At 72.3% G+C, this 56241-nt stretch carries 50 protein-coding genes (2 of these 50 running past the window's edge); 31 read left to right on the top strand and 19 right to left on the bottom strand.

Features of this window, described 5'->3' with window-relative positions; all coding sequences use genetic code 11:
• On the bottom strand, positions 1 to 1371 hold the 5' portion of the coding sequence (locus CRV15_RS11350) for a class I adenylate-forming enzyme family protein (protein ID WP_003953351.1). 126 nt of this gene lie to the left of the window's left edge; 1371 of the gene's 1497 nt are visible here — the first part of the coding sequence; it begins with the start codon at positions 1369 to 1371; its stop codon lies beyond the left edge, outside the window.
• 156 nt (positions 1372 to 1527) lie between these two features.
• Between CRV15_RS11350 and CRV15_RS11345 the strand changes: the two genes are divergently transcribed.
• The 4 genes from CRV15_RS11345 (at position 1528) to CRV15_RS11330 (ending at position 5884) form a co-directional block, all read left to right on the top strand.
• Positions 1528 to 2787 (top strand): amidohydrolase family protein, encoded by a 1260-nt coding sequence (locus CRV15_RS11345; RefSeq protein WP_003953350.1) that lies wholly within the window; start codon positions 1528 to 1530, stop codon positions 2785 to 2787.
• The gene (locus CRV15_RS11340) at positions 2787 to 3938 is read left to right on the top strand and encodes an acyl-CoA dehydrogenase family protein (RefSeq protein WP_003961401.1); all 1152 of its coding nucleotides are present in this window, start codon (positions 2787 to 2789) and stop codon (positions 3936 to 3938) included. The genes CRV15_RS11345 and CRV15_RS11340 overlap by 1 nt, the downstream gene beginning before the upstream one ends.
• A 2-nt stretch (positions 3939 to 3940) precedes the next feature.
• Positions 3941 to 4903 carry an acyl-CoA dehydrogenase family protein gene (locus CRV15_RS11335; RefSeq protein ID WP_003961402.1) on the top strand — a complete coding sequence of 321 codons (963 nt, stop codon included), beginning with the start codon at positions 3941 to 3943 and terminating at the stop codon, positions 4901 to 4903.
• Between the two features lie 519 nt (positions 4904 to 5422).
• Entirely contained in the window at positions 5423 to 5884 is a 462-nt protein-coding gene (locus CRV15_RS11330; RefSeq protein WP_003953346.1) for an ATP-binding protein, read from the top strand.
• 54 nt (positions 5885 to 5938) lie between these two features.
• Here the strand turns inward: CRV15_RS11330 and CRV15_RS11325 are convergent, their stop codons facing one another.
• Complete coding sequence (locus CRV15_RS11325; protein WP_003953345.1) at positions 5939 to 6865, bottom strand: cyclase family protein; 927 nt, start codon at positions 6863 to 6865, stop codon at positions 5939 to 5941.
• Positions 6866 to 6952: 87 nt separating this feature from the next.
• On the opposite strand from CRV15_RS11325, the gene CRV15_RS11320 reads away from it, so the two are divergent.
• From CRV15_RS11320 to CRV15_RS11310, 3 genes are all read left to right on the top strand, one after another.
• Positions 6953 to 7861 carry an SDR family oxidoreductase gene (locus CRV15_RS11320; RefSeq protein WP_009997235.1) on the top strand — a complete coding sequence of 303 codons (909 nt, stop codon included), beginning with the start codon at positions 6953 to 6955 and terminating at the stop codon, positions 7859 to 7861.
• A gap of 77 nt (positions 7862 to 7938) precedes the next feature.
• Entirely contained in the window at positions 7939 to 9357 is a 1419-nt protein-coding gene (locus tag CRV15_RS11315) for an acyl-CoA dehydrogenase family protein (RefSeq protein WP_003961404.1), read from the top strand.
• Positions 9354 to 10415 (top strand): alcohol dehydrogenase catalytic domain-containing protein, encoded by a 1062-nt coding sequence (locus CRV15_RS11310; RefSeq protein WP_003953342.1) that lies wholly within the window; start codon positions 9354 to 9356, stop codon positions 10413 to 10415. Before CRV15_RS11315 ends, CRV15_RS11310 begins: the two co-directional genes overlap by 4 nt.
• A gap of 22 nt (positions 10416 to 10437) precedes the next feature.
• On the opposite strand, the gene CRV15_RS11305 is transcribed toward CRV15_RS11310, so the two are convergent.
• The gene (locus tag CRV15_RS11305) at positions 10438 to 11508 is read right to left on the bottom strand and encodes a GlxA family transcriptional regulator (RefSeq protein ID WP_003953341.1); all 1071 of its coding nucleotides are present in this window, start codon (positions 11506 to 11508) and stop codon (positions 10438 to 10440) included.
• A gap of 59 nt (positions 11509 to 11567) precedes the next feature.
• On the opposite strand from CRV15_RS11305, the gene CRV15_RS11300 reads away from it, so the two are divergent.
• Positions 11568 to 12899 carry an MFS transporter gene (locus tag CRV15_RS11300; protein WP_230864156.1) on the top strand — a complete coding sequence of 444 codons (1332 nt, stop codon included), beginning with the start codon at positions 11568 to 11570 and terminating at the stop codon, positions 12897 to 12899.
• A 97-nt stretch (positions 12900 to 12996) separates the two neighbouring features.
• On the opposite strand, the gene CRV15_RS11295 is transcribed toward CRV15_RS11300, so the two are convergent.
• Positions 12997 to 13698: a flavin reductase family protein gene (locus CRV15_RS11295; protein ID WP_003961406.1), complete on the bottom strand. Its 702-nt coding sequence runs from the start codon at positions 13696 to 13698 to the stop codon at positions 12997 to 12999.
• Between the two features lie 103 nt (positions 13699 to 13801).
• Here CRV15_RS11295 and CRV15_RS11290 point away from each other — a divergent pair, with 103 nt between their 5' ends.
• From CRV15_RS11290 to ectB, 6 genes are all read left to right on the top strand, one after another.
• Positions 13802 to 14428, top strand: a complete 627-nt coding sequence (locus CRV15_RS11290; protein ID WP_003953338.1) for a cysteine peptidase family C39 domain-containing protein — start codon at positions 13802 to 13804, stop codon at positions 14426 to 14428.
• 326 nt (positions 14429 to 14754) lie between these two features.
• Positions 14755 to 15813: an alanine racemase gene (gene alr / locus CRV15_RS11285; protein WP_003961407.1), complete on the top strand. Its 1059-nt coding sequence runs from the start codon at positions 14755 to 14757 to the stop codon at positions 15811 to 15813.
• Positions 15814 to 15832: 19 nt separating this feature from the next.
• On the top strand, positions 15833 to 16765 hold the full coding sequence (locus CRV15_RS11280; protein ID WP_003961408.1) for a D-alanine--D-alanine ligase family protein: 933 nt from the start codon (positions 15833 to 15835) through the stop codon (positions 16763 to 16765).
• 6 nt (positions 16766 to 16771) lie between these two features.
• A complete protein-coding gene (locus tag CRV15_RS11275; RefSeq protein WP_003953334.1) occupies positions 16772 to 17962 on the top strand; it encodes an MDR family MFS transporter in 1191 nt (396 codons plus the stop codon).
• Between the two features lie 104 nt (positions 17963 to 18066).
• Positions 18067 to 18645, top strand: a complete 579-nt coding sequence (gene ectA / locus CRV15_RS11270; RefSeq protein ID WP_003953333.1) for a diaminobutyrate acetyltransferase — start codon at positions 18067 to 18069, stop codon at positions 18643 to 18645.
• A complete protein-coding gene (ectB, locus tag CRV15_RS11265; RefSeq protein WP_003953332.1) occupies positions 18642 to 19907 on the top strand; it encodes a diaminobutyrate--2-oxoglutarate transaminase in 1266 nt (421 codons plus the stop codon). Before ectA ends, ectB begins: the two co-directional genes overlap by 4 nt.
• Before the next feature lie 84 nt (positions 19908 to 19991).
• Here ectB and CRV15_RS11260 read toward each other — a convergent pair whose 3' ends face one another.
• The 3 genes from CRV15_RS11260 to CRV15_RS11250 form a co-directional block, all read right to left on the bottom strand.
• The gene (locus CRV15_RS11260; RefSeq protein WP_009997242.1) at positions 19992 to 20891 is read right to left on the bottom strand and encodes an enoyl-CoA hydratase/isomerase family protein; all 900 of its coding nucleotides are present in this window, start codon (positions 20889 to 20891) and stop codon (positions 19992 to 19994) included.
• Positions 20882 to 23119 carry an acetate--CoA ligase family protein gene (locus tag CRV15_RS11255; RefSeq protein WP_003961411.1) on the bottom strand — a complete coding sequence of 746 codons (2238 nt, stop codon included), beginning with the start codon at positions 23117 to 23119 and terminating at the stop codon, positions 20882 to 20884. The genes CRV15_RS11260 and CRV15_RS11255 overlap by 10 nt, the downstream gene beginning before the upstream one ends.
• A 197-nt stretch (positions 23120 to 23316) precedes the next feature.
• Entirely contained in the window at positions 23317 to 24504 is a 1188-nt protein-coding gene (locus tag CRV15_RS11250; protein ID WP_003953329.1) for a flavin-containing monooxygenase, read from the bottom strand.
• A gap of 322 nt (positions 24505 to 24826) precedes the next feature.
• Between CRV15_RS11250 and CRV15_RS11245 the strand changes: the two genes are divergently transcribed.
• Entirely contained in the window at positions 24827 to 25267 is a 441-nt protein-coding gene (locus CRV15_RS11245) for a Zn-ribbon domain-containing OB-fold protein (RefSeq protein ID WP_003961412.1), read from the top strand.
• Between the two features lie 24 nt (positions 25268 to 25291).
• Here the strand turns inward: CRV15_RS11245 and CRV15_RS11240 are convergent, their stop codons facing one another.
• Together CRV15_RS11240 and CRV15_RS11235 are read right to left on the bottom strand one after the other, a co-directional pair.
• Positions 25292 to 26188 (bottom strand): helix-turn-helix domain-containing protein, encoded by an 897-nt coding sequence (locus CRV15_RS11240; RefSeq protein ID WP_003953326.1) that lies wholly within the window; start codon positions 26186 to 26188, stop codon positions 25292 to 25294.
• Between the two features lie 340 nt (positions 26189 to 26528).
• Positions 26529 to 27227 (bottom strand): pyridoxine/pyridoxamine 5'-phosphate oxidase, encoded by a 699-nt coding sequence (locus CRV15_RS11235; RefSeq protein ID WP_003961413.1) that lies wholly within the window; start codon positions 27225 to 27227, stop codon positions 26529 to 26531.
• A gap of 105 nt (positions 27228 to 27332) precedes the next feature.
• Here CRV15_RS11235 and CRV15_RS11230 point away from each other — a divergent pair, with 105 nt between their 5' ends.
• On the top strand, positions 27333 to 27965 hold the full coding sequence (locus tag CRV15_RS11230) for a TetR/AcrR family transcriptional regulator (RefSeq protein WP_003953324.1): 633 nt from the start codon (positions 27333 to 27335) through the stop codon (positions 27963 to 27965).
• 52 nt (positions 27966 to 28017) lie between these two features.
• Here CRV15_RS11230 and CRV15_RS11225 read toward each other — a convergent pair whose 3' ends face one another.
• Positions 28018 to 28566, bottom strand: a complete 549-nt coding sequence (locus tag CRV15_RS11225) for a hypothetical protein (RefSeq protein ID WP_003953323.1) — start codon at positions 28564 to 28566, stop codon at positions 28018 to 28020.
• Positions 28567 to 28749: 183 nt separating this feature from the next.
• Here CRV15_RS11225 and CRV15_RS11220 point away from each other — a divergent pair, with 183 nt between their 5' ends.
• Positions 28750 to 29358, top strand: coding sequence for a GNAT family N-acetyltransferase (locus CRV15_RS11220; RefSeq protein WP_003961414.1), 609 nt, complete (start codon positions 28750 to 28752; stop codon positions 29356 to 29358).
• Between the two features lie 351 nt (positions 29359 to 29709).
• On the opposite strand, the gene CRV15_RS11215 is transcribed toward CRV15_RS11220, so the two are convergent.
• The gene (locus CRV15_RS11215) at positions 29710 to 30879 is read right to left on the bottom strand and encodes a thiolase C-terminal domain-containing protein (protein ID WP_003953321.1); all 1170 of its coding nucleotides are present in this window, start codon (positions 30877 to 30879) and stop codon (positions 29710 to 29712) included.
• A 257-nt stretch (positions 30880 to 31136) separates the two neighbouring features.
• On the opposite strand from CRV15_RS11215, the gene CRV15_RS11210 reads away from it, so the two are divergent.
• Complete coding sequence (locus CRV15_RS11210; RefSeq protein ID WP_003953320.1) at positions 31137 to 32348, top strand: acyl-CoA dehydrogenase family protein; 1212 nt, start codon at positions 31137 to 31139, stop codon at positions 32346 to 32348.
• Between the two features lies 1 nt (position 32349).
• Positions 32350 to 32850: a nitroreductase family deazaflavin-dependent oxidoreductase gene (locus tag CRV15_RS11205; RefSeq protein ID WP_003961416.1), complete on the top strand. Its 501-nt coding sequence runs from the start codon at positions 32350 to 32352 to the stop codon at positions 32848 to 32850.
• An 80-nt stretch (positions 32851 to 32930) separates the two neighbouring features.
• Here the strand turns inward: CRV15_RS11205 and CRV15_RS11200 are convergent, their stop codons facing one another.
• Entirely contained in the window at positions 32931 to 33815 is an 885-nt protein-coding gene (locus CRV15_RS11200; RefSeq protein ID WP_003961417.1) for an NAD(P)H-binding protein, read from the bottom strand.
• A 115-nt stretch (positions 33816 to 33930) separates the two neighbouring features.
• Between CRV15_RS11200 and CRV15_RS11195 the strand changes: the two genes are divergently transcribed.
• The 3 genes from CRV15_RS11195 to CRV15_RS11185 all read left to right on the top strand — a co-directional run bounded on the left by CRV15_RS11195 (position 33931) and on the right by CRV15_RS11185 (position 43102).
• Complete coding sequence (locus CRV15_RS11195; protein ID WP_003953317.1) at positions 33931 to 35064, top strand: AraC family transcriptional regulator; 1134 nt, start codon at positions 33931 to 33933, stop codon at positions 35062 to 35064.
• A 218-nt stretch (positions 35065 to 35282) separates the two neighbouring features.
• Positions 35283 to 42140: a SpaA isopeptide-forming pilin-related protein gene (locus CRV15_RS11190; RefSeq protein ID WP_003953316.1), complete on the top strand. Its 6858-nt coding sequence runs from the start codon at positions 35283 to 35285 to the stop codon at positions 42138 to 42140.
• 182 nt (positions 42141 to 42322) lie between these two features.
• On the top strand, positions 42323 to 43102 hold the full coding sequence (locus CRV15_RS11185; protein WP_003961418.1) for a L,D-transpeptidase: 780 nt from the start codon (positions 42323 to 42325) through the stop codon (positions 43100 to 43102).
• Between the two features lie 182 nt (positions 43103 to 43284).
• On the opposite strand, the gene CRV15_RS11180 is transcribed toward CRV15_RS11185, so the two are convergent.
• On the bottom strand, positions 43285 to 43932 hold the full coding sequence (locus CRV15_RS11180) for a TetR family transcriptional regulator (protein ID WP_003961419.1): 648 nt from the start codon (positions 43930 to 43932) through the stop codon (positions 43285 to 43287).
• Between the two features lie 382 nt (positions 43933 to 44314).
• Here CRV15_RS11180 and afsK point away from each other — a divergent pair, with 382 nt between their 5' ends.
• A complete protein-coding gene (afsK, locus tag CRV15_RS11175) occupies positions 44315 to 46771 on the top strand; it encodes a protein serine/threonine kinase AfsK (protein WP_065757119.1) in 2457 nt (818 codons plus the stop codon).
• 153 nt (positions 46772 to 46924) lie between these two features.
• Complete coding sequence (locus CRV15_RS11165; RefSeq protein WP_003953311.1) at positions 46925 to 47125, top strand: DUF397 domain-containing protein; 201 nt, start codon at positions 46925 to 46927, stop codon at positions 47123 to 47125.
• A 410-nt stretch (positions 47126 to 47535) separates the two neighbouring features.
• Here CRV15_RS11165 and CRV15_RS11155 read toward each other — a convergent pair whose 3' ends face one another.
• Positions 47536 to 47868, bottom strand: a complete 333-nt coding sequence (locus CRV15_RS11155) for a hypothetical protein (RefSeq protein WP_003953310.1) — start codon at positions 47866 to 47868, stop codon at positions 47536 to 47538.
• A gap of 176 nt (positions 47869 to 48044) precedes the next feature.
• On the opposite strand from CRV15_RS11155, the gene CRV15_RS11150 reads away from it, so the two are divergent.
• Positions 48045 to 48314, top strand: coding sequence for a GntR family transcriptional regulator (locus CRV15_RS11150; protein WP_003961423.1), 270 nt, complete (start codon positions 48045 to 48047; stop codon positions 48312 to 48314).
• 102 nt (positions 48315 to 48416) lie between these two features.
• Here the strand turns inward: CRV15_RS11150 and CRV15_RS11145 are convergent, their stop codons facing one another.
• Together CRV15_RS11145 and CRV15_RS11140 are read right to left on the bottom strand one after the other, a co-directional pair.
• A complete protein-coding gene (locus tag CRV15_RS11145; protein ID WP_003953308.1) occupies positions 48417 to 48656 on the bottom strand; it encodes a hypothetical protein in 240 nt (79 codons plus the stop codon).
• A gap of 392 nt (positions 48657 to 49048) precedes the next feature.
• A complete protein-coding gene (locus tag CRV15_RS11140; RefSeq protein ID WP_003953306.1) occupies positions 49049 to 49288 on the bottom strand; it encodes a hypothetical protein in 240 nt (79 codons plus the stop codon).
• 152 nt (positions 49289 to 49440) lie between these two features.
• Here CRV15_RS11140 and CRV15_RS11135 point away from each other — a divergent pair, with 152 nt between their 5' ends.
• Together CRV15_RS11135 and CRV15_RS11130 are read left to right on the top strand one after the other, a co-directional pair.
• On the top strand, positions 49441 to 50259 hold the full coding sequence (locus CRV15_RS11135) for a helix-turn-helix domain-containing protein (RefSeq protein ID WP_003953305.1): 819 nt from the start codon (positions 49441 to 49443) through the stop codon (positions 50257 to 50259).
• Positions 50256 to 50468, top strand: a complete 213-nt coding sequence (locus CRV15_RS11130) for a DUF397 domain-containing protein (protein WP_003953304.1) — start codon at positions 50256 to 50258, stop codon at positions 50466 to 50468. Before CRV15_RS11135 ends, CRV15_RS11130 begins: the two co-directional genes overlap by 4 nt.
• Before the next feature lie 63 nt (positions 50469 to 50531).
• On the opposite strand, the gene CRV15_RS36290 is transcribed toward CRV15_RS11130, so the two are convergent.
• The 3 genes from CRV15_RS36290 to CRV15_RS36285 all read right to left on the bottom strand — a co-directional run bounded on the left by CRV15_RS36290 (position 50532) and on the right by CRV15_RS36285 (position 51528).
• A complete protein-coding gene (locus CRV15_RS36290; RefSeq protein WP_029183003.1) occupies positions 50532 to 50852 on the bottom strand; it encodes a hypothetical protein in 321 nt (106 codons plus the stop codon).
• Positions 50845 to 51069 (bottom strand): hypothetical protein, encoded by a 225-nt coding sequence (locus tag CRV15_RS36675; RefSeq protein ID WP_078504740.1) that lies wholly within the window; start codon positions 51067 to 51069, stop codon positions 50845 to 50847. Before CRV15_RS36675 ends, CRV15_RS36290 begins: the two co-directional genes overlap by 8 nt.
• Positions 51070 to 51210: 141 nt before the next feature.
• Positions 51211 to 51528: a hypothetical protein gene (locus CRV15_RS36285; protein ID WP_003953302.1), complete on the bottom strand. Its 318-nt coding sequence runs from the start codon at positions 51526 to 51528 to the stop codon at positions 51211 to 51213.
• Positions 51529 to 51944: 416 nt separating this feature from the next.
• Between CRV15_RS36285 and CRV15_RS11105 the strand changes: the two genes are divergently transcribed.
• The 4 genes from CRV15_RS11105 to CRV15_RS11090 all read left to right on the top strand — a co-directional run.
• On the top strand, positions 51945 to 53414 hold the full coding sequence (locus CRV15_RS11105) for a transglutaminase domain-containing protein (RefSeq protein ID WP_230864158.1): 1470 nt from the start codon (positions 51945 to 51947) through the stop codon (positions 53412 to 53414).
• 121 nt (positions 53415 to 53535) lie between these two features.
• Complete coding sequence (locus CRV15_RS11100) at positions 53536 to 54492, top strand: TIGR03619 family F420-dependent LLM class oxidoreductase (RefSeq protein ID WP_003953300.1); 957 nt, start codon at positions 53536 to 53538, stop codon at positions 54490 to 54492.
• A 12-nt stretch (positions 54493 to 54504) separates the two neighbouring features.
• Positions 54505 to 55308, top strand: coding sequence for an SDR family NAD(P)-dependent oxidoreductase (locus CRV15_RS11095; RefSeq protein WP_003953299.1), 804 nt, complete (start codon positions 54505 to 54507; stop codon positions 55306 to 55308).
• Between the two features lie 114 nt (positions 55309 to 55422).
• Positions 55423 to 56241, top strand: partial view of an LLM class flavin-dependent oxidoreductase gene (locus CRV15_RS11090; protein WP_003953298.1) — the 5' portion only. The gene runs 300 nt beyond the window's last position; only the first 819 of its 1119 coding nucleotides appear in the window; its start codon is at positions 55423 to 55425; its stop codon lies off the right edge, out of view.

Below are 56241 nucleotides of genomic sequence, written 5' to 3'. Positions count from 1 at the left end.
GGACACCACCGCCTGAAGGGTCAGCGGCGCCGCGCCCGGGGGCTGTTCGACCACCGCGCAGACGCGTTCGCCCCGGACGGGGTCGGGCAGCCCGATCACGGCGGAGTCGGCCACCCCGGGGTGGGTGTGCAGCAGGTCCTCGATCTCCTTGGCCGAGATGGTCTCGCCCTTGCGGATGATGATGTCCTTGCGGCGGCCGGTGAGCACGAGATGGCCGCTCGGGGTGAGCCGCCCCAGGTCGCCCGTGCGCAGGAAGCCCTCCTCGTCGAACGCCTCGGCGGTGTGGGCCGGGTCGAGATACCCCTGGCAGACGGCCTCCCCGCGGAGCCGGATCTCGTCGTCCACGATCCGGATCTCCATGCCGTCCGGCGGGCGTCCCTCCGTGGTGGCGAGCTGTTCCGCGGTGTCCTCGGGGGAGCCCATCGTGATCATGGGCACCTCGGTCATGCCGTAGCCGTGGGTCAGCTCGCACCCCAGCTCCCGCACCACCGCGTGGTACAGCTCCGGCGGCTTGGGCGCGCCGCCGCCCGCGAGCAGCCGGAGGGCCGGGAGGATCGGGCGCTCGGGCCGCTTGCGCTGTTCGGCCAGGAAGAGCGTGTAGAAGGCGGTGGAGCCGCCCGCCATGGTCACCCCGTGCCTGCGGTACTCGGCCAGCGCCCCGGGGAGCGCGAAGCTCTCGAAGAGGACCACCGGGAACCCGTGCAGGAGCTGCATCACCAGATAGTCCGCGCCGCCGATGTGGGCGAACGGGAAGGCGACCGAGCCCACGTCGTCCCGGGTGAGCCGCAGGGCGCCCGCGAGGGTGGTGCCCCCGGCGATCAGTGAACGGTCCGTGTGCAGCACGCCCTTGGGGTCCGACGTGGTGCCGGAGGTCCAGTAGATCCAGCGGACCTGGGTCCCGGAGGCGGGCGGCGGGGGCAGGGTGGCGGGATCGCCCTCCGGCAGCTCCGTGTACGCCTCGAAGAGGCCCGCCGCCCCGATCCGCCGGGCCATCGCGGTGTGGTCGAACCCCCGCCATGCGCCGGGCACCGCGAAGAACTCCGCCCGCGCGGTGCGCAGCGCGAAGGACACCTCCCGGTCGCGGCAGTACGGGATCACCGGCGACTGGATCGCGCCGATCCGGGCGAGGGCGAGCATGAGCAGGACGGTCTCGATCCGGGTGGGGAGCTGCCAGGCCACCACCGTCCCCGGCCGCACCCCGCGCCCGTGCAGCCCGGCGGCGACCCGTTCGGCCCGGTCGTGCAGCTCCGCGAAGGTCAGCTCCCGGTCCCCCTGGAGGAGCGCGGTCCGCTCCGGCGAGGCCGCGGCCCGGCCGCGGAGCAGTTCCCAGAGGGTGGGGGAGCCGGAGAGCGCGTGCGCGGTCGTGTTCATGTCCGTACGCCTCCACAGAAAGAACTGATGCGGTGTCAGACAGAGCGACGAGAGCCTAGGTCCGCCCCGCTTGTCGGTCCAGGGGTGCGCGGCTAGCCTGCGTCCGAACGTATCTGACGAAGCGTCAGATCAACGGGAGCGGGCGAAGGGGACACCATGGCTGAACTCCCTCGGATCGTCAGCGTCGACGACCATGTCATCGAACCGGCCCATCTCTTCGAGACCTGGCTCCCGGCCCGGTACCGCGCCCGGGGCCCGCAGCCGCTCACGGCGGGCATCGGACAGCTCGCCTACATCGGCGGCAAGTACCGGATCACGATGGACCCCGAGGGGCCGCCCACGGACTGGTGGATCTACGAGGACCTGCGGTTCCCGTACAAGCGGAACATCGCGGCCGTCGGCTTCGACCGGGACGAGATGACCCTGGAGGGGATCACCCGGGCCGAGATGCGGCCCGGCTGCTGGGACCCGGCCGAGCGGCTGAAGGACATGGACCTCAACCATGTCGAGGCGTCGCTCTGCTTCCCCACCTTCCCCCGCTTCTGCGGCCAGACCTTCGCCGAGGCGCACGACAAGGAGGTCGCTCTCGCCTGTGTCCGCGCCTACAACGACTGGATGGTCGAGGAGTGGTGCGGCGACAGCGGCGGCCGGCTCGTCCCGCTGTGTCTCATCCCGCTCTGGGACGTCGGTCTCGCGGTCGCCGAGATCGAACGGAACGCGGCCCGCGGGGTGCGGGCCGTGACCTTCTCCGAGATCCCCACCCACCTCGGCCTGCCCTCCATCCACTCCGGCCACTGGGACCCCTTCTTCGCGGTCTGCGCGGAGACCGGCACCGTCGTCAACATGCACATCGGGTCCTCCTCGCAGATGCCCGCCGCGTCCCCCGACGCCCCGCCCGCCGTGCAGGCGTCGCTGAGCTTCAACAACGCGATGGCCTCGATGATGGACTTCCTCTTCAGCGGGGTCCTGGTGCGGTTCCCCGCGCTGCGGCTCGCCTACAGCGAGGGCCAGATGGGGTGGATTCCGTACGCCCTGGAACGCGCCGACGACGTATGGCGGGAGCACCGCGCCTGGGGCGGGGTGCGGGACATCGTCCCCGAGCCGCCGTCCTCCTACTACTACCGGCAGATCTACTGCTGCTTCTTCCGCGACCGGCACGGCATCGCCGCGCTGGACGCCGTCGGCCGGGACAACGCCACCTTCGAGACCGACTATCCGCATGTCGACTCGACCTTCCCGCACACCAAGGAGATCGCCCTCGACCATGTCCGGGGGCTCGACGAGGAGACCGTCTACAAGCTCATGCGCGGCAACGCCATCCGGATGCTCGGCCTCGACCTGGACCGGGACCGCGACCGCGACCAGAACCGGGACCGCGACGGTGGCCGTGCGGCGACCCGGACCCCGGGGCGCTGATGGACCTCGCCCCGACCGAGGAGGAAGAGGAGTTCCGCGCCGGGCTGCGGGACTGGCTCGCCCGCACCCTGCCCACGCTGCCCCCGCCGCCGTCGCCCGCCGACTGGCCCGGCCGCCGCGCGTACGACACCGCCTGGCAGCGGCTGCTGTACGACGCCGGATACGCCGGGCTCCACTGGTCCGCGTCCCCCGCCCGGCGGCTGATCTTCCTGGAGGAGACGGAGCTGGCCAGGGCCCCCTACGTCGGCGCCAACTTCGTCGGTCTGCTGCACGCCGGGCCCACCATCATCGCCGAGGGGACGGCGGAACAGCGGGCGCGCTGGCTCGATCCGATCCTGCGCGGGGACGAGATCTGGTGCCAGGGATTCAGCGAGCCCGGCGCCGGATCGGACCTCGCCTCGCTGCGGACCCGGGCCGTCCGCGACGGCGACACCTACCGCGTCACCGGCTCCAAGATCTGGACCTCCCACGCCGAGGTCGCCGACTGGTGCGAACTGCTCGTCCGCACCGGCCCCGCCATCGGCACCGGCACGGACACCGCCCGCCACCGGGGCATCACCTGGCTCGCCCTGCCCATGGACGCGCCGGGGGTGACGGTACGGCCGCTGCGGACACTCGCCGGGTCCGCCGAGTTCGCCGAGGTCTTCCTCGACGAGGTGCCCGTCCCCGTGTCCCATCGCGTCGGCGCCGAGAACGACGGCTGGCGCGTCACCATGGTCACCCTCTCCTTCGAACGCGGCACCGCCTTCGCCGGGGAGGTCGTCGCCTGCCGCCGCACCCTCGCGGAGCTGGCCCGGACGGCCCGCGCGAACGGCCGCTGGGACGACCCCGTGCTGCGCCGCGCGCTCGGCAGGCTGGCCGCCGAGTTCACCGCGCTGTGGCGGCTCGTCCAGGCGAACGTGAGCGAGGCGCAGCACTCCGGCGGCGTCCCCGGCAGCGGCGGCTCGGTGCTGAAGCTGCGCTACTCGCAGGCCCGGCAGGAGCTGTACGAGACGGCGGCGCAGGTGCTCGGGGACGAGGCGCTGGACCTGGACGGCCCCTGGACGTCCGAGCGGCTCTCCTCGCTCGCGTACACCATCGCCGCCGGTACCTCGCAGATCCAGCGGAACATCATCGCCGAGCGCGTCCTCGGCCTTCCGAAGGGCGGCTGACGGTGGACTTCAGGCTCGGCGCCGAGCAGCGGGCGCTGTGCGCCGACACCCGGCGGCTCCTCGCCCGGCTGTGGCCCGGGGACGCCCCCGGGCGGGCCGCCGCGCTGCCCGCGCCCGTGCTGGACCGGGAGGTGTGGCGGGCCCTGGGCGAGGCCGGGTTCTTCGCGCTGCGGCTCCCCGAGGAGGCGGGCGGCGCGGGCCTCGGTCTGCTGGAGGCGGTGCTCGTCTTCACCGAGGCGGGACGGGTGCTGCTGCCCGGGCCGCTGGTCGGGACCCATCTCGCGGCGGGCGCGCTGCCGGGTGCCGCCCGGGGCGAACAGGCCGTGGCCTGGCTGGACGGGGAGCTGGTGGCCTGGCTGGACGCGGCGGACGGGGTCTGGTGCCGCGGGGCCCCCGCCCCGGCGGCGGCGGTGCGTGCCGGGGCCGTGCCGCTGCGGTCGGTCGATCCGCTCACCCCGCTCCACCGGGTGCCCACGCGGACCCCCGGCCCGTACGACGCGGTGGGGGCGCTGCTCACGGCGGCGGAGCAACTCGGCAGCGCGGAGCGCACGCTGGCGCTGGCGGTCCGCCACGCCCGGGAGCGGGAGCAGTTCGGCCGCCCCATCGGTGCCTTCCAGGCGGTCAAACATCTGTGCGCCGACGCACTCGTACGGACGGAACTGGCACGCGGCGCCCTCCACGCCGCCGCCGTCCTCGCCGGGCCCGCCACGGCCGCCGCGTCCGGTTCCGCCGGCCTCGCGGGCCCGGCCGGGGCCGACCCGGTCGCCGTCGCCGGGGCCAAGCTCCTCGCCGACGACGCCGCCGTGCGCAACGCCCGCGACTGTCTCCAGGTATACGGCGGGATGGGCTTCACCTGGGAGGCCGAGGTGCATCTGCATCTGAAGAGGGCCTGGGTACGGGCCCGGGCGCGGCCCACGGCGGCGCAGGCCGAGGAGGTCTGCGCGGAGGCGCTGGACACCGGCTGAGGAGGAGTCCGGGACCGGCCGGGCGCGGTGGCGGGACCCGTCCGCCCGGCCGGGGGCGCCCGGCTCGTACCGGGCGCCCGGGTCCGCGCGGAGCGCCCGGACCCGCGCCGGGGCGTGCCCCCGGTGCTCCGGGCGGACGGGCGAACGCCGTTTTGGTCACTGTGCGTCGATATTGACCTGTGTCCTTCGCCCGGTGCCCGCGCCCTGTTCCCGGGGCCGGTCTCCGGTACGCTGCGTGAGATGCGAGTCGTATCGAGACCGCTGGCCAGGCGGTCCACGAGCCCCTGTTCGACTCTTCGCGACAGGCGTCGCACAGGATGCGCGACGGGTACTCCTTCGCGTTGGAATATGCCTGAAGCGCTTGTAGCGGTGACTGTACGTCAACCATGCTGGGGGAGAGCGGGGTCACGTTCGGTGATCCGGCCGGGGATGACGACGGCCCGGTCCCGGGCGGCGGTCCCCGCGATGATCCAGTCGAGGCGCGAGGCGAAGTGTCCGCCGGTTCGGATGGTGTGAGCGGTGCAGCAGCTCCTGGTTCAGTTGGAAGTCGGACCTGAGCCCTCAGAGGTGGGGCGGGCCCGGAGATGGGCCCGGTCGCGGCTGGCCGGGTCCGGTATAGAGGACGGTGAGCCCCTGGCCGAGACCCTGATCCTGCTCATCTCGGAGCTGGTCACCAACGCGGTGGTGCACACCGGGTGCCCGGCCGTGCTGCGGATGCTCTTCGGCGGCGGCGCGATCGAGGCCCAGACGGTGCGGGTGGAGGTCGCCGACCGCAGCGCCCGACCGCCCCGGCAGCGGCACGCGGGCGGCGAGGACACCAATGGGCGGGGTCTGGAGCTGGTCGCGGGCCTCTCCGACCGCTGGGGCTGGCGGCCCGAGGGCGCCGGGAAGTCGATCTGGTGCGAGGTGGACCGGGAGCAGCCGGAGGAGGCCGTCTGCGGGCGGGGCGCCTCCCGCGGCCCGGTGGCCACCCGGGGCTGAGCCCCGGCCCGGTGGCCGCCCGGCCGGGCCCGGGCTCCGGGGCGCCCCCGCGCCCTAGAGAACGGCGACCGGCGCGACCGGCGACCCCGTGGCCCCGGCGAACGGCTCGGGCGCGGCACAGAGCAGAAAGCTGTGCCGCCCCTCCTCCGCACAGACCGCGGACAGCCCCTCCAGGTTCCAGTTCTGCCCCTGGAGCATTCCCATCTCGACGAGGTGGAGCCCGTGCACGGGCAGCCACAGCCCCTCGATCTCCGGGGGGACGATCTCGAACGGCAGGGTGTCCGTGGCCACCGCCGCGATGTCGCGCGCGTGGAACCACTCGGGCGTCCGGATCGAGAGCCCCGGCGCCGGGAAGCCGTAGCCGTCCCGGTCCCCGTCGAGCCAGCTCCGCATCTGCCCGGTCCGGACGAGCACGACGTCCCCGGCCACGGGGGACAGCCGGCCGAACTCGGCGGCCTCGTCCAGGTCCTCCGGTGTCACCGCGTGGTCGGCGGGCAGCCGGTCGAGCCCCTTCGCGCGGGCCACGTCGAGCAGCACCCCCCGGGAGACGAGATACGGGACGCGGTCGATGCCGCCGTGCGCCGCGCCCTCGTGCACGGTGACGCTCGCGGCGGGGCGGCCGTTGTAGAGGGTGCCGGAGTGGGACGCATGGGCCAGGGCGTCCCAGTGGGTGGCCGCCTGGAGTCCCATGGTGACGACGTCGTCGCTGAAGGCGACGTTCCCCGGGCCGAAGGTCTCCTGGTTGATCTGGGTCATCGTGTGCAGCGGATTGATCCGGCCGGGGATGATCCCCGTCTGCACCCCGTTCTGCCGCAGCGGCAGCGCGAGCGGCACCCGGCGGCCGCGGCGCACCTGCGCGGCGGCCCCGCGCACCACCTCGTCGGTGATCAGGTTGAGGGTGCCCAGCTCGTCACCGTCCCCCCAGCGGCCCCAGTTGTTGACGCGCCGGGCGATCTCGTGGAACTCCGGTGGCAGGGGCATCGGGAACGGACCTCCCGGGGCTTGTCTTCTGGTGGTGGCCTGGCCTTCAATCTAACGGTCCGTCAGAAAATGCGGGAAGGGGCCGGTGTGGGGAACTTCTTGGCAGACAGGGTCGTCGCCGTCACCGGCGCGGGCCGGGGCATCGGGCGGGCGGTGGCGCTGGCCGCGGCGGCGGAGGGCGCCCGGGTCGTCGTCAACGACCACGGGGTCTCCGTCGACGGCGCCGCGCCCTCCTCCGAACCGGCCCGGGCGGTCGTCCAGGAGATCGTGGACGCGGGCGGCACGGCCGTCGCGGTCGCCGACGACATCTCCACCATGGCGGGCGGTCAGCGGGTCGTGGACACCGCCGTCGACACCTACGGACGGCTCGACGGGGCCGTCTGCGGCGCGGGAATCCTGCGCGAGCGGATGCTCTTCAACATGTCCGAGGAGGAGTGGGACCCGGTGGTCGCCACCCATCTGAAGGGCACGTTCACCGTCTTCCGGGCGGCCTCCGCGCAGATGCGCCGACAGCGCTCCGGCACCCTCATCGGCTTCACCAGCGGCAACCACCAGGGCTCCGTCGCCCAGGCCAACTACGCGGCGGCCAAGGGCGGCATCATCTCGCTCGTCCGCAGCGCGGCGCTCGGACTGCACAAGTACGGGGTGACGGCGAACGCGGTCGCCCCCGTGGCCCGTACCCGGATGTCGGCCGGGGTGCCGATGGAGCTGACGGAGATCGGCGAACCGGAGGACGTGGCCCCGCTCGTCGTCTATCTGCTCTCCGACCGCGCCCGCGCGATCACCGGCCAGGTGTACACCGTCGCCGGTCCCAAGATCGCCGTCTGGGCCCAGCCGAGGGAGCTGCGCGCGGCGTACGCGCAGGGCGGCGCCTGGACACCGGAGACCATCGCGGACTTCCTCCCCGGGACGGTGGGCACCGACCCGATGCCCCTGCTCGCCCGGCTGGAGGAGATGGCCCGCGCGGCGGCCTCGGGGGAGCGGCCGAACGCGTGAGCACGCGGGACGCGTGCCCGGCGGACCGGACCGGGCGGGCGGTGACCTTGTACGGAGTACGGAGTGTGGAGGGGGACATGACGGACGAGGAACAGGGCCCCGGAAGGGGCCGGACCGACACGGCGGGCCGGGCGGACACCACCGCCGACACCGCGGGCCGCACCGACACCGCGGGCCGCACGGCCGCGACCGCCCGCACGGACCCACCGGCACACTCCGGCGGGACCGGGGAGGCGGAACGGGACGACCGGGCCGGGAGCGCCACGGGAGACGGCGGGGAAGAGGAGTGGGCCTCCCGGGCCGACCGGGCGTTCCGGGCCGAGGCCCGCCAGTGGCTGCGGACCCATCTCACGGACGCGTACCGGTCCGCGGGCGGCGGCCCCGGCCGGGAACACGAGTCCGTCGCGGTCCGCCGCGCCTGGGAACGGGAACTCGGCCGCGGCGGCTGGATCGGCATCGGCTGGCCCGCCTCCGGCCACGGCAACCGCGCCGCCACCCTCACCCAGCAGATCGTCTGGGCCGAGGAGTACGCCGCCGCCGGTGCCCCCGGCCGCCTCGGCCACATCGGCGAGCACCTGCTCGCGCCCACCCTGATCGCCGACGGCACCCCCGAGCAGCGGCGGCGCTTCCTCGGGCCCATCGCCCGCGGCGAGGAGTACTGGTGCCAGGGGTACAGCGAACCCGGCGCGGGCTCCGACCTCGCCGCCGTCCGCACCACCGCCGTCCGGGACGGCACCGGCTGCTACCGCGTCACCGGGCAGAAGACCTGGACCTCGCTCGCCCTCGGCGCCGACTGGTGCTTCGTCCTCGCCCGCACCGAACCCGGCTCCACCCGCCACCGGGGGCTCTCCCTCCTCCTCGTCCCCCTGGACCAGCCCGGCCATGTCGAGGTGCGCCCCATCCGCCAGCTCACCGGCACCAGTGAGTTCAACGAGGTCTTCCTCGACGGGGCCCGCGCCGACGCCGCCCATGTCGTCGGCGGGGAGGGCGAGGGCTGGCGCGTCGCCATGGGCCTCCTCGACCGCGAACGCGGCGTCGCGACCCTCGTCCTCCAGATCGGCTTCGCGGCGGAGCTGGCCGGAATCGTCCGCACCGCCGTGGCCCGCGGCGCCGACCGCGACCCCGTCGTCCGCGACCGGATCGTCCGGCAGTGGGCCGAGCTGCGCGCCATGCGCTGGAACGCGCTGCGCACCCTCGGTGCCGAGGGCGACCCGGGCGCGCCCAGCGTCGCCAAGCTGCTGTGGGGCGGCTGGCACCGGCGCCTCGGCGAGCTGGCGATGGCCGTCCGCGGGGCGGACGCGGCCACCGGGCCCGAGGAGTGGAGCGCCGGGCGGCCCTATGAACTCGACCACGACCAGCGGCTGTTCCTCTTCAGCCGCGCCGACACCATCTACGGCGGCTCGGACGAGATCCAGCGCGACATCATCGCCGACCGGGTGCTCAAGCTGCCCAGGGAACGGCCCGCGGACCCGGGCCGATCGGGGGAGCGGGGATGAGAGGCGTGGTGTTCGACGGGACCGAGGCCGTCGTCGTCGGGGATCTGGAGCTGGCGCGGCGCCCCGGACCGGGCGAGGTCGACGTCGCGATCGCGGCGGCGGGGCTCTGCCACAGCGATCTGTCCGTGCTCGACGGGACGATTCCGTTCCCCGTTCCGGTGGTCCTCGGCCACGAGGGCGCGGGCGTGGTCCGGGCGGTCGGCCCCGATGTCTCCCATGTGGCGCCCGGGGACCATGTGGCGCTGTCCACGCTCGCGAACTGCGGCACCTGCGCCGACTGCGACCGGGGCCGCCCCACCCTCTGCCGGGGCAGCGTCGGCCGACCCCGCCGGGTCTTCACCCGAGGGGGCCGGAAGGACGAGCCGCTCTTCCAGTTCGCCGCGAACTCCGCCTTCGCCGAACGCACCCTGGTCCGTGCCGTGCAGGCGGTGCGCATCCCCGAGGACATCCCGCTGACCTCGGCGGCGCTGCTCGGCTGCGGGGTGCTCACCGGCGTCGGCGCCGTCCTCAACCGGGCCCGGGTCGCCCCCGGGGACACCGTCGTCGTCCTCGGCGCCGGAGGCGTCGGCCTCAACGTCCTCCAGGGCGCGCGGCTCGCGGGCGCCTCCCGCGCCGTCGCCGTCGACACCAACCCGGCGAAGGAGGCCACCGCCCGGCGTTTCGGCGCGAGCGACTTCCTCACCTCGGCCGACGGCGTGCGCGAGCTGCTGCCCACGGGCGCCGACCACGTCTTCGAGTGCGTCGGGAGCCCCGCCCTGGTCCGCCGGGCCGTCGACCTCCTCGACCGGGGCGGTCAGGCGGTCCTGCTCGGGATGGCCGCGCCCACGGCGGAGGCCGCCTTCCCGCCCGCCGCGATGTTCCTCGACAAGTCCATCCTCGGCTGCCGCTACGGCTCCTCCCGCCCCCAGTACGACATCCCGCGCTACGCCGAGTTCTACCGCAGGGGCCTGCTGCTCCTGGACGAACTGGTCACCGCCGTGCACCCGGTGGAGGACTTCGCCCGGGCCGCCGCCGACGCCCGCGCGGGCCGGGTCGCCCGCGCGGTGCTCACCTTCTGAGGGCCGCGCCTTCCGTACGGCGTCAGACCTGTGCCGTCCCCGACGCCGTGCGGAAGGTGCGGCGGTAGACCGTCGGCGCCACCCCCAGCGCCGACTGGAGGTGCTGCCGCATCGACTGCGCCGTCCCGAAACCGGCGTCCCGGGCGACCTGGTCCACCGACAGATCCGTCGACTCCAGGAGCTGGCACGCCCGTTCCACCCGCTGCCGGGTGAGCCACTGCCCCGGGCTCACCCCGACCTCCTCGCGGAAGCGGCGGGTGAACGTCCGGACGCTCATCGACTCCCGTTCCGCGAGATCGCGCAGATGGATCGGCTCGCCCAGCCGGTCCAGCGCCCAGCGGCGGGCCCCGGCGGTCGTCGCGAGCTGCGGCTGCGGCACCGGCCGCTGGATGTACTGGGCCTGTCCGCCCTCCCGGTGCGGCGGGACGACGCTCCGCCGGGCCAGGTCGTTGGCGACCGCCGCGCCGTGGTCGCGCCGGACGAGATGGAGACAGAGGTCGATCCCGGCGGCGACCCCCGCCGAGGTGAGCACGTCGCCGTCGTCCACGTACAGCACCTGCGGATCGACCCGGACGGACGGGAAGACCCGCTGGAAGTGCTCGGCCCAGCCCCAGTGGGTGGTGGCGGGGCGGCCGTCCAGATACCCGGCGGCGGCGAGGAAGAAACCGCCGGTGCAGATGGACGCCAGCCGGGTGCCGGGCCGGATCGCGGCGAAGACCTCCACCAGCTCCTCGGGCAGCCGCCCCTCGGAGAAGACGGACCGGGGCCCGTACGCGGCCGGGACGATCACCGTGTCGGCGGTGGCCAGCAGCTCGGGGCCATGCTCCACATGGAGCGCGAAATCCGCCTCGGTGGGGACGAGACCGGGGACGGGCGTGCAGGTCAGCACCTCGTACAGGGGGTCGCCCGCCGGGGAGAGGGCCCGGCCGAAGAGCCGGACGGGCATGCTCAGCTCGAACGGGATGCACCCGGGGAGCGCCAGCACCACCACCCGGTGCGGACCGCCGTGCGCGCGCTCCGCCCCTGCGGCGCGGGGCCGGGGGACGGCGCCGCCCGGTCGGGCGCCCGTACGGCGCTGGGGGACATCGGCCATGGCCCGATCCTAGCGAAAGCTGTCCTTCGGGCCACTCGATGGTGATCGGCCCGCCCCGGATGCTGACGTCTGTGACCAGAAACCGCCCCCTCCGCGCCCCCCGTGTCCACCGCGCGTGGTCCGTCGCCGCCGTCACCTTTGTGACGATCGTCGGCGCCGCCGCCTTCACCTCGCTCCCCGGGCTGCTGATCGACCCGCTCCACGAGGAGTTCGACTGGTCACGCGGGAGCGTCGGCTTCGCCGTCTCGGTCAATCTGGCGCTGTACGGGATCACGGCGCCGTTCGCCGCCGCCCTCATGGACCGCTTCGGGATACGCCGGGTGGTCGCCGTCGCCCTCACCGTCATCGCGCTGGGCTCCGCGCTGACCACGGTCATGACCACCACCTGGCAGCTCGTCCTCTACTGGGGCGTCCTCGTCGGCCTCGGCAGCGGCTCGATGGCGCTGGCCTTCGCCGCCACCGTCACCAACCGCTGGTTCGCCGCCCGGCGCGGCCTGGTCACCGGCGTCCTCACCGCCGCCGGGGCCTCCGGGCAGCTCGTCTTCCTGCCGCTGCTCTCCTGGCTGGTCGAGGAGCACGGCTGGCGGCCCGCCTCGATCACGGTCGCGCTCTCCGCGCTCTGCGTCGTCCCGTTCGTCCTGCTGCTGCTCCGGGACCACCCGGCGGACGTGGGACTCGCCCCCTACGGCGCGACCGAGGCGGTGCCCAAGCCGCCCCCGGTCCCCGGCGCCGCCCGCCGGGCGGTGACGGTGCTCCTCCGGGCCGCGCGCACGGGGCCCTTCTGGCTGCTCGCGGGCACCTTCGCGATCTGCGGCGCCTCCACCAACGGCCTGATGAAGACGCACTTCGTGCCCGCCGCCCACGACCACGGCATGGCGGTCACGGCGGCGGCCTCCCTGCTCGCGGTCATCGGCGTCTTCGACATCGTCGGAACGATCGCCTCCGGCTGGTTCACGGACCGCTTCGACACCCGCAGGCTGCTCGCCGTGTACTACGCCCTGCGCGGGATCAGCCTGCTCTTCCTGCCGATGCTGCTGGCCCCGTCGGTGGAGCTGCCGATGGTCTTCTTCATCGTCTTCTACGGGCTCGACTGGGTGGCCACCGTGCCGCCGACGATCGCCCTGTGCCGGGAGCACTACGGCGAGGACAGCGCCATCGTCTTCGGCTGGGTCCTCGCCTCCCACCAGGTCGGCGCCGCGATCGTGGCCTTCGCGGGCGGGGTCGCGCGGGATGCCTTCGGCTCGTACGACGTGGTCTGGTACGCCTCCGGGGCGCTGTGCGCGACGGCCGCGCTGATGGCCCTGGTGATCACCCGTCCGACAGCCCCGGACGCCCCGGACACCCCGGGGCCGCCCGCCGCCGGGGCGGTGGCGGAGCGGACGGCCGCGTAGCCGGAGCGGCTGCGACGGCGGCGGGACGGCCGGGGCGGACGGTCGCGGCCGGGGCGGACGGCCGGGCCCGTGCCGGTGCCCGTACCCGCGCCGACGGCTACGGCTGCGGCCGGGCGAGCCGACGGAAGGCGCCCCGGTGGAAGACCAGCGGCTCCCCCGCGCCGTCATCGGCCGCCCCGAGACCGAGCACCCGCCCCACCACGATCAGATGGTCGCCCCCGGGGTGCACGGCGTGGACCCGGCAGTCCAGCCACGCCTGCGCCCCCGTGAGCAGCGGGGACCCGGTGACCGGCGCCGGGCGGTGCGCCACCCCGGCGAACTTGTCCCGCCCGTCCGCGCCGCTCACCGCGAACCCCCGGCAGAGCGCGCCCTGATCCTCGTTCAGCACGTTCACACAGAACCCCCCGGCACGGGCGATTCTCGGCCAGGTCGAGGAGGTCCGTCCCACCATGAAGACCACGAGCGGCGGATCGAGGGAGAGCGCGGAGAAGGACTGGCAGGCGAACCCGGCGGGCCCGGCCGGGTCGTCGGGGGTGTGCGCGGTGATCACGGTCACCCCGCTCGGGAAGCCCCCGAGCACCCGCCGGAACTCCCCCGCGTCGATGTCCGCCGGCGGCTGCCCGGCCGCCCCGGGGGCCCGCTCGTCCACCCCGACGGCCCGCAGCCGCGCCCGCGGACCCGGCACGGCGGCCTCCCCGTCCCCGGCGGCGGCATCGCCGCCCGCCCCGGTCGCGGCGGCCTGGGAGGCGGCCGAGCGGAGATAGCGGATGGCGGTCTCGGCCATGGCTGCGTGTCCCATCACCCTCCCATTGAAACGGCCGGGATGTCGGTTGAGAAGGGGTGGGTTGACAGGCTCGGCGTGTTTGACAGGCCGCTCCCCGGCCGGGGCAGACTGCGGGACCATGACCGATGGCATCGAGTTGATCCACCCTGTCCCCTATTACTCCCAGTGGGCCTCGCCCGGGCTGGTGCGCGAGATCGTGACGGGGGAGATCCGCGCCGCCGACGACCCCCTGTGGGCCGAGTACGGAGCCACGAGCCCCGAGGAGTACGACTGGTGGTCCTGGCGGCTGTGCGGCATGGCCTGTCTGCGGATGACGCTCCGCCACTGGCTGGGCGTGGCGCCGCCGCCCCTCGCCCTGGCGGCCGAGTGCGTCGGGGCCGGAGCCTATGTCCGGCGTGGGGACGGACTGGACGGGCTGATCTACGCGCCGTTCGCCGCCCATGTCTCCTCCCGCTGGGGACTCCGCGCCGAGGCGCACCCGGACCTCCCCGCCGCGGACGTCCCGGGCCGCCTCGCCTCCGGCGAGCTGCTGATGCTCTCGGTGCACCCCGCCATCCGTGAGCCGCACCGCGTACCGCCGGGGAAGGGCGGTCATCTCGTGCTGGCGGTCGGGGCCACCCCGGAGCATCTGGTGATCCACAACCCGTCCGGATTCCCCGGCGGTTCGCAGGAGTTCGCGCGCGTGCCCTGGAACGATCTCGACCGGTTCTACGCCGGACGCGGAGTGACGCTCGCCCGGCCCTGAAACCCCACAAGGTAAATTCGGCCGATAAAGCAAGAGTGATGTGTCGCAGATATGCGTATATGTTCTGGCTCTTCGGGTGCTGATTCCGCTTATGTCGTAGCTGGTGTTCTGGCTGGTGAAGGCCGCTGTCCGGGTGCCGATCGGCCGAAGTGGCCGGTCATCGCGCCTCCGTACGGGCGCCCGGAGCGGCAACAGATCATTTTGAGCCGCACCTGCCCTTGGCTCTTGCCGCCCGTAAGTGCCAGTTGCACTCTTGGGTCTGCTTCCGGCGCGGAACATCGGTGGCGAACTTCTGTTCCACATTCCGTCCGGCTGGGAGATGGCTCATGCACAGAAGTGAAATCACACTCGATCTGGATGCGGTTCGGCACAATGCGCGGCAGCTGATAAAGATGGTCGACGGCGCCGAATTATGGGCGGTTGTCAAGGGGAACGCCTATGGGCACGGCGCGGTCCCGGTGGCCGGGGCGGCGCTGGAGGCCGGGGCCCGGGCGCTCTGTGTGGCGACCCTCGGCGAGGGGCTGGCGTTACGCGAGAGATTCCCCCGGGCCCGCATTGTCGTCCTCGGGCCTGTGGGCCCCGGCTCCGTCCCCGCCGCGAGCCGCGCGGGCCTGGAGTGCGTCGCACACGACGATGCCAGCCTCGAAGCGCTCTCCGGTGCCGTCGAATACCACATCAAGGTGAATCTGGGGCTGAACAGATACGGATTCGATCGGATTCCGGACCGTCTGCGGGAGCAACCGGTCGGTGTCTTCGGGCAGTTCTCCCACGCCCATGTCGACCTGGAGGTCACCGCGCTCCAGCTCGCCCGGTTCCTGGAGCAGTGCGAGGCGGTACCCCGGGCGACGCGCCATGTCTGCAACAGCTCGGCGGCGCTCTCCCTGCCGGCGGCCCGGCTGGACGCGGTGCGTTCGGGGAGTGCCCTGCTCGGCGTCTCCCTGATGACGAATCCGTCCAGCCGTCTCCCACTGCGGCCCGCACTGAGCTGGATCAGCTGTCTCGCCCAGGTGAGAAACCTTCCGGCCGGTGCCGCCGTCGGCTACGAAGGGGCCCATCGGGTCACCCGGCCGACGGTGACGGGAGTCGTTCCGGTCGGCTACGGCGACGGCTTCGTGTCCCGGCTGGTCGGCACCACGGTTCTGGTCGGGGACGAGCCCGCGACGGTGATCGGTTCGGTTTCCATGGACGCGCTGACCGTGGCACTGCCCAGGAGATTCCCGATCGGCACTCCGGTGACCCTGATAGGTGACGGCCTTCCCATGGAGAGTCATCTCCGGTTCGCCTCCATGGCCAACTGGGAGTTGTGCACGGGACTTTCGAACGATCCGCTGCGGGTCCACCGGAGAATACTCAACGATCATTCCGGATCTTTACCCGTCAGCTAGAGCGAGAAGGGAACTGACGATGCGTGTTGCCATTCTGGCCGGAGGGCCGAGCCCTGAAGGCCAGGGCTCCTTCCTGTCGGCCGACGCTGCCGGGCAGGCGCTGCGGGAACTGGGCCACGAGACAGAAGTGGTCGATATATCGGTGCCGGATTTCTGGAAGCGGCTTCCGGACTTCGAGGCGGCCTTCATCGCCGGACACGGATGGTATGCGGAGGACGGAAAACTCCAAGGGCTGCTGGAGGTGATGGGGCTGCCCTACACCGGATCGGGAGTGCTGGCCAGCTCCGTCGGGATGCACAAACCCACGTTCAAGAGTCTTATGGTGGCCCATGGGATAGAGACGCTTCCCTGGGAACCCGTGAGCAGGGGCGCCACAGCCGCGCAGATATCCCGGGTGACAGCCGGGATCGGGCTGCCGCTCTTCGCCAAGCCCGCCTCCAACGGCGAGAGCTTCGAGGCGGGCATCGTCAGGTCGGACAAGGATCTCCGGGAACTCCTCGCCGAGGAAGGCGAGTACAGCTCGGACGAGTTCATCGCGGAGCCCTTCCTCACGGGGAACACCTTTACCGTGGGAGTTCTCGACATCGACGGCAAGATCGAGGCGCTTCCCGTGCTGGAGGCCGTCTCGCTGCGGGAGTTCTACGACAGCGAGGCGAAGCAGGACCCCTCACTGCACGAGTACCGGTGCCCCGCGCCGATCCCCGATTCCCTCAGGGACCGTATGCAGGAGCTGGCCGTCCGGGTGTTCACCGTCTGCGGCTGCCGCGGGGTGGCCCGCGTCGACTTCATGCTCAGCGAGGACCGTCCCGTGGTGCTGGAGGTCAACACCGTCCCCGGGCTGACCCTCCAGGGAAATCTGGCGGCCATGGCCAAAGCCTCCGGTCTCGGGTACCGGAGGGTCGTCGAGATCATGCTCCAGAGCGCTTTTGACCGGCCTGCCTACTGCCCCTGACGCGGAGTGGTCCGGCTGAAGTCACTGACGGGCGGCTTCGACCGCTCGTTCTGGAGCGTCTGCGCGGGTCTGTTCACCAACCAGATCGGCGCGATGGTCCTCACCTATCTCGGGTACTACCTCACTCAGGAACAAGGTCTCTCGGTCACCGCCGCGGGGACCGTTCTGACGGCGGCCGGTATCGGCGGAGTCGTCTGTCAGTGGGTGGGCGGAATCCTGGTCGACCGTCTCGGCTATCGATCGGTCATGGCCGGAAGCATGTCGCTGACCGGCTTCGCCCTGCTGTTCCTCGCCTCATCGGATCAGATCGGGCCCATCGTCGTCTGTACCTTTCTGGTCGGGGCCACGGCGGAGATGTACCGGCCGGCGGTCGCGGCCCTGGTGGCCCACCAGTTCTCCCCGCAGGATCTGCCGCGGGCCTACAGCTTCGTCTACTGGGCGGTGAATGTCGGTTACGGATGTTCCATGATCCTCGGCGGGGTGCTGGTACGGCACGGCTATACCTCCCTCTTCTATGTCAACTCCGCCACCTGCGTGGCGGCGGGGCTCCTGGTATGGCGTTCCCTTCCGGCGCTCGGCAGGAGTGGGGCGGTGCCGGGAGAGGCCCCGCCGAAGGGCGGGTTCCTGGGGATTCTGCGGGACCGGCTGATGCTCGGATATCTCATGGTCACGCTCTGCTACGGAGTGGTGTTCCGTCAGGCGGGAACGACGCTTCCCCTGGCCATGAGCCTCGATGGCCTGTCCCCTTCCCTGTTCGGTTTCATCATGGGGGTCAACGCGGTCGTGGTCGTGGTCTTCCAGCCCCTCTCGGTGCCCGTCGTCAGCAGAATGGACCCGCACCGGGTCCTGATGCTCGGAATGGTGCTGCTGGGGACCGGATTCGGTTTGACCTCCCTGGCCTCCTCCGCCCTTGAGTACTGCGCAACGGTGATCGTCTGGTCCTTGGGGGAAATCGCGTTCAGCGCGGTCAACCAGGCCATCGTGGCGCCCTTGGCCCCCGCGCATCTGCGCGGGCGGTACTACGGCCTGTACGGAATGGTGTGGGCCACCGCCATGCTGGCGGCCCCCCTTCTCGGCACCCGCCTTCTGGAGCACGGGGCCGCGCTGCTCTGGGGGGTGTGCGCCGGGCTGTGCGCCATCGCTGTCTGCGCTCAGCTCCTGCTCTCCCCGCACATGCGGCGCAGAGAAGCGGTATGAGCGAGGACACATGAACAGGCAGCGGAGAACGGACCGCGGGGAACGGACCGCGGGGAACAGGCAGCAGGGAACGGAAGCAGAGGGAGAGAAGAAATTCCATGCGAATGAGGTCGACCGAGAGCATCGGCGACAGGGGCGAACGCCCGGAAGAGGTCGGCATCGCCGCCCCGTCCCTCGCGGACGGAGGCGATCTCTGGCGCATCGCCCGCGACAGCGAGTCACTCGATCTGAACTCCCCCTACAGCTATCTGATCTGGTGCCGCGACTTCTCCGGCACATCCCTGGTGGCCCGGGCGGCGAACGGAACCCCGGTCGCCTTCCTCACCGGATACATCCGTCCGGATCGACCCGACACCTATTTCGTCTGGCAGATCGCCGTCGACCGTGCCTACCGGGGGCACGGGCTGGGAGGCAGGCTGCTGGACGCCATCACCGACCGGGTCGTCCCCGGCCGGGGGATCACGACGGTCGAGACCACGGTGACGCCCGACAACACTGCCTCCGACCGTCTTTTCACCTCCTATGCCCGCCGCCGGCGCGCCCCGCTGCACCGATGCGGGCTGCTGAGCAATGACCTCTTCCCCGACAAGGAACACCAGCCCGAAATTCTCTACCGCATCGGGCCGATGGCCGCCGGTAGCGGTGCGCAGGAGCCACCCTGTCCCCCCAGGAGTCCCGCATGACTGTCACTCAGCCCGATCTCGATGTCTTTCACACGCTGGAATCCCGGGTACGCAGCTACAGCCGTGGCTGGCCCACGGTTTTCAGCCGGTCCCGGGGGAGCCGCCTCACCGATGAGGACGGCCGCCACTATCTCGACTTCTTCGCCGGAGCCGGTTCCCTCAACTACGGCCACAACAATCCGGTGCTGAAACGTGCCCTCATGGATTATCTGGAGCACGACGGAATCACCCATGGACTCGATATGGCGACCACCGCCAAACGGGTGTTCCTGGACTCCTTCGACCGGCTGATACTCCGGCCGCGTGACCTCCGGTACAAGGTCATGTTCACCGGTCCGACCGGAACCAATGCCGTGGAGGCCGCACTCAAGCTGGCGCGCAAGGCGACCGGGCGGACGTCGGTCGTCTCGTTCACCAACGCGTTCCACGGAATGTCACTCGGTTCCCTCTCCGTCACGGGCAACGCGTTCAAACGGGCCGGTGCCGGTGTCCCGCTCGTCCATGGCACACCCATGCCCTACGACGGCTATCTCGATGGACGAGTCCCCGATTTCCTCTGGTTCGAGAGGGTGCTGGAGGACCGGGGGTCCGGTTTCGACCGGCCCGCGGCCGTCATCGTCGAGTGCGTCCAGGGCGAGGGAGGTGTCAACGTCGCCCGCGCCGAATGGCTGCGCGGTCTCGCGGACCTGTGCCGTCGCCATGAGATGTTGCTGATCGTCGACGACATCCAGATGGGCTGTGGCCGCACCGGCGGCTTCTTCTCCTTCGAGGAGGCCGGGGTCGTCCCCGACATCGTCACCCTGTCCAAGTCCATCAGCGGATATGGACTGCCCATGTCGCTCTGTCTGTTCCGGCCGGAGCTGGACCTCTGGGAGCCGGGTGAGCACAACGGCACCTTCCGGGGGAACAACCCCGCCTTCGTCACGGCCACCGCCGCCCTGGACCTGTACTGGTCGGATCAGCAACTGGAGAAGCAGACGGCCGCACGGGGCGAACAGGTCGAGGAGACCCTGCGGCTCCTCTGCGCGGAGCCCGGGCTCGATGCCCGCCACCGCGGTCGTGGCCTGGTGTGGGGCCTGGAGTTCGCCGACCGGGAGCGGGCGGCCGCCGTCTGTGCCCGTGCCTTCGGACACGGTCTGCTGCTGGAGACCTCCGGCCCCGACGACGAGGTGGTGAAGATCCTGCCGCCGCTCACCATCACCTCGGACGAACTGGCCGAAGGGCTGCTGCTGCTCTCCCGTTCGGTCTTCGCCACCGTATGAGCGGCGGGCCGGGGCGGCCGGAGGAGGCGGCCGCCGGGTGACGGCGGCCGGGCCGGTCATCGGCCGGGCCGGGCTCCGGGGGTCTCACCGCCCCCGGAAGTCCGGAGTCCGCCGTTCCACGAAGCTCCGCACACCCTCCTGGGCGTCCGCCGTCCCCATGTTGACCTCCTGCGCCGCGGCCTCCGCCGCGAACGCCGCCGACCGGTCCATCCCGCCCGCGATCGAGGCGTTGACCAGTTCCTTGGTCAGGGCCAGGGCCCGTGTCGGCCCCCGGGCCAGCCGCTCCGCCCAGTCCCTGGCCGTCTGCTCCAGGTCCGCCCCGGGCACCACCCGGTTCACCATCCCCAGCCGCTCCGCCTCGGCGGCCGTGACCACGTCCCCGAAGAACATCAGCTCCTTCGCCCGCTGCGGCCCGATCAGCCGGGGCAGCAGATACGCCCCGCCGCCGTCGGGCACCAGCCCCCGGCGCACGAACACCTCGATGAAACGGGCCTCCTCCGCCGCCAGCACCAGGTCGCAGGCGAGCGCGAGATGCGCCCCGAGCCCGGCGGCGGTGCCGTTGACGGCCGCGATCACCGGCTTCTCGCAGTCCATGACGGCGGCGATCAGCCGCTGCGCCCCGCGGCGGAGCCGCCGGGTCAGATCGCCCGGCACCCGCTCCACGGGGCCGGGGCGCCCGGCCCCCGAGCGCAGATCGGCCCCGGTGCAGAAGCCCTTGCCGGTGCCGGTGAGGACCACGGCCCGGATGTCCGGATTCCCGGACGCCTCCTCCAGCGCCCCCACGAGATATCCGTACTGCGGATACAGCAGCGCGTTCATCGCCTGCGGCCGGTCGAGGACGATCCACCGGACCGCGCCCTCCGAGCGGATCAGCAGCCCGGTCGCCGCGCCCGCCCCGTGCTGCTCCCCTCCGACCGCCGCCGGGCGGTCGCCCCCGTCGCCCGCCGCCGCCGGGCCGTCGCCGCCCCCGCCGCTCACCGGCACACCGCCAGCGCGTCCAGCGCCACCGCGCCCTGCCCCCGTTCCAGCACCACCAGCGGATTGATGTCCAGCTCCGCCAGCTCCCCGCCCAGCTCCAGCGCCATCCGCTGCACCCGCAGCACCACCTCGACCAGCGCGTCCAGATCCAGCGGCGGGCCGCCGCGCACCCCGTCGAAGAGGGCCCGCCCGCGCAGCTCGTCCAGCATCGCCCGGGCCCCGCCCTCGCCGAAGGGCGGCACCCGCACAGCCGTGTCCTGGACCACCTCCACCAGCACCCCGCCGAGCCCGACCGTCACCGTCGGCCCGAAGAGGGCGTCCCGCGTCACCCCGACCATCGTCTCCAGACCGTGCCCCACCATCTGGCAGACCAGGACACCGTCCAGCTCGACGCCCTCGTACCGGGCGATGTCGATCAGCTCCCGGTACGCGTCCCGCACCTGGCTGGCGGAGGTGATCCCCACCTTCACCAGCCCCAGTTCGGTCTTGTGCGCGAGCTGCGGGCCGGACGCCTTCATCACCACGGGGTACCCGACCTGCGCCGCCGCCCGTACCGCCGCCGCCGCGCTCGTCACGAGCTGCTCGCGCGGCACCCGTATCCCGTACGCCCGCAGGAGCTGCTTCGCCGCGTGCTCGCTGAGCTGCTGCCCCGGCTGCATCAGGGCCTGCGCCTTGCGGAACGACGGGGACGGGGTCCGGGGCGCCTCGTCGAACGGGGAGGAGTAGGACCGGACGAAACGGTGGTGGCCGAGATAGGCCCGTACCGCCGTGACGCAGTTGGCGAACGTACGGAACGTGGTGACCCGCGAGGATCCGAGCAGCGTCTCGCGGTACGCCGCCTCCGTCCCCACCGGCGAGCCCCACACCACGCACACCGGCTTCTCGGTGGTCTCCGCCGCCTCGACCAGGTCCCGGGCCAGCCGGTCGCTCATCGGCGGGAACGGTCCGGTGATCGGGCAGACGAGCACCCCCACGGCCGGGTCGGCCAGGATCGCGTCGATGATCTTCCGGCCCCGCTCGTCGCCCACCGGGTGGCCGCCGCTGTCGACGGGGTTGGTGACGTCCAGATACTCCGGTATCCACTGGTGCAGCGCGCGCCGCGTCCGCTCGCCGAGGGCCGGGAGCCGCAGCCCGGCGACGGTGGCGAGATCGGCGAAATGCGCGCCGGTGCCGCCGGAGATCGAGTACACGGCCACTCCGTCGGCGAGCGGCGGCCGGGCCCGCGCCAGCAGGGTGGAGGTGTCCTGGAGCTGGTCGAGCCCGTCGACGCGGATCACCCCGTACTGCCGCATCGCCGCGTCCACCACCTGGTCCGCGCCGGTCAGCTTGCCGGTGTGCGAGGCGGCCGTGCGCGCCCCGGCGGCGGTGCGGCCCACCTTGACGGCGACCACCGGCACCCCGCGCCGGGCCGCGCGGTCGGCGGCGAGCAGAAAGGCCCGGCCGTCCTTGAGCCCCTCCACGTAGCAGGCGATGGCGCCGACCTCGGGCCGTTCGGCGAAGTAGGAGAGGAAGTCGGCGGTTTCGAGGTCGGCCTCATTGCCGGTGGGCGCCCAGTGGGAGAGCCGGACGCCCAGCTCCTGGAGGGCGAAGACGGGCCGCCCCTGGTGGCCGGACTGGGTGATCAGCGCGATCGCGGGGCCTTCGAGATCGTCCCGGAACCGTTCGAAGGCGTTGAGGTTGGTGTTCGGCCCGAGGAGCCGCACCCCCGTCCGGCGGGCCGCGTCGCCGAGCCGCCGCTGTGCCTCGGCGCCTTCCGCGCCGGTCTCCGCGTAGCCGGAGGCGAAGGCGACGGCGAACGGGATCTTCGCGTCGGCGAGTTCGTCGATCAGCGGCAGCGGGTCGGCCACGAGAAGGACCGCGAGGTCGACGGGTTCGGCCAGATCGCCGACGCGGCGGACACAGGGGAGGCCGAAGACGGTCTCGCGCACCGGGTGCACCGGGCATAAGCGCGCGCCCACCCGCTGCGCCCAGGCGACGAGCTGGCGGGTGATGACGGTGTTGGGCCGCCCCTCGCCGTCGGACGCCCCGACGACGGCGACCGAACGGGGCCGGAAGAAGCGGTCGAGATCGGGGACGGGCGCATACAGCGGCCGTCCACTGACATCCAGCTCACCTGCGGCGACGGCGGCCGGGGCGGCCGTGTCGTGGACGACGGCGTCGCGGGGGGTCTCACCGCAGGCGACGACGCGTGCGCGGAGGTCGGAGGTGAGGGTGCCGTGGGTGGATCCGAGCATCGCTGAACCCCGCTCCTGCTCTCGGTGCCAAAATACTGACGCGTAATCAGATTAGCGAGCCGGGGCAGGGTCAGGAAGGTCTGCGCCGGGCCGGGTGATCCCCGTGGGGTGAAAGGGGTTGAGGGGGCCGGGGTGACGCGGTCCCGTGCACGGCGGGCGCCGGTGCGCGGGGAGCGCCGGGGCACCCCGGCCCATGCTCACCCTCCGCTTCCCGTTCCGTTCCGGTGCTGCCGCCCGCGCCTGCTCACCACCCGGGCGATCTTCTCCGCGTCCAGCGCGATCTCACGGAGCATCCCGCTGATCGGGTTGGTGTACCCGTTGAAGTAGAGCCCCGGCGCGCGGGCCGGGCTCCGGGCACCCCGGACCACCGGTCTGCCCCGGGAGTCCAGCACCCCCAGATGCCCCACCAGCCCCTCAAGCCCCCGCCGGTACCCGGTCGCCAGGATCACCGCGTCCGGGGCGATCCGGCTGCCGTCCGCGAGCGTCACGATCCCCCCGTCGAAGGAGGCGACCGGCGCCACCGGCCGTACCCGTCCCGACCGCACCGCGTCGATCAGCCCCACGTCCTGGACCGGGACCGCGCCCTCACGGAACCGCGTGTACAGCCCCTGGTCCGGGCGCGGCAGCCCGTACGGGGCGAGATCCGGCACGGCGAACCGGGCGAGCGTTCCGGCGGCCCGGTCCACGAGCGGCGCGGGCAGCCGCCGGGTGAGGATTCCGGTGCGCTGCGCGGGCCACCCGGCCGTCGAGCGGCGGACGATGTGCGGCGGCGTCCGCACCGCGAGCCGTACATGGGCGGCGCCGCCGTCGGCGAGGTCCACCGCTATCTCGGCCCCGGTGTTCCCGACGCCGACCACCAGGACGTCCCGTCCCTTGTACGCGGTGGGCTCCCGGTACGCGCACGCGTGCAGCAGCTCCCCGGTCCAGCCGTCCCGTCCGGGCCAGTCCGGCAGGAACGGGGTGTGGTTGAAGCCGGTCGCCACGACCACGGTCCGCCCGGTGAGCAGCCGTCCGCCGCTCGCGTGCACCAGCCAGCCGGGCCCGGAGCCGTCGGGTCCGGCCGGTTCCACGCGGTGGGCCTCGACCCCGGTCACCACGTCCAGTTCGTGGTACGCGGCGTACTTCTCCAGATAGCGGACCACGTCGTCGCGGGCGACCCAGCGCCCGAACCGCCGGGGCATCGCGAGCCCCGGCAGCGCGGAGAGCCTGCGGGTGGTGTGCAGCCGCAGCCGTTCGTAGTGGCCGCGCCAGGAGGCCCCCACCGCGTCGGACTTCTCCAGCACCAGCGCCCGCACCCCGCGCCGGCGGAGCGCGGCGGCGGTGGCGAGCCCTGCGGGCCCGCCTCCGATGACGTAGACAGGCGCCCTGTCGTCGCTTCGGTCCATGGCGCGTGAGCGTAGTGGTGCGGGTGGGTGAACGACCCCTGTGGTGAACGGATTTCCCGGATGGGCGTTCGTCCCTGCGCAGTACGAAACCGTACGGGACCGAGCCGGACCGAGCCGGACCGAGCCGGACCGAGCTGGATCGGGCCGGAGCGTGCCGGACCGGGCGGGCTCGCGGAGGCGGGCGGGCCGGACCGGACCGGGCCGCCGCCCCGCGCGGGGACTGCCCGGTGCAGGAGTCTTGCGCCGCCCGGTGACCTTCCGCTGAACTGACAGGACGTCAGGAGCGGTCCGTCCGCGACTGGGCCGAGCAGGGAGAAGCCGGATGACCGCCCCGACCCCGCCTCCGCAGGCGCTGCCCGAGATCGACGAGCTGACCCGCCCGTACTGGGAGGCCGCCGCCGAGGGGCGCCTCCTCGTCCGCCGCTGCCGGGGCTGCCACCGGGCCCACCACTACCCGCGCGAGTTCTGTCCGTTCTGCTGGGCGACGGACGTCGTCTGGGAGACCGCGAGCGGTCGGGCCACCCTCTACACCTGGTCCGTCGTGCACCGCAACGACCTGCCCCCGTTCAGCCTGCGGCTCCCGTACATCGCCGCCGTGGTCGACCTCGCCGAGGGCCCCCGCATGATGACCGAGATCGTCGAGTGCGACGCGGCCTCCCTGCGCGTCTCCATGCCGCTGGAGGCCACCTTCCGCCGTACGGCCCCCGACCTGGCGCTGCCGGTGTTCCGCCCGTCCCGGGGTACGGGGGCCGCCGCGGCGTAGGGCCCTTCGCCGGCCCCCGTTCCCTCAGTGCGGTCCCTCGCCCCGGGGCCGGTCGGTGAGGGACCGGAGCCGCCGGGAGGTCCGTGAGCCCGGGGCCGCCGTGAGGACCACGAGGGTCTGACGGGGGTCGCCGGGGAGGGCGAGGAGTTCGTATCCGAGCGCGAGCCCGCCCACGGCGGGGTGGTTGATGCGTTTCACCCCATGGGTCCTCGCGGCGAGCGGATGCTGTGCCCAGATCTGGCGGAACAGCTCGCTGCGGACGGCGAGTTCGCCGCAGAGCCGTGCGAGACGGCGGTCCCCGGGGTCCCCGAGCGCGTGCTGATGGAGCAGGACGACGACCTCGGCGGCGACCGCGCGCCACTCGGGGTAGAAGTCCTGGGCGCCGGGGTGGAGGAAGGTGTGCCGGGCGGCGTTGCGCTGGTCCGGGTGCAGGGCGCTGAAGCCGTAGACGGCGTCGGCGGGGCGGTTCCAGGCGACGACGTCGGCGCAGGGGCCGAGGACATACGCCGGTGAGCCGTCCAGCGTCTCCAGCACCCGGCGCAGACCGGGCCGTACGGTCATGGCCTCCTGGCCCTGCCGACGGGGGGAGCGGCCGATACGGGTGATACGGGAGGGGCGGGCGAGGTGCTGGAGGTAGCCGCGTTCGGTGTCGTCGAGATCGAGCGCGTCGGCGACGGCGTCGAGGACGGCGTCGGAGACATTGCGGGCCCGTCCGCGCTCCAGCCGGGTGTAGTAGTCGGCGCTGACCCCGGCGAGCTGGGCCAGCTCCTCACGGCGCAGCCCGGGGACGCGCCGCCTGCCGAGGTGCGGCAGTCCGACGTCGGCGGGGCTGATCCGGGCCCGCCGGGAGCGGAGGAAGTCCCCTATGCCGCAGAGGTGGTGTCCCTGGTCCGCGTGGGCGGTGGCACTCTCGGGCGTCATATGCACGAGTATGGACTGCGATGCGCACATTGTCATGTATACGCCTTCTCGTCGGCTCGTCCCCCATACACACGGATCTCGGGGCCGCTCGGCCGACCCGAGGACGAACCTCCCTTCGCGCGGCGGCCGTGGGCGCGACGGGGGAGCCGTCGGGGAGAGGGGTGCCGCGCCCCTGACGTGCGAGGGGCGTACCCGGAGGGGCGCCGCCCGCGAGCCCTGGGGCCGCGCCGGTGGCGGCCACCGTCCCCCGCGCCCGCGCCCGTGCCCGTGCCCGCGCCCCGGGCCGTCTCCCGCGCCCCGGGTCGTCGCGGGCCGCCGTCCCCGCACGTGCGGCGGCGGCTCAGGGCCAGAGCAGCTCACGGGACCAGGCGCGGCCCTCGCGGTGATAACGGAGGCGGATGTGGCGGCGCCAGGCGTCGCCCTGGAAGAACTCGGCCTCGCGGGGGGCGAGGACATACTTCGTCCAGGTGGGGACGGGCGCGTCGGGTTCGGCCTGGGCGCGGGTCCAAGCGGCGGCGGAGGCGTGGGACAGGGTCTCCAGGTCGGGCAGCGGCTCGCTCTGCGGGCCGGTGAGGGCCGCAGCGAGGGCGCCGGTGGAGCGCGCGGCCAGATCGGCGCGGCCCTCGGCCGGGGGCGCCGCCGTCACCGGGCCGCGCAGCCGGATCTGCCGGGCCAGCGCGGGCCAGTAGAAGTGCAGCGCGGCCTGCGGGCGCGCCGCGAGCTGGCGGCCCTTCGCGCTGGTGGAGTGGGTGGCGAAGTGCCAGCCGTCGGCGTCGGCGTCGTGCAGCATCAACGTCCGCACGTCCGGGAGCCCCTCCTCGTCCACCGTCGCCAGCGCCATCGTGTGCGGCTCGGGCTGCTCGGCCGCGACCGCCTCGGCGAACCACTGCTGGAACAGTGGCAGCGGCTCCCCCGGCGCGGCCGACGGGTCGAAGGAGGGCAGATCGATGTCCCAGACCCGCTGCTCCCGCAGGAGCGCGTTGAACGCGTCATGGGCGTGGAAGGGGTCGCGTCGGCGGTGCGGGGCGTGATGACTCATGGGGGGCAGTCAACACCACTTGATCCGTAGTACTCCGCTTATAGTGGTCGGCGCGCCCCGGCCGGGGCGCGCCGGGGGACAGAGAGAGCGGAACGGGAGCGGGCGATGCGGCAGAACCTGGCACGGCGGGCGGCGCTGGTCGACGCGGCCATCGAGGTGCTGGCCCGGGACGGCGCGCGCGGACTCACCTTCCGCGCGGTCGACATCGAGGCGGGCGTCCCCCAGGGCACCGCGTCCAACTACTTCGGCAACCGCGACGACCTGCTGAACCAGGCCGGTGCCCGGGTCTATGAGCGGCTGCGCCCCGACGAGGCCGCCACCGAGGAGCTGATGCGGGGCCGCGTCAGCCGCGAGCACCTGGCGGAGTTGGTCGGCGAGGCCGTCGAACGGGTCACGGCCTTCCGCACCGGCTATCTCGCCCTGCTGGAGCTGCGGCTTGAGGCCACCCGCCGCCCCGCCCTGCGCGCCCTGCTGACCGAGCAGGTCAGGGACGATCTGCGGCTCAACGTCGACAACCACCTGGCCTCCGGGCTCCCCGGGGACGCCGACGCCGTCCGCATGATCCATACCGCCGCGAGCTGGGTGATGCTGGAACGGCTGACGCTCCCGGACGTCCTCCCGGCGGACGAGGCCGCCGCGCTGCTCACCGCCCTCGTCGAGCGGGTGATCCCGGAGGAAGCCGGGGCCGGGGACGGTGCCGGGGACGGCCGGAGGGGCCCCACCCGCGGCGCCGGGTGAGGGGAAGGCCCGGCGCCGCGGATGGGGGTTTGGAGGGTGGACCTGGGAGGGATCAGAAGGGCGGGTACGGGATCGTGGAGTCCACGCAGGGCGTCTGCGGCGAACGCATCGACTGGGCCACCCCGTTCACGGTGAGGCGCACCAGACCGTCGGCGTACTGGGGCTCGTCCGGGATGCCCGGCCCGAACAGGCACTCCGGGACGGCCCCGGTGAAGCCGAAGCAGCCGCGCCGCTCACCGACCGCCAGCGTGCGGGTGTCGCACTTCGCGTCGGCGCCGAACGCCTCGGTGACCGTGCCGGAGATCGTGACGGGGGACGCGGAGTTGTTGACGACGACCAGGACGACCTGGGCGTCGTGGTTGTCGTTGCGCACCAGGCACGCCTGGAAGCCGACATCGGCCTTGGCCTTGTGCACGACGGTCCGCGCGCAGTTCCACGTCGGGCCGGTGGACACCGACTGCCAGCTCTTCACGACCGGAGCGGCCGGAGCGGCCTGGGCCTGAGCGATCTGGGCCTGGGCGGCCTGGGCCGGTCCAGCGGTCCCCAGCAGGGCGCCCGCCACGGCGGCGACGGTGGCGAGGGACTTGGCGAACGTGCGCACGTACGGAGCTCCTGGCTGAGGGTGCGAGAGGGGCGCGATACCGGGGTGCCGGTCGGCTTGAGCAGGACTCTAAGCAGTGCGGAAGCCGGGCGGAAGGGGTCCGGCCTGGCCGGTTCCGGCCATGGCTGATGGCCCGTCGGACCCGCCCCGAGCAGCGGAAAAGACTGGGTGCACAATGCACCTATGGCGAACACGAACATGCCGAGGACGGCCACGCTCGACGATGCCGCGGAGATCAGCGGCGCCCTGGCGCGCGCCTTCGACGACGACCCGATGATGCGCTGGTTCTTCCCCGAGGACGCCACGCGCGAGGCGTCGCTCGGCACCTACTTCGACACGATCTTCACCCGGCAGTACGCCGTCAACGGGGTGTGCGAGCGCACCGGTTCCGCCGCCGCCTTCTGGGTGCCCGCGGAGGCGGCCGACAAGGCCGTTCCCGACGGGGAGACCATCGCGGAGCTCCAGCGGATTCTGGGCGACCGGGCCGAGGCGTTCCGGGACGCCGTCGGCGCCGCCGCCCAGCACACCCCCCGGGAGCCGCACTGGTATCTGGCGCTGATCGGCGCCGACCCGGCCGTCCAGGGCAAGGGCGAGGGCGGCGCGCTGCTGCGCTCGGGTCTCGCCCGGGCCGACGCGGCGGGGCTGCCGGTCTATCTGGAGTCCTCCAAGAAGGACAATCTCCCTGTCTATGAGCATTTCGGCTTCACTGTGAGCCACGAGGTGCAGCTCCCCGGCGGCGGTCCGGTGCTGTGGGGCATGTGGCGCGAGGCCCGCCGCCCCGCCGCCGCCTGAGCGGCCAGGGGTCCGCTCGCCGTCGATGCCTGACCGGCCCGGGGGCCCGCTCGCCGTTGACGTCTGAGCCGCCAGGCGTCCGCTGCCCCGCCGACACCTGACTGGCCGGGGGGCCGCTCCCCGTCGACGTCTGACCGCCCAGGGGCTCGCTGCCCCGCCGACACCCGAGCGGCCGGGGGCCCGCTCGCCGTCGATGTCTGATCGGCCGGGGGACCCCGTTCCGGCGTCTGACCGGCCGGGGGCCCGCTCGCCGTCGGCGCCTGACCCGCCGGGGCCCTTTCCGCCAGGGACGGCCGGTGCGGCGGCCCGCCCCCACCGGACTGACGGACGCGGCCGACCCGGCCGCGTCCGTCAGTCCGCGCCCAGCACCACCGTTCCCGAGGAACAGAACCAGCCACCCGTCCCGGAGGCCACGGCCAGCCGGGGCAGGGTGCCGTCCGGCCGCAGGTGCTGTCGCTCCCCGGCCTCACCACGGAGCTGGTTAACCGCTTCGACCAGCAGGAACAGCCCCCGCATCCCGGGGTGGCAGGCGGAGAGCCCGCCTCCGTCCGTGTTCACGGGCAGCGCGCCACCGGGCCCGATCCGGCCATTCTCGACAAAGGCCCCGCCCTCGCCCTTGGCGCAGAAGCCCAGATCCTCCAGGGTCACCAGCGTCATATAGGTGAACGCGTCGTACACCTCGGCGATGTCCATCTCGTCCGGGGTGAGCCCCGCCCGCCCGAAGGCGAGCGGGCCCGAGACCGCCGCCGGGGAGACGGTGAAGTCGTCCCACTCCGACATCGTCGTGTGAGAGACATGCTCACCGGTGCCGAGCACCCACACCGGCGGCCTGGCCAGATCGGGCAGATACTCCTCGCCCACGAGCAGCACCGCGCAGCCGCCGTCGCTGCGGATGCAGCAGTGCAGCCGGGTGAACGGGTCCGCGATCACCGGCCCGGACAGCACCTCGTCCACGGTGATCGGAGTCCGGTACATCGCGCGGGGATTTCGGGCGGCGTGCGCCCGGGTCTGGACCGCGACGGCGGCCAACTGCTCCGCCGTGGTGCCGTATTCGTGCATATGGCGGCGGGCGGCCATCGCGTACTTGGCGACGAGCGTATGCCCGTACCCCACCTCGAACTGGAGCGGACCCCGGTTGCCGAAGGACAGGTTCGCGGTGCGCCGGCCCGCCGCGAGGTCGGCGCGGGCGGTGGACCCGTACACCAGGAGAACGGCGTTCGCGTGCCCGGCGGCGATGGCGTCGGCGGCGTGCGCGGCCATGAACTCCCAGGTGGCGCCGCCTACGGAGGTGGAGTCGACCCAGCGCGGCCGGAGCCCGAGATACTCGGCCACCTCGATGGGGGCGAAGGTGCCGAGCCCCGCCGAGCCGAAGCCGTCGACGACCGAGCGGTCCAGGCCGGAGTCGGCGAGCGCCCGCCGGGCCGCCTGGGCGTGCAGGGCGTAGGGAGTGAGCCCGTCGACGCGTCCGCAGTCGGCGAGGGAGACACCGGCGACGGCCACCTTGCGCGCAGAGGCAGACATGATCTGACGGTACATCAGGAAACCGGTCGCGGGGACGGGTGGCGCGGCCCGGCGTGCGCACGGACGCGCGGGCAGGGGCGGGCCGGGTGCGCAATCCCGCGTACGCGCTCGATCGGGGACGGGTGTACCGTCGGCGCACACATCCGGTGGACGATCGGCGTCCGGCCGGAGTGCGGCGGTGTCAGGTGTTCCGGTGACTGGGCATTCCTCTGCGACGGAACTAATATGACGCTCCGTCAGATCTGGAGGAGGGGCCCATGGGCACCACTCGCACCGCCCTCAGCGAAGAGCAGGACGAGATCCGCCGCACCCTGCGTGCCCTGCTGACCGCGCACAGCGGTCCTGACCAGGTCAGACAAGCGGTCCTCAGCCCGGAGGGCCATGACCGGATTCTCTGGCGGCGGCTCTCCGGCGAGCTGGGCCTGCCCGGCCTCGCCGTGCCCGAACTGTTCGGCGGGGTCGGCTGCCGACTCGCCGAGCTCGCCCTGGCCTGCGAGGAGACCGGCCGGGCCCTGCTGCCGTCCCCGCTGCTCCCCACCGCCGGACTCGCCGCCCCGCTGATCGCCGCGCTCGGCACCTCCGTCCAGCGGGACGGGCTGCTGCCCCGGATCGCCACCGGATCGCTGACCTGCGCCCTGGCGGTCCCGGGTGACAGCCTTCCCGCCGCCCTCGGCCTGACCGGCGACAACACCCAGGCGCAGTGGGCGGGCGGCGGCCGTTCCGGCGGCATCCAGGCCCGGCCCGTACGCGGGGGTGACTGGCTGCTGTACGGGGAGGCGGGCCAGGTACTCGGCGGGCACAGCGCCGAACTCCTGCTGGTCGCCGCCCACACCGGCGGCTTCTCCCGCAGCCGGACCCTGCTGTTCCTGGTGCGCGGCGACGCGCCCGGACTCTCCCGCACCCGGCTGACCGCGCTGGACGAGACCCGCGCACAGGCCCGGGTGCAGCTCCGCCACACCGCCGCCGAACTCCTCGGCGACGACGACCGCGCCGATGTGCCGGGGGCGCTGGCCGAAGCCGGTGCCTCCTTCGCCGCGCTGCTCGCCGCCGAAGCGGCGGGCGCGGCGGCCGCCGCCCTGGACCGCACGGTCTCCTATGTCCGTGAACGGGAGCAGTTCGGCCGCCCCATCGGTTCCTTCCAGGCGGTCAGGCACCGGCTCGCCGATCTGTACGTCCAGGTCCAGACGGCCCGCGCGGCGGCGTTCTACGCGGCCCGCGAGACCGGTGGCGCGGGTCTCGCGCTCGCCCAGTGCCTGGAGGCGATACGGGTGGTCACGGCCGAGGCGGTGCAGCTCCACGGCGGCATCGGCATCACCTGGGAGCACGACGCCCATCTGTACTTCAAGCGCGCGGCGGGCGACGAACTCCTCTTCGGGCCGGTCCACCGGCTGCGCGCCCACGCCGCCGAGCGCGCCGGGCTGTTCACGGCGCCGGGCCGCCCCGCACGGGCCGTGAAGGCGGTGGGCTGAGATGGCGACCGTCCGCAGCCCGCTGCCCCTGCGGGTGATCCGCAGGGTGTCCACCACCCGGCCGTTCTTGCTGATCGCGCCCTCGGTCGTCCCGGTCGTGGACCGGCTGGTGCACCGGCTGACCCGGGGGAAGGTGCTGCCCAGCGCCCGGATGCTGCCGAGCGGGGTGCTCACCGTCACCGGCGCGCGGTCCGGGCTGCCGAGGACCCATCCGCTCGCCTGCATGCCGGAGCCGGACGGGAGCTGGATACTCGTCGGGTCCAACTTCGGCCGCCCCGGCCATCCCGCCTGGACCGGCAATCTGCTCGCCCACCCCGAGGCCGCGCTGAACTGGAAGGGCGTGGACATCCCCGTACGGGCCCGGCTGCTGACGGGGGAGGAACGGGAGGAGACCTGGCGCAGGCTGCTGGACTTCTGGCCCCCCTACGCCATCTACCAGGCCCGGATCGACCGCCGGATTCGACTCTTCCGGCTGGTGCGGTCCGCGCCCCGCACCGACTAGCCCGGTCGGCCGCCGCCTGCCCTGCCCTGCCCTTTCCCGGTCCGACCGGCTCGGCTGGCTCCACGGCTCGACCGGACCGATCAGTGCGGCTGCGGGAAGAACTCCGTCCGGGCGGTGTAACGGGCGAACTCCCCGGCCTCCCGCCCCAGTGCCTCCCGGACCCCGTCGCCCGGCTCGGCGCTGCCGTCGCGGCCGATGTGCAGATAGAGCGGGACGAGCATCTCGGTCAGCTCCGCCGGGAAGCCGCGCTCCGCCATCTCCGCGCGGAACTCGTCCTCCGTGACGGGCCGGTAGGTCAGCGTCCGGCCCGAGGCCCGGGAGATCTCGGCCACCGCATCGGCGAAGCCGATGGCCCGGGGCCCGGAGAGGGAGTACGTCCGTCCCGCGTGCCCCGGCTCCGTCAGCGCGGCGACCGCGACATCCGCCAGATCCTCCAGGTCGAGGAAGGGCTCCCGGCCCGCACCGGCGGGCAGCCGCAGCTCGCCCCCGGCGAGCAGCGGGGCGAGCCACGGTGCCTCGGTGAAGTTCTGCGCGAACCACGCGGGCCGCAGGACGGTCCACTCCGGGCCCGCCTCCTGGACGGCCCGCTCGGTGGCCAGCAGGGTTCCGTCCGGGTCCGGCAGCTCGTCCCAGACCCGGGCGGAGAGCAGCACCAGCCGCTCCACGCCCCGCCCGGCGGCGAGCGCGGCGAAGTCCCGTACCTCCTCGGCGGCGGTCGGGCCCTCGGAGTCCACGACGTAGACCGCGCGGGCGCCCGTCACGGCGGGGTCCCAGGAGGAGCGGTCCGACCAGTCGAAACGGACCCGGTCCCGGCCGGGCGCGCGGGAGGCGATCCGGGTGCCGACGCCGCGTGCGGACAGCTTCGCGGCGATTCTGCGGCCGGTCTTGCCGGTCCCGCCGAGCACCAGCACCGGCCCGACGGAGGAAGAGCGGGAAGAAGAGGAAGAGGGGGTGTTCGTCGTCATGACGATCAGTGAACCCCGCTCCGTGCGGTACGGGCGATGGCTGTCACTCTCGGATCGATGTCCGATCGTCTCGACCGGCGGTCGCTCCGGGCCGGAGCCTCCCTAGACTTCCGGTATGGATGACGCGCTGTCGAGCCTGCTGCACGGGGTCCGCCCACAGGGTGCCCTCTTCGACCAGTCGGCCTTCGTCCCCCCGTGGTCGCTGCGGTTCGAGGAACGCACCCCGCTCGCGCTGCTCACCATGTTCACCGGCACGGCCTGGGTGATCCCCGACGGTGCGGAACCGGTCCGGCTCAGCCCCTGCGACGTCGCGATCGTCACCGGCCCTGAGCCGTACACGGTCGCCGACTCCCCGGGCACCGCGCCGCTCGCCGTCATCGACGGGGACGAGTGCCGGGGGCCGGACGGACGGCCCTATACCGACACCACCGGCATGTGCGGTCCGGCACTCGGGAACGGAATCCCGAGCGGCATCGCGGACGGAACGGGAAACGGCATCGCGGACGGAACGGGAAACGGCATCGCGAGCGGGGCAGGGGTCGCGAACGGGACGGGGAACGGGGCAGGGGTCGCGAACGGTAACGGGGACGGGTACGGCGGTGGCGCCTGCGCGTTCCCCGAGGGCCCCTTCGGCCCCGGCCCCGCCGACACCGCCGGTACCACCGTGCTGCTCAAGGGCGTCTACCAGGTCGAGGGCAGCGTCTCGGACCGGGTCCTGACCGCGCTGCCGAGGGTCGCCCTCGTCCCCTCCGTCCCCGAGGGCTGCCCGCCGCTGGCGATGATCGCCCAGGAGCTGGCCCGGGACATCCCCGGCCGGCAGGTGATCCTCGACCGGCTGCTCGACCTCCTCCTGGTGACCAGCCTGCGCGAGTGGTTCGCGCTGCCCGGCTCCGACGCGCCCGCCTGGTACCGCGCCCATGGCGATCCGCAGGTCGGCCGGGCCCTCAAACTGATGCACGGCGACCCCGCCCGCCCCTGGACGGTGGCCTCGCTCGCCGCCGCCGTCGGCGCCTCCCGTGCCCGTTTCGCCCACCGCTTCACCGAGCTGGTCGGCCAGTCGCCCATGGCGTATCTGACCGAGTGGCGTATCTGCCGGGCCGCCGATTTGCTCGCGCGGACCGATGCCACCGTCGACGCCGTCTCCCGTCAGGTGGGCTACTCCAACGCGTACGCGCTCAGCGTCGCATTCAAACGGACCCGAGGCGTCCGTCCGAGTGAACACCGGGCCCTGGCGCGCGCCGGACGGTAGCCGACGGGTACCCCTCCGATACGGACGCCTCTCCGCCGCCGCGCCCCGCCGGGCCCCGGACCGATGCGGAACACCCCTGGGAGGGCGGCGGAATCGGCCGGGCCGGTGATTGTCCGCCCGCCATTCGATATGTACGGGAGTGTCGGCTACGCCCTATACCTCCTGCTGGCCAGCCTGTCAAAGAATTGCCGGACTGACCTCACAGGAGAAGTCGACGCATGAGATCACTCGTCGCGCGGTTGCGACAACGGTCCTGGACGGCACGTGTCGTCCTGGCCGCGACCGCGCCCGCGCTCGCCCTGGGGGCGGCCCTGCCATCGGCGGGTGCCGCACCGGGCGGGGAGAAAGCCACCACGGCGAAGGTACGGGCCGCCGCCCCGCTGCCCGGCGGCCTCGGGCCCTGTATCCCGGGTGACTGCCCGAACCCGTACCCCGGGGTCAGCAACGGGCCCATCCAGGGCCGGGACGCCAACATCAATATCTTCGCGGGTGGCGACTTCCTCGTCCGCGAGCGGGCCGCCGAGGCAGAGGGCAAGGTCGTCGTCCTCGGCAGCTACGACCAGAACAAACTCGCCGGAGTCAGCACCGTCTACAACCTCGGCGAGGTGGGTGCCGGTTCGCGGGTGCCGCCGCCGCTCGGCACGGACTGGCTCGTCACGGGCGGGAACGTCACTGTCGCGGAGGGCGAGTCCCTGCTGGCCGAGGGCGGTGTGGTCCGCCACGCCGGCACCCTGACCGGCAATGTCGAGGCCACCACGGTCCAGGACCCGAACGCCGCCGCCCCCTACGCGGCGCTGCGCGGGGAGCTGACCGACGCCAGCCAGTGCTATGCCCGGAACGCGGAGGGCACCCGGCCCGCCACCGGCACCGCCGTCAACCAGAACTTCCAGACGCTCTTCACCGGTGACGGCACCTCGGCGCTCCAGGTCTTCAACGTCGACTTCAACCTGGCCAACCCCAACACCGGTGGCCAGCAGGACATCGTCTTCAACGGCATTCCCGCGGGCGCCACGGTGCTCGTCAACATGCTCGGCGCCAACCCGGAGATCAACACCTTCAGCGGCAGCCTCGACGAGAGCAACCCGCTGAACCAGCTCCGGCCCCGGCTGCTGTGGAACTTCCCCGACGCGAGCACCATCCGGCTGGTCGGCACCGGCCAGTTCCAGGGCAGCGTCCTCGCCGGCAACCCGGCGTCGATGACCACGGTCACCCTCCCCGGGGTGAACGGCCGGGTGTACTCCAGCGGCTCCATCACCCACACCAGCCTCGCGGGCGGTGGCGGCGGCCAGGAGTTCCACGCCTACCCCTTCGACGGTGACCTGCCCGACTGCGGCGCGGTCGTGCCGACCGCCCCCGTCCGGGTCCTCAAGCGGGACGCGGAGACGCAGGCGCCGCTCGCGGGCGCGGTGTTCGAGTTCTGGGAGGAGACCAACGGCGTTCCCGGTCTCCAGACCACGACGACCGCCGAGGCGCCCGCCGACACCCTGGAGCCCGGCACCTGCACCACCGGCGTGGACGGGATCTGCTCCCGCACGGTCGAGCTGGGCACGTACTACTGGCGGGAGATCACTCCACCGCCCGGGTACCAGTTGCCGGTCAATCCGGTCTTCGGACCGATCGTCCTCGGACCCGGTGACGTCCCCGCGGGGATCACCGTCACCGCCGACAACGCCCCGACGCCGGTCACCGGCGAGGTCTCCGTCGAGAAGGTCGACGCGACCACGGGCGCCGCGCTCGCGGGCGCCGTCTTCGAGCTGTGGGAGGAGACCAACGACGTTCCCGGTCTCCAGACCACCGGAGCCACCCCCGACACCCAGGTGAACGGCCCCTGTACGACCGACTCCGCCGGTGAGTGCGCGCGGATCGTCGAGGTGGGCACGTACTACTGGCGGGAGATCACGGCGCCGCCCGGGTACGACCTCCCGGCGGACCCGGTCTTCGGGCCGCTGGTCCTGACACCCGCGAACGCCCCCCTCGGGGTCACGGTCACCGCGCAGAACGCGCCGACCGCCCCGGTCACCGGGGACGTGACCGTGGTCAAGACGGACGCGACGACGGACGCCCCGCTGGCCGGGGCCACCTTCCAGCTGTGGGAGGAGACCAACGGGATTCCCGGTCTCCAGAGCAGCGGAGCCGACCCCGACACCCAGATCGGCGGCGCCTGCACGACCGGTGCCGACGGCATCTGCACCCGGACCGTCGCGGTCGGTACGTACTACTGGCAGGAGACGGCGGCGCCGCCCGGGTACGACCTCCCGGCGAACCCGGTCTTCGGACCGCTGGTCCTGACCGCGGAGAACGCCTCCCAGGGCGTCACCGTCACCGCGCCGAACATCCAGACCGCCCCGGTCACCGGCAAGGTGACGGTGGTCAAGACGGACGCGGAGACGGGCGCGCTGCTCGCGGGTGCCACGTTTGAACTCTGGGAGGAGACCAACGGGATTCCCGGTCTCCAGACCACCGGCACGGACCCCGACACCCTGATCAACGGCCCCTGTGTCACCGGGGTCAACGGCGAGTGCTCGCAGACGGTCGCGGTGGGCACGTACTACTGGCGCGAAACGGCCGCCCCGGCGGGCTACGACCTCCCGGCGAACCCGGTCTTCGGACCGCTGGAGCTGACCGCGGAGAACGCCGCCACGGGTGTGACGGTCACCGCGCGGAACACCGAGACCGCCCCGGTCACCGGCAATGTGACGGTCGTGAAGCAGGACGCGGACACGGGTGACCCGCTCGCGGGCGCCATGTTCGAGCTGTGGGAGGAGACCAACGGCATCGCCGGTCTCCAGACCACCGGGGCCACCCCCGACACGCTGCTCAACGGCCCCTGCACCACCAGCGTCAACGGCGAGTGCACCCGTACCGTGCCGATCGGCACGTACTACTGGCGCGAGACCGCGGCGCCCAACGGGTACGACCTGCCGGGGAACCCGGTCTTCGGTCCGCTGGTGCTGACGGCGGAGAACGCGGCCGAGGGTGTCTCGGTGACGGCGGCGAACACGCCGACCGCCCCGGTCACCGGCGATGTGACGGTGGTCAAGACGGACGCCGGGACGGGTGACCCGCTCGCGGGCGCCACGTTCGAACTGTGGGAGGAGACCAACGGGCTGCCCGGTCTCCAGACCACGGGCCTCAACCCCGACACCCAGCTGAACGGTCCCTGCACCACCGGTGCCGACGGCCGCTGCACGCGGACGGTGCCGGAGGGCACGTACTACTGGCGGGAGACCGCCGCGCCACCCGGCTACGAGCTGCCGATCGACCCGGTCTTCGGGCCGCTCGTCCTCACCGCCGAGAACGCGTCCGAAGGTGTCACGATCACCGCGGTGAACACCCCCACCGTCCCGGTGACGGGCGAGGTGACGGTGGTCAAGACGGACGCCGGGACGGGTGACCCGCTCGCGGGCGCCACGTTCGAGCTGTGGGAGGAGACCAACGGGATCGCCGGTCTCCAGACCGGCGGCGTGAACCCGGACACGATGCTCAGCGGAACGTGCACCACCGGTGCCGACGGCCGCTGCACGCGGACGGTCCCGGTCGGCACGTACTACTGGTTCGAGGAGACCGCGCCCCCCGGGTACGACCTCCCGGCCGACCCGGTCTTCGGACCGCTCGTCCTCACCAACGAGAACGCCTCGCAGGGCGTGACCGTGACGGCGGCGGACACGCCGACCGCCCCGGAGACCGGCGATGTCACGGTCATCAAGACCGACGCGACCACCGGTGACCCGCTCGCGGGCGCGGTGTTCGAGTTCTGGGAGGAGACCAACGGCGTCCCCGGTCTCCAGACCGACGGTGCCAACCCCGACACCCAGCTGAACGGGGACTGCACCACGGGCGGCAACGGCCAGTGCACCCGTACCGTGCCGATCGGCACGTACTACTGGCGCGAGGTCGAGTCCCCCAGCGGCTACGACCTGCCCGACAACCCGGTCTTCGGACCGCTCGTCCTCACCGTCGAGAACGTCTCGCAGGGTGTCTCGGTGACGGCGGCGAACACGCCGACCGCCCCGGTCACCGGCAATGTGACGGTGGTCAAGACGGACGCGGAGACGGGTGACCCGCTCGCGGGCGCCATGTTTGAACTCTGGGAGGAGACCAACGGTGTTCCCGGTCTCCAGACCGGTGGCGCGAATCCGGACACCCTGCTGAGCGGCACGTGCACCACCGGCGTCAACGGCCAGTGCACGCGGACGGTCCCCGCCGGTACGTACTACTGGCGCGAGACCGCGGCACCCAACGGCTACGACCTCCCGGCCGACCCGGTCTTCGGCCCGCTGCGGCTGACGGCGGAGAACGCGGCCGAGGGGGTGACGGTGACGGCGGAGAACACCCCGACCGCCCCCGTCACGGGTGAGGTGACCGTCGTGAAGACGGACGCCACCACCGGTGACCCGCTGTCGGGCGCCACGTTCGAGCTGTGGGAGGAGACCAACGGCATCGCCGGTCTCCAGACCACCGGAGCCACCCCCGACACCCAGCTGAACGGCCCCTGCACCACCAACGGGAACGGCCGCTGCACGCGGACGGTCCCGGAGGGCTCGTACTACTGGCGTGAAACGGCCGCCCCGCCCGGGTACGACCTCCCAGCCGACCCGGTCTTCGGACCGCTGGTGCTGACCGCGGGGAACGCCTCCGAGGGCGTCACCGTGACGGCGCAGAACGCCCCCACCGCCCCGATGACGGGCAGCGTGACCGTCGTGAAGGTCGACTCCGAGTCGGGTGGCCCGCTCGCGGGCGCGGTGTTCGAGCTGTGGGAGGAGACCAACGGTGTTCCCGGTCTCCAGACCGGTGGCGCGAACCCGGACACCCTGCTGAACGGCCCGTGCACCACGGGTGTCGACGGCCGGTGCTCCCGCACGGTGACCGTGGGGACGTACTACTGGCGCGAGACCGCCGCTCCGGCAGGCCACGACCTCCCGGCGAACCCCGTCTTCGGCCCGCTGCGGCTGACGGCGGACAACGCCGCGCAGGGTGTCTCGGTGACGGCGGCGAACACGCCGACCGCCCCCGTGACCGGTGAGGTGACCGTCGTGAAGACGGACGCCACCACCGGTGACCCGCTGTCGGGCGCGGTGTTCCAGCTGTGGGAGGAGACCAACGGCGTTCCCGGTCTCCAGACCACCGGCACGGACCCCGACACCCAGGTGAACGGCCCGTGCACCACCAACGGGAACGGCCGCTGCACGCGGACCGTCCCGACCGGTGCCTACTACTGGCGCGAGATCACGGCGCCGAACGGGTACGACCTCCCGGCCGACCCGGTCTTCGGACCGCTGGAGCTGACGGCGGAGAACGCGTCCGAAGGGGTGACGGTGACGGCGGAGAACGCCCCCACCGCTCCGGTGACGGGCAGCGTGACGGTCGTCAAGGAGGACGCCACCACCGGTGACCCGCTGTCGGGTGCCGAGTTCGAGCTGTGGGAGGAGACCAACGGCGTTCCCGGTCTCCAGACCGGTGGCGCGAACCCGGACACCCTGCTGAACGGCCCGTGCACCACGGGTGCCAACGGCCGGTGCTCGCGGACCGTTCCGCTCGGTACGTACTACTGGCGCGAGACCGCGGCGCCGAACGGGTACGACCTGCCGGCGAACCCGGTCTTCGGCCCGCTGCGGCTGACGGCGCAGAACGCGTCCGAGGGGGTGACGGTGACGGCGGAGAACACGCCGACCGCCCCCGTCACCGGCAGCGTGACGGTCGTCAAGGAGGACGCCGGGACCGGTGACCCGCTGTCGGGCGCGGTGTTCGAGCTGTGGGAGGAGACCAATGGTGTTCCCGGTCTCCAGACCTCCGGCACGGACCCCGACACCCAGCTCAACGGTCCGTGCACGACGGGTGCCGACGGCCGGTGCTCGCGGACCGTTCCGGTGGGCACGTACTACTGGCGGGAGACCGCCGCGCCCAACGGATACGACCTCCCCGCGAACACGGTCTTCGGACCACTGGTCCTGACGGCGCAGAACGCGTCCGAGGGTGTGACGGTGACAGCGGAGAACACGCCGACCGCCCCCGTCACCGGCGAGGTGACCGTCGTCAAGGAGGACGCCGGGACCGGTGACCCGCTCGCGGGCGCGGTGTTCCAGCTGTGGGAGGAGACCAACGGTGTTCCCGGTCTCCAGACCGGCGGTCCGAACCCGGACACCCAGCTCAACGGCCCGTGCACCACGGGTGCCGACGGCCGGTGCTCCCGCACGGTGGCCGTGGGGACGTACTACTGGCGCGAGACCGCGGCGCCGAACGGGTACGACCTCCCGGCCGACCCGGTCTTCGGACCGCTGGTGCTGACCGACGAGAACGCCTCCGAGGGTGTGACGGTGACGGCGGAGAACACGCCGACCGCCCCCGTCACCGGCGAGGTGACCGTCGTCAAGGAGGACGCCGAGACGGGCGCGACCCTCGCGGGCGCGGTGTTCCAGCTCTGGGCGGAGACCAACGGCATCCCCGGTCTCCAGACCATCGGCATCAACCCGGACACCACCGTGGGCACCCCGTGCACGACCGGTTCCGACGGCCGCTGCTCCCGCACGGTCGAGGTCGGCACGTACTACTGGCTGGAGACCCAGGCGCCGCCCGGGTACGACCTGCCCGCCGACCCGGTCTTCGGACCGCTGGTGCTGACCGACGAGAACGCCGCCGAGGGCGTCTCCGTGACGGCGGAGAACAACCCCACCCCCGTCATCAAGGGGAAGATCACTCTCCACAAGACCGACGCCAAGAACGACCGTCCGCTGGCGGGCGCGGTGTTCGAGCTGTGGCGGGAGACCAACGGGGTTCCCGGCCTCCAGACCTCGGGCTCGGGCGGCACCCCGTCCGACACCCCCGTGGGCAACGGCTGCTCGACCGACGCCCAGGGCGTCTGCGCGTTCGACGAGCTGGAGACCGGCGAGTACTACCTGCTGGAGACCGCCGTCCCCGAGGGCTTCGTGCTCCCGGAGAACCCGGTCACCGGCCCGATCGCGATCACCGAGGAGAACGCCTCCGAGGGCGTGACCGTCGACATCGCGAACAAGCGCGGCGAGCCGGGCAAGCCCAAGCCGGGCAAGCCCGCGAAGGGAGGCCAGGCACGGGCGGCCTGAGCGGCTGACCGCTGACCCTTCCTGAAACGCGCTGAGGACGCGGGTGGCCCGACCGGCCCCCGCGTCCTCACCGGTTCGGCCCAATGTCCGGGGCGGGCACCCGGGTCCGCTGGTACCTCTGGGGGAGGGGGACCGGAGCCGTACGGGGGACATCGGCGCCGAACGGATGAACGGAGTGCCCGATGAACGCACGACGCAGCCGGACCGGCGGACCCGCCCGCCGCGGCCGGGCCGGCTCCCGCCCCGGGGGCATACGCACGGGCCGCGCCCCGAGCGGCAGGCGCCGGGGCGCCGCCGCCGCGTGGGGCCTGGCCCTCGCCCTCACCGCCCTGGCACCGGTGGCACCCGCCGCCGCCGCTCCCGCGGAGCCCTGCACCGCCAGGACGGGCCCCTACCAGCGGCCCCTGGAGGAGTACCTCGGCCGCCCCGTGGACGGCGTCCAGTCCACGGCCGACTGCGAGGCCATCCGGGCCTTCCAGATCTCCCAGGACCTCACCCCCGCCGACGGCTACGCCCGGCTCGCCACCTACCGCTGGATGATCGCGGCCCAGGCGCGCGCCAACCCCAACGCGGAGGGGAAGTGCCCCGTCCGCGGCTACCGGGTCACCTGTCTGGACCTGGACCGGCAGCTCCTGTGGGTGCAGCGGAGCAGCGGGGTGGTCTTCGACCCCGTACCGATCCGCAGCGGCCGGGACACCCAGGAGACCCGGCTCGGCTGGCACTCCATCTACTGGCGCAGCCGGGACCACGTCTCCACGATCTACGACAACGCGCCCATGCCGTTCGCCCAGTTCTTCGACGGGGGGCAGGCGCTGCACGGCCGCTACGACGACCTCTACGACGGCGGAGGCTCGGCCGGCTGTGTGAATCTGCGTCTGTCGGACGCGAGTGAGCTGTGGGATCTGCTGGACATCGACGACCAGCTCTTCATCTGGGGCACCAAGCCGGGCACGGACGGCTGAGCGAAGGCCCCGGGCACGGACGGCCGGGTGAGGGCCCCGGGCACGGACGGCCGAGCGAAGGCTGCGCCCTCCCGGCCTCCCGGGCCGTGGCTCCCGGGCAGTGGGGCGGCCTGCCGGGCGGCGCGGGCCGGGCTCCGGCGGGCTCCGGCGTGGGGGCCCGCGGCGGGCGCGGCGGCGGGCCCCTACTTGGTGGGCTTGCGGCCCGTGATGCCGAGGTGGACCAGGAGGGCGAGGTTCGGCCGCAGCTCGGCCTGCTTCACACCCCAGGTGGTGAAGCCCTTCTGATGGGAGGCCACGGCCGCCAGCATGGCGACGAGCGACCCGGCCATCGCGGCGGGGCTGACGTCCTTGTCGACCCGGCCCTTGGCCTGGAGCTCCTTCACCGCGTCCGTGAGCGAGTTGGTGACGGAGTTGAGGATCTTCATGCGGATCTTGTAAAAGCGCTTGTCGCCTTCGGCGGCCCCGAGGTCCACGACACGCAGAATCGCGTCATGGCGGCGCCAGAAGTCGAGGAAGCCCTCCACCAGCTCCTCCGAGCTGGCCCAGGCTGCCTTGCCCACCCAGCTGCGTCCGGAGACCAGCCCGGTGAGGGAGGCACCCTCTTTGGCCATTTCCTCGGCGATTTCCAGGACTGCGCCCTCGACATCCGGGAAATACTGATAGAACGTCGCCGGGGACGTGCCCGCCTTCCGCGCCACGTCGATGACTTTGACGTCCCGGTACGGCGACGAGCTGAGCATCTCGCTGAGGCAGTCGAGCAGCTTCTGCCGCGTCGCCTGGCCGCGTCGACCAGCCACCCGGCCGTCGACAGTACGTACTTGTCCGGTCATGCCGTCAGCTTACCGAGGGGTGATCGGCGCGCGATTCGGCCGACTGCAAATGGGGTGCGCCCCTGTGCGCGCCCCGGCGCGCGCCTTCCGGCTCACCGGCGGCGCGGCGCCCGGCCCGACGATCGGTCCGACGGTGTGTTCCACCGTCCCCGCCCGGGGTATCACCGCTGGTGCGGGCGGGGCGTCCGGACGGAGCCCCCGGCCTTTTCCGACGGGGCGCCGGGGCCGGTTTCGACGTCGGAAAAGGGATGACACACGCCGATCCGCCCCCGGGTTCGCAACCACGGGCCCGGACAGGAAGAATCAGGGTGGGTACCGCCACCGGGGGTCGCTGAGCCTCGGTGGCGAGACAGGGGCCCATACGGGGAGGTGGCAGGCAGGTATGGAGCAGCTGACGCAGCACGATCCGAGACGGATCGGTCCGTTCGAGGTGCTGGGCCGGCTCGGAGCCGGAGGCATGGGGCTGGTCTATCTCGCCCGGTCGGCGTCCGGCCGCCGGGTGGCGATCAAGACCGTGCGCACCGAGCTCGCCGAGGACCAGCTGTTCCGTGTCCGCTTCACACGCGAGGTGGAGGCCGCCCGCGCGGTCAGCGGCTTCTACACGGCCGCCGTCGTGGACGCCGACCCCCGGGCGGCGGTGCCGTGGCTCGCGACGGCGTATGTCCCCGCACCCTCCCTCGAAGAGATAGTGAACGAGTGCGGTCCACTGCCCGCGCAGGCCGTGCGCTGGCTCGCGGCGGGCATCGCGGAGGCCCTCCAGTCCATCCACGGCGCGGGCCTGGTCCACCGCGACCTCAAACCGTCCAACGTCCTCGTCGTGGAGGACGGCCCCCGCGTCATCGACTTCGGCATCGCGTCCGGTGTCTCCAACACCCGGCTGACGATGACCAACGTCGCCGTGGGGACACCCGCGTACATGTCGCCCGAGCAGGCGCGGGACTCCCGCAGCGTGACGGGCGCCAGCGATGTCTTCTCGCTGGGCTCCACCCTGGTGTTCGCGGCGACCGGGCACGCGCCCTTCCACGGCGCCAACCCGGTCGAGACCGTGTTCATGCTGCTGCGCGAGGGACCCGACCTGACCGGGCTCCCCGACGAGCTGCGTCCGCTGATCGAGTCCTGCATGCAGGCGGACAAGGTGCACCGGCCCACGCCCGAGGACCTTCAGGCGCAGCTCGCCCCGCATCTGTTCGCCGCCGGGGACGACAGCGGCACGGCCTCCGCGTGGCTGCCGGGGCGGGCGACCGCGATGATCGAGGCGCGCCGGGGCGGCGGCCGGACCGCGGCGCCCGTCGCGCCCGCGCTGCCCGCCGCCCCGGCGCGCCGGGGGCCCGAGCCGCCGCCGATGCCCTCGGCGCCGCCGCGCGCGCTGCCCGGGTGGGGCGCGGGGGACCCGCGGGCGGGGGCCGCCCCGGCCCTGTCGCCCGTGCCGATGGCCCCGGCTCCGCTGCCCCCGGCCCCGATGGCCCCGGCGCCCGCGCCGCTGTCCGCTCCGCTTCCGCCCGCCGCCTCGGTGGTGCTGCCGGGGGTCCAGGTGCCGATCGGCCCCGGGCCCCGGGCCGCCGACCCGGCCCGCTCGGCGGTCGGCCACGCGGGCCCGGCCACCGGCTGGATCCGCCCCCCGGCCGGGCTGACCGGCCCCGCCGCCCCGGACCGGCCCCCGGCCCGGCAGCAGCCGGTCCCCCCGCCCGCGTCACCGCCCGACGGCCCCGCTCACTGGCGGCCGTGGCGCTTCCGGATGTCGAACGACGTCTGGGGCACCCCGGTGGTCGCGGGCGATCTGCTGTACGTCACCTCGTTCGAGGTCCACGCGCTGGACGTGGCCACCGGGCGGCGCCAGTTCAAGACCAAGGACGTGGCCTGGACGATGGCCGTCGACGGCGGTCTGATCCACGGGTCCGACGGCCCCACCGTCTACGCCCTCGACGCGGCGGGCGGCCATGAGCGCTGGCGGGTCCAGGCCGACGCCTGGGTCTACTCCCTCAAGGCCCGGCGCGGCACCGTCGTCACCGGCACGCGCGGCGGCGGCGTCCAGGGCTGGGAGGCGTCCAACGGCGAGAAGCTGTGGGAGATCACCGGCGCGCAGACGGACTTCGAGACCCCCGAGTCGGGGCCGGTGATCCACGGCGACACCGTGTACATCTGGAAGGACGCGCGGCTGCGGGCGCTGGAGGCGCGGACGGGGATGGAACGCTGGTCCTACCCCGTCGGTGACGCGGCCTCCTGCGGCGGGGTTCCGGTACGGGTGTGCGCCGCGCCCGACGGGCACGTCTATGTCGTCGCGGGGACCCGGGTGCTCGCCGTCGACATCGACGCCGGGATGGTGCGCTGGCACTTCGAGGCCCCGGCGGTCTTCCTCTCCGCGCCCGCGTTCGCGCCAGGACCGGCGGTCACGGGAGGCGGGGTGTACCTCGCGGACTATCTGGGCACGGTGTACGCGCTGGACGCGACCACCGGCAAGGACCGCTGGCGGATCGCCACGGAGTCCCGCCAGTCGATCGAGCCGGTCCTCGTGACCGGCGGCAACGTCCATGTCGGCAGCGGCAGCGCGGTCTACACCCTGGACGCGGTCACCGGCACGCCGATGTGGCGCTTCGCCGCGGGGGGCGAGGTCATGGGCTCACCCGTCGTGGCCGACGGCCGCGTCCACTTCGGCTCGGCCGACCATGTGCTGTACACGCTCGACGCGGCGGGTGGGCAACTCCGCTGGAAGCTCGCGACCGGGGGTGAGATCACCGGGTCGCCGGTGGCGCGGGGCGGGGTGGTGTACGCCTGTAGCAAGGACCGGTGCGTTTACGCGTTGGACGCGGTGAAGGGGACGGCGACGGGGCGGGCGCGGTGAGTGGGGGGCCTGGGGGTGACGTCCCGGGGCCGCCTGGAGGGGGCGGTGCAGGGAAGCGCCGCCCCTGCTGTCCAGCTACCGTCGCCTACAGGTCGAGTCGCTGTCCCAGGCAACATCCGTAGCCATGATCGAACAGTTGCGAAAGGGCTCTCCGTGATGACCGAATCCCCTCGCTGGTTCAAGTCTTCCTACAGCGCCAACGGTGGTGAGTGCGTGGAGGCTGCCGCGAATCTCGTTGTCTCGCACGGCATCGTTCCGGTGCGTGACAGCAAGCGGGCCGATGGCCCTGTGCTGATGGTGTCCACGGATGCGTTCGGTGGTCTGGTCGCTCTCGCTCGGGGTGCCGAGCTGTAGGACCCGCGCTGTCGTCGGAGCCCCGCCGAGTCCTATCCGCTGACCCGGCGGGGCTTGGCTGTTTCAGGCTGCTGGCTCGTCTTCCAGCGGTGGCGGCGGGTCTGCCCTTTTCGTACCTGGCCCCCGAGGATGGGGCCGCGCGGGGGTTCGTCGGCTTGCGCGTCGGGCTTTCCGTTGGGTGCGGGGTCCGTCCTCAAGCGCCGGACGGGCTTGGTGTGCTCGGGTCAGTCGTACCGTGCGGGATGTGGGGGCCTCCGGGCTCGACTCCTCAGGGCCGGCAGACCGGGCGTTCGATGTCTGGATGCGGGCAGTTGTCCGCCGGTCCCTTCCGGGGACGACCCTGCACCCCCCACCACGGGCAGACGGCCCACCCGGGTGCGGGAGCTGCCTCTCGCCGGGGGAGCAGGTCGTCACGTGCACGCCCCTGCGTGGGCCTGGTGCACGCCGGAGGTAGCGACATAGGTGTAGTCGTACCCGTTCTCGGCCCACGCGGTGGCGTAGAAGCGTTCCCGCTGTTCCGGGGTGAGCCCGTGTGTTTCCGGCGCGGTGAAGATCGCGCGGGCGGTGGCGCTGCTGGGGCCGGTCCAGGGGCGTGTCCACGGTGAGGCGGGGACGGGTTCGGTGAGGGGCCCGACGGGGGCGGGGGTCGGCGCGGGCGAGTGTGTGGTGGTGCGGTGGCGTCCCTCGGCGGGCAGTAAGAGACGCAGCGCCCACGTGAATGCGCAGACGATAAGGTCTCGCATGTTCGGTCAGCTCCTCTTTAGCTGATCGGCGGAGCCCCGATGGACCGGTTGCGACGGTCTGTCGGGGCGCTTTCGTTTCTCGCAGCGACGGTAGGCCCACCTGTATAGGTTCGTCTATACCTGTTCAGTCCTGTCTAGGTGAGTGATCCTCTGGCGTGGTGGCTACGCTCTGCGGTATGGCAGCGCGCGAAATCGACCCCCGGGCTCCGGAGCCTCCGTACCGGCAGATCGCTGCCGACTTGATCGCAGAGATCGAGCGGGGCGACTTGGCTCCTGGTCGCCCCCTGCCGTCCGAGAAAGAGCTGACAGAGCGGTACGGGGTCGCGAGGAATACGGCTCGGTCTGCACTGGCGCTGCTGCGGGACCGGGGCCTGATCTTCACTGTGTCGGGCCGGGGTTCCTATGTGACCGACCGGTCCGACAGCGATGGCCAGGGCGACACGTAGCCGGAACGAGGGAGCCCCGCCCGCCAGGGTCTGAACCATCGCGGACGGGGCACTTCTTCTCGGCTTCGTGCTTCGGCGTACGGCGGTGGCGTTTGCCTGCGGCTAAAGGTTGCCGGGGTCGGACCCCGACTCGCGGAACCAGTTCACCAGCTCCACCGCGTCGGCCATCTCCTCGTCGGATGTCATGAGGTGGTCCAGTTTTCCGGTGCGCAGAGTGTTCGCGAAGACGGTGAAGGCGACCCGTGCGACGACGATGACGCGCTCCGGGACCACGCAGTCGTAGATCCGGATCATGCGCAGTTCGCAGGGTCCGTCAGGCGCTTCTTCGGCGTGAAGCGACATGGGTGTTCCTTTCGGAAACGACGGGGCCGCCCTTGTCAGGTCGGGACACAGAGGCTTTCGAGTTCCTGCGTAATCACGGCGACGAGTACCCCCACAGCGAGATATCCCAGGGATACGATCACCAGGGCAATCGCTATGGAGAGCTTGGACTTTCGGGGTCGCACGGAACACCTTTCGATTCCAGTGAGTGTGGAAGGGGCCCCGGCCGTCCCTACGGGGGCTGAGGACGACCGGGGCCAAGGGCGGGGCCTTTCGGCCCCGCCCTCGTCCGTCCTCGCGCGATCCTCCGCAGCGCTGCTGAGGCGCTGCCACACGGGACGGGGTCGGGGGTGGTCCGCCCGGTCGGCTGTCCGAGGATCAACCGGGCGGACGTTCTCAGATCGGAGCGGCGTTCACAGCGTGCCCCTGTTGCTGCGCTCGTTCACCTCGGCGAGGGCCTGTGAAAGCTGATCGGCGGTGGTTGCGGGGCGGCAGTACTTCTGCGGCACGTCCCACTCGACCCCGCCCTGGGGAGGGCGGAGCGCGTACCGGGCTCCGGTCACAGCCATGACGACTCCCACACGTTTGACGCTGGTGTCGTACGCGAGGGAACCCACGGCGACGGTGCCGTTCGGCGGAGTGTGGGTGGGCATGCGACTACCTCCTTGCTTGATTCCCCCGGGGGTTTCGTTGCGTGACCAGATGAGCACAACTACCCCTAGGCTGGACACCGTTACCGGTGTTTCGGCAACAAGTCGAACGGCGTTCGACCTGGGAAGAAGAGCAAAGATGGAAGGTCAACACCATGGAGTACGACGACGAGCAAGCTCCGTTAACTCCCGTTGCGCAATTCGGGATAGATGTTCGAGAGCTGCGCACCACGCGCGGGATGACTGTTCGGGGACTTGGTAAGGCGGTCGGGTGTAGCGGGGCGTACGTCTCTCGGGTCGAGAACGCCAAAGCCACCCCAAGCGAGAAATTTGCCGTGGGGTGTGACCGTGTGTTCGGGACGGGGACGATGCTTGCCCGGCAGCTCCAACGCGCGCTGGAGGGCGACGACCCAACGTGGTTCGAGCCCTACATCAACAAGGAACGCAAGGCTGCCAAGATCCTCAGCTTCTCAACGCTGTTCGTGCCGGGGCTGTTCCAGACGCCGGAGTACGCCCGTGCGGTCTACAGGGCGGGGGCTCCGCGCTTGGCAGCAAGCGATCTTGAATCCCGCCTGAAGGCACGTATGCGGCGGCAAGAGGTTCTTAAGCGGGAGAAACCTCCCGAACTGTGGGTGGTCCTGTCTGAGGCATGTCTGCGTACGCGCGTGGGCTCCCGGGAGGTGATGGCAGCCCAGCTCGATCGCCTGCTCCAGGAAGCGGAGGCGCCGAACATCAACTTTCAGCTGATCCCGTTTGATGTGGTACCGGCGTCAGCAGCGGCTTTTACGGTGCTGATCTTTGATGGTGCACCTACCGCGCTGCATGTCGAAGGGCCGCAGGGAGGGCGTCCGTTGGAGGCAGCACAGGTCGTCACGAATGCACTGGCGATCTTTGATCGCCTGCGGGCGGAAGCCCTGGGGCATGATGCATCTGTCGCCCGCATTCGAGAGATTCGCAAGGAGTACTCCCTATGAACCCCCAGCTCAAGGCAACTGCTGCCACCTGGATCAAGTCCAGCTACAGCGACCCCAACGGAGAGTGCGTCGAGTGGGCCCCCGCGCACGCGTCGGTTACCGGCACGGTGCCTGTCCGTGACAGCAAGCAGGCCGACGGTCCTGTTCTGATGGTGTCCATCGATGCGTTCGGCGGTCTGGTTACCCTCGCCCGGGGCACCGAACTGTAGGGCCCGCGCCAACGCCCGAGCCCCGCCGAGTCCCATCCTCCGACCCGGCGGGGCTCGACCGTTTCAGGCTGCCGGGTCGTCCTCCAGCGGTGGCGGCGCCGGAACGACGGCGGGGGTGGCCATGCCGTTCTCGTCCAACTCAAGTGCGTCCAGCTCGACACTGCGGACGAGGACGCCGGGGAAGTCCTCGAAGAAATCGAGCGCTTCCCTGATCGCAGCGGTCAGGGTCTCAGCCTCAAAGACGCAAGTGAATTTCGCCCGGACACCGGGGACCTCTTCCAGCCCGATCCGCCCGTCGTTGAAACGGTCGAGGTGATCCAGGGTGTTGGACTGCTTCTCCGTCAAGGGCTCCTGAAGATGCAGCGTGAAATACCACTTACGCATGATGCCCATGATTTCTGGTGAAGTTGTCAATCTTCTTCGCCTCATCTCCAGTACTCCGGGGTGTGCAGTTCACCCGGTGAAACTCATTGCACGGACAGCAGACAACGAGTCCCCATGTATGCCCATTCTGCTTGCGCGTCACCTTGAGACCGGCCTCCTCCGCCCGTTTCAGCGCCGCCTCAACGTCCTTCTTCTGATGTCGGTCTCCGCTCGGCATGGTCGTACGTCTACTGCCCCCTCGGGGGCCTGAACGGTTCTTCAGCGCTTGGTCCACCCGAACGAGCGAGGCAGGGCCCGTGAACGCACAAAGGCCCCACCGGCCGCCCCGGACAGGGGGAGCTGGTGAGGCTCGACCGTGTCAGGCCGCCGGCTCGTCCTCCAGCGGTGGCGGCGGGGGAATGACGGCGGGGGTCCACATGCCGTTGTCTTCCAGCGCCATTTCGTCCAGCTCGACGCTGCGGACGAGGACACCCGGCAGTTCCTCGAAGCGCACCAGGACGTCCGCGATGGCCTGAGTCAGCGTCTCGGCCTCGGAGTAACACCAGAATTCGGCCGTGTCAGGCCCCGTTACCAGACTCGCCCGTCCGTCGGCGAAACAGTCCAGGTGGTCCAGGGTGTCCGACTGTTCCGGTGTCAACGGGTCCTGAATGTGCAAGGTGAAGCGCCAGTTACGCACAGTTCGTGTGCCTCCGTGTGAATTGATCGATCTCCTGTGCCCCCTGGCCAGGATTTCGGGGCGTACAGAACACCACATGGTCCGCCTTGCAAGGGCAGCACAGCACCCATCCCCAGCGGTGCCCGTTCTGTTTCCGTGTCACTTTGAGACCTGCCTTCTCCGCCCGCTTCAGCGCAGCTTCGACGTCCTTCTTCTGATGTCGGTCTCCGCTCGGCACGGTCGTATGTCTACTGCCGTGCCGAGAGCCCGAACGGTTCGTCCGCACCCGGTCCATCCGATCGGGCGACGACGCCCGGCGGTGGTTGCCGTGCCCGACGACCCCTGGGTCTGCCCTTCCGTACCTGGCCCCGGCGGCGCGTCTCCCGTATGCAAGGAGGGGGCGCCCCGGAGCGCCGGACGGAGGAGGCATGTGGCGGATGCGTGACCAGGAGCGGAGCAGGAACGACCGTGTTCCGGACGCGCGGGTCCCGGGGCGCAGACCGGCGGGGCGCGGGGTGGCCGGGCTCCAGGCCGGGGTCGGGAACGCGGCGGTCGTGCAGATGCTGCGGGGGATCGGGCACCCCTGGGCGCAGGAGGCGGGGCGGGACGGGCGCGAGGCGCCCGGCACCGCGCCGGACCCCGGGGCGGCGGCCGTGGTGCAGCGCATGGAGTCGGCGGGCACCCTCACCGTGCCCGTGGTCGAGCAGGTCGACCTCGCGGGCACCGTTCCCGTGGCCGAGGACGGGGAGAGCGCGGCGGAGCAGGGGCTGCTGATCTCCAGCGCCACCTATCGGAAGGATGAGGTGCCGACGGCCCTGGTGCGGATCGACGGCCTCGGTGGCTTCGGCGGGCCCGCGGTGCTCGAAGCCGCCGATGTCCTGATGCCGGGCGGTGTCCTGGGGCGGTCGCAGGAGGTGAACCCCCTGGGGGACACGCACACCTTCGTCGTCCCCCTGCTGGGGCTGCCGGGGCAGGGCGCCGTCGGGAACACCCTGGCGTTCGTCGAGTGGCGGCTCGTCCGGGGGGACGGCGTGCACAACGTGGGCTCGTCGAGCCACCACGTCTACCGGCTGTTCGACACCCCCACCTGCGGGCAGGCACGGGCACAGGCGGTCCGGGAGGCCACGGTCATGGCGCAGGGCCGGGCGGACCCGCAGGAGGTGGCGGTCGCGCTGCGGCAGGGGGTCAGGGCCAGAGTCGACTACGACCCCGAGGACAGCATCAACGACGATCCGCTGACCGTCCTCGACGACGGCGTGGGCATCTGCACGGACCTGGGCAACCTCCATGTCCTGCTCGCCCAGACCCTGGGGCTCTTCGCCAACGCGGTCATGTACTGGGGCGGGTTCATGAGCAACGGCCGGAACATCTGGGTGACCGACGGTGACGGCCAGTCTCTGGCCGATGTACGGGCCACGGACAATCGGTACCACCCGAACCAGGGGGAAGAGGGCTGGGACTTCTCCTATCACGCCATCGCCCGGATCGACGGGGTGCTGCACGACGCCGCGCTCGACCGGGAGGGGATCGACGCCCGCGCCGTCCACCAGGGACTCCAGGTGGCGTTCGACAAAATCGTCCAGGGGGTGCTTCCCGACGCCCGCGTGGGGGAGGTGTACCAGGGCCTCATCGGCCGCGAGATGGAGACCGTGGCCATCACCGTCCAGGACTATGGCGACCGGGTCGGCGACGCCGAGTTCCAAGGCCTCGCGATGGAGGTCCCGCCGGGGACGACGGATATGTTCTTCGCCGGGCTGCTGGACGTCGTCGGCTCGCTCCCACCGGGGCTCGTCCTCTTCCCGCAAGGCACGATCGTCGGGACTCCCACCGCTCCGGGGGAGTACACGTTCGCTGTGCGTGTCTTCGCCGATGTCCCTCCCACACCGTTGACGATCCGGGTGTTCTGACCGGTGGTCCCGGCGGACCGCCGCGGCGGTCCGCGAGGTCCCCTTGTCCGGTGGCGGGTCAGGCGTGACGATGGGGCCGCTCGGCACCCGACGTCACGCCCGACACCGGCGAGGAGATCCCGTGCTCCCTGAGCCGCCCGGCGACCGGATCGCGTACGGCATCCAGCTCCCGGTCCAGTCCCAGAGCACCCTCTACACCGAGCCCTGGGAGCGGACCGCCGCCGGGCCGGAGGATCTCGTCGAGGTCGCGCGGGCGGCCGACCGGGCCGGGTTCGCGTATGTGGCCGTCTGCGACCACGTGGCCGTGCCCCGGCGGCTCGCCGGGGCGATGTCCACGGTCTGGTACGACCCGGTGGCCACGCTGGCCTTTCTGGCCTCGGTCACCCGGCGGGTGCGGCTGCTGAGCCATGTCGCGGTCGTGGGGCTGCGGCACCCCCTGCTCACGGCCAAGCAGTACGCCACCCTCGACCACCTCAGCGGCGGGCGGCTGATCCTCGGGGTCGGGGCCGGGCATGTGGCGGAGGAGTTCGCCGCGCTCGGGGTGGACTTCGCGGAGCGGGGACGCGTCCTGGACGAGTCGCTGGACGCGCTCCGGGCGGCGCTCGGACCGGCGGAGTTCCCCCGTTTCACCGGCGAGTACTTCCGTTTCGCCGACCTCGGGCAGCGACCCCGGCCCGCCCAGCCGCAGGTGCCCCTGTGGGTCGGCGGCTCCTCGCCCGCCGCGCTGCGCCGGGCCGCCCGGCGCGGGGACGGCTGGCTGCCGCAGGGCGATCCGCGCACGGTGCTGCCCCGGCGGATCGCCCGGCTGCGGGAGCTGCGCGAGGCGGCGGGGATCGCCCGGCCGCTGGTGATCGGCGCCATCGCCGAGCCCCTGTACATCGGGGACCCGCCCTGGGAGGTCGGCGGGCGTACCCTGAGCGGCCCGCCCGGCGCCCTCGCCGAGTCGCTGCGCGCGTATCCGGCCATGGGTGTGCACCAGCTCCAGGTGCGGTTCCGCAGCCGTGACCGGGCCGAGCTGATCGACCAGATGGAGGCGTTCGCCTCCGATGTGGCCCCCTTTCTCTCTTCCGACCACTGAAGGAGTCGAACCATGAGCAGCAGTGCGCGAGGGAAGCTCGCCGGACGGGTGGTACTGATCACGGGCGCCGCCCGGGGCCAGGGCGAGCAGCAGGCCCGGCTCTTCGCCGCCGAGGGCGCATCGGTGGTGCTCGGCGACATCCTGGACGAGGCGGGCGGGGCCGTCGCCGGGGAGCTGGGGGAGAGCGCGGTGTACACCCGGCTCGACGTGGGACGGGAGGAGGACTGGAGCGCCGCGGTCGCCCTCGCGAAGGAGCGGTTCGGCAGGGTGGACGGCCTGATCAACAATGCGGGGGTGACGAGCCGCGGCACCCTCCTCGACACCTCGCCGGCGGAGTACGAGTCCATCATCCGGGTCAATCAGACCGGTACGTTCCTGGGGATGCGGGCCGTCGCCCCGGAGATCGCGGCGGCGGGCGGCGGCACCATCGTCAACATCGCCTCGATTCTCTCCTTGACCGGGATGGCCGAGAACGGCCCCTATGTCGCGTCGAAGCACGCCATCCTGGGGCTGACCCGCGTCGCCGCCCTGGAGCTGGCGTCGCAGGGGATTCGGGTCAACGCCGTCTGCCCCGGCTGGGTCGACACCCCCATGGCCGACCCCGTGAACTGGGACCCGGACACCGCTTCCTACCCGGAGAGCGCCCGCGCGGCGATGGGCGAGGTGGTCCGGCGGACGGTGCCGCTGGGGCGGGTCTCCCAGCCGGTGGAGATGGCCCGGATCGCGCTCTTCCTGAGCTGCGAGGACTCCTCGTACATCACCGGACAGTCGATCGTCGCCGACGGCGGTCTCCTGGCGGGCGCTCCGCAGCCCTAGCGATCGGCTGTTCCTGACGGATCGTCAGCTATTGACGGGTCCGGCCCCCGGTGGAACAGTCGTGCCCATCGATGTCTGACGATGTGTCAGAAATGGCGGAAGGGGTGAGGCGCCGTGGAGTTCGGGATCTTTGTGCAGGGATATGTCGGCAGGCGTGCCGAGACCGACCCGCTCGCGGAGCACAAGGCGCTGATGGAGGAGGCCGAGTACATCGTCCAGGCGGACCGTTCCGGCTTCAAATACGCTTGGGCCACCGAGCACCACTTCCTGGAGCAGTACTCCCATCTCTCCGCGAGCGATGTCTTCCTCGGCTATCTCGCGCACGCCACCGACCGCATCCACCTGGGCTCCGGGATCTTCAATCCGCTCGCTCCGGTGAACCACCCCGTGAAGGTCGCCGAGAAGGTGGCCATGCTCGACCATCTCTCCGAGGGCCGCTTCGAGTTCGGCTCCGGCCGGGGCGCGGGCAGCCACGAGATCCTCGCGTTCCTCCCGGGCGTCACCGACATGGAGCACACCCGGGAGATCTGGGAGGAGACGATCGCCGAGTTCCCGAAGATGTGGCTCCAGGAGGAGTACCCGGGGTTCCAGGGCAAGCACTGGTCCCTGCCGCCGCGCAAGGTGCTGCCGAAGCCGTACGGCCCGGCCCACCCGGCCCTCTGGTACGCGGCGGGCTCCCCCTCCTCGTACGCGATGGCCGGGCGCAAGGGGCTCGGGGTCCTCGGCTTCAGCGTGCAGAAGGTCGGCGACATGGAATGGGCGCTGGACGCGTACCGCACGGCCGTCCGCGAGGCCGAGCCCGTCGGCGCCTTCGTCAACGACAACGTCATGGTCACCACCACCGCGATCTGCGCCGAGACCCATGAACGGGCGGTGGAGATCGCGGTGGGCGGCGGGCTGAACCACCTCCAGTCCCTGCTCTTCCGCTACCAC

The organism is Streptomyces clavuligerus (assembly GCF_005519465.1).
In the GTDB taxonomy this organism is placed as follows: Bacteria; Actinomycetota; Actinomycetes; order Streptomycetales; family Streptomycetaceae; genus Streptomyces; species Streptomyces clavuligerus.
This window is presented reverse-complemented; position numbering and strand designations above follow the sequence as displayed.

Coding starts and splice junctions, on each gene's coding strand:
- CRV15_RS11195 (WP_003953317.1), top strand. CDS start 33,931: ATGGATGACGCGCTGTCGAGCCTGCTGCACGGGGTCCGCCCACAGGGT.
- CRV15_RS11250 (WP_003953329.1), bottom strand. CDS start 24,504: ATGGACCGAAGCGACGACAGGGCGCCTGTCTACGTCATCGGAGGCGGG.
- CRV15_RS11185 (WP_003961418.1), top strand. CDS start 42,323: ATGAACGCACGACGCAGCCGGACCGGCGGACCCGCCCGCCGCGGCCGG.
- CRV15_RS11180 (WP_003961419.1), bottom strand. CDS start 43,932: ATGACCGGACAAGTACGTACTGTCGACGGCCGGGTGGCTGGTCGACGC.
- CRV15_RS11210 (WP_003953320.1), top strand. CDS start 31,137: ATGGGCACCACTCGCACCGCCCTCAGCGAAGAGCAGGACGAGATCCGC.
- CRV15_RS11280 (WP_003961408.1), top strand. CDS start 15,833: ATGCGTGTTGCCATTCTGGCCGGAGGGCCGAGCCCTGAAGGCCAGGGC.
- CRV15_RS11300 (WP_230864156.1), top strand. CDS start 11,568: ATGCTGACGTCTGTGACCAGAAACCGCCCCCTCCGCGCCCCCCGTGTC.
- afsK (WP_065757119.1), top strand. CDS start 44,315: ATGGAGCAGCTGACGCAGCACGATCCGAGACGGATCGGTCCGTTCGAG.
- CRV15_RS11340 (WP_003961401.1), top strand. CDS start 2,787: ATGGACCTCGCCCCGACCGAGGAGGAAGAGGAGTTCCGCGCCGGGCTG.
- CRV15_RS11220 (WP_003961414.1), top strand. CDS start 28,750: ATGGCGAACACGAACATGCCGAGGACGGCCACGCTCGACGATGCCGCG.
- CRV15_RS11290 (WP_003953338.1), top strand. CDS start 13,802: ATGACCGATGGCATCGAGTTGATCCACCCTGTCCCCTATTACTCCCAG.
- CRV15_RS11200 (WP_003961417.1), bottom strand. CDS start 33,815: ATGACGACGAACACCCCCTCTTCCTCTTCTTCCCGCTCTTCCTCCGTC.
- CRV15_RS11205 (WP_003961416.1), top strand. CDS start 32,350: ATGGCGACCGTCCGCAGCCCGCTGCCCCTGCGGGTGATCCGCAGGGTG.
- CRV15_RS11130 (WP_003953304.1), top strand. CDS start 50,256: ATGAACCCCCAGCTCAAGGCAACTGCTGCCACCTGGATCAAGTCCAGC.
- CRV15_RS11310 (WP_003953342.1), top strand. CDS start 9,354: ATGAGAGGCGTGGTGTTCGACGGGACCGAGGCCGTCGTCGTCGGGGAT.
- ectA (WP_003953333.1), top strand. CDS start 18,067: ATGAGGTCGACCGAGAGCATCGGCGACAGGGGCGAACGCCCGGAAGAG.
- CRV15_RS11140 (WP_003953306.1), bottom strand. CDS start 49,288: ATGCCCACCCACACTCCGCCGAACGGCACCGTCGCCGTGGGTTCCCTC.
- alr (WP_003961407.1), top strand. CDS start 14,755: ATGCACAGAAGTGAAATCACACTCGATCTGGATGCGGTTCGGCACAAT.
- CRV15_RS11295 (WP_003961406.1), bottom strand. CDS start 13,698: ATGGGACACGCAGCCATGGCCGAGACCGCCATCCGCTATCTCCGCTCG.
- CRV15_RS11095 (WP_003953299.1), top strand. CDS start 54,505: ATGAGCAGCAGTGCGCGAGGGAAGCTCGCCGGACGGGTGGTACTGATC.
- CRV15_RS11150 (WP_003961423.1), top strand. CDS start 48,045: ATGGCAGCGCGCGAAATCGACCCCCGGGCTCCGGAGCCTCCGTACCGG.
- ectB (WP_003953332.1), top strand. CDS start 18,642: ATGACTGTCACTCAGCCCGATCTCGATGTCTTTCACACGCTGGAATCC.
- CRV15_RS11235 (WP_003961413.1), bottom strand. CDS start 27,227: ATGAGTCATCACGCCCCGCACCGCCGACGCGACCCCTTCCACGCCCAT.
- CRV15_RS11135 (WP_003953305.1), top strand. CDS start 49,441: ATGGAGTACGACGACGAGCAAGCTCCGTTAACTCCCGTTGCGCAATTC.
- CRV15_RS11240 (WP_003953326.1), bottom strand. CDS start 26,188: ATGACGCCCGAGAGTGCCACCGCCCACGCGGACCAGGGACACCACCTC.
- CRV15_RS11230 (WP_003953324.1), top strand. CDS start 27,333: ATGCGGCAGAACCTGGCACGGCGGGCGGCGCTGGTCGACGCGGCCATC.
- CRV15_RS11145 (WP_003953308.1), bottom strand. CDS start 48,656: ATGTCGCTTCACGCCGAAGAAGCGCCTGACGGACCCTGCGAACTGCGC.
- CRV15_RS11245 (WP_003961412.1), top strand. CDS start 24,827: ATGACCGCCCCGACCCCGCCTCCGCAGGCGCTGCCCGAGATCGACGAG.
- CRV15_RS11305 (WP_003953341.1), bottom strand. CDS start 11,508: ATGGCCGATGTCCCCCAGCGCCGTACGGGCGCCCGACCGGGCGGCGCC.
- CRV15_RS11255 (WP_003961411.1), bottom strand. CDS start 23,119: ATGCTCGGATCCACCCACGGCACCCTCACCTCCGACCTCCGCGCACGC.
- CRV15_RS11325 (WP_003953345.1), bottom strand. CDS start 6,865: ATGCCCCTGCCACCGGAGTTCCACGAGATCGCCCGGCGCGTCAACAAC.
- CRV15_RS11190 (WP_003953316.1), top strand. CDS start 35,283: ATGAGATCACTCGTCGCGCGGTTGCGACAACGGTCCTGGACGGCACGT.
- CRV15_RS36290 (WP_029183003.1), bottom strand. CDS start 50,852: ATGCGTAAGTGGTATTTCACGCTGCATCTTCAGGAGCCCTTGACGGAG.
- CRV15_RS11315 (WP_003961404.1), top strand. CDS start 7,939: ATGACGGACGAGGAACAGGGCCCCGGAAGGGGCCGGACCGACACGGCG.
- CRV15_RS11345 (WP_003953350.1), top strand. CDS start 1,528: ATGGCTGAACTCCCTCGGATCGTCAGCGTCGACGACCATGTCATCGAA.
- CRV15_RS11215 (WP_003953321.1), bottom strand. CDS start 30,879: ATGTCTGCCTCTGCGCGCAAGGTGGCCGTCGCCGGTGTCTCCCTCGCC.
- CRV15_RS36675 (WP_078504740.1), bottom strand. CDS start 51,069: ATGCCGAGCGGAGACCGACATCAGAAGAAGGACGTTGAGGCGGCGCTG.
- CRV15_RS11105 (WP_230864158.1), top strand. CDS start 51,945: ATGCGTGACCAGGAGCGGAGCAGGAACGACCGTGTTCCGGACGCGCGG.
- CRV15_RS11155 (WP_003953310.1), bottom strand. CDS start 47,868: ATGCGAGACCTTATCGTCTGCGCATTCACGTGGGCGCTGCGTCTCTTA.